Origin of the sequence: Massilia niastensis DSM 21313 (assembly GCF_000382345.1) — a bacterium.
Classification (GTDB): domain Bacteria; phylum Pseudomonadota; class Gammaproteobacteria; order Burkholderiales; family Burkholderiaceae_D; genus Telluria; species Telluria niastensis.
The window spans coordinates 1-43,461 of record NZ_KB908125.1; the positions used below are offsets into that span (position 1 = coordinate 1).

44 protein-coding genes and 1 pseudogene are annotated in these 43,461 nt (G+C 66.1%); 29 read left to right on the top strand and 16 right to left on the bottom strand.

Going from position 1 to position 43,461, the window contains the following annotated elements:
• Nucleotides 1-253: hypothetical protein (locus H162_RS35030; protein ID WP_040787993.1), on the top strand; the 253-nt coding region annotated here is incomplete at its 5' end.
• Nucleotides 254-331: 78 nt separating this feature from the next.
• On the opposite strand, the gene fmt is transcribed toward H162_RS35030, so the two are convergent.
• Together fmt and def are read right to left on the bottom strand one after the other, a co-directional pair.
• Complete coding sequence (fmt, locus tag H162_RS0122885; protein ID WP_020655823.1) at nucleotides 332-1,282, bottom strand: methionyl-tRNA formyltransferase; 951 nt, start codon at nucleotides 1,280-1,282, stop codon at nucleotides 332-334.
• 13 nt (nucleotides 1,283-1,295) lie between these two features.
• Entirely contained in the window at nucleotides 1,296-1,838 is a 543-nt protein-coding gene (gene def, locus H162_RS0122890) for a peptide deformylase (RefSeq protein WP_020655824.1), read from the bottom strand.
• A gap of 246 nt (nucleotides 1,839-2,084) precedes the next feature.
• Between def and H162_RS0122895 the strand changes: the two genes are divergently transcribed.
• The 5 genes from H162_RS0122895 to H162_RS0122915 all read left to right on the top strand — a co-directional run bounded on the left by H162_RS0122895 (nucleotide 2,085) and on the right by H162_RS0122915 (nucleotide 9,804).
• A complete protein-coding gene (locus tag H162_RS0122895; protein ID WP_026354968.1) occupies nucleotides 2,085-3,179 on the top strand; it encodes a LysM peptidoglycan-binding domain-containing protein in 1,095 nt (364 codons plus the stop codon).
• Nucleotides 3,180-3,186: 7 nt separating this feature from the next.
• Nucleotides 3,187-4,305, top strand: a complete 1,119-nt coding sequence (dprA, locus tag H162_RS0122900; protein ID WP_020655826.1) for a DNA-processing protein DprA — start codon at nucleotides 3,187-3,189, stop codon at nucleotides 4,303-4,305.
• A gap of 210 nt (nucleotides 4,306-4,515) precedes the next feature.
• Nucleotides 4,516-4,974, top strand: coding sequence for a Smg family protein (locus tag H162_RS0122905; RefSeq protein ID WP_020655827.1), 459 nt, complete (start codon nucleotides 4,516-4,518; stop codon nucleotides 4,972-4,974).
• A 273-nt stretch (nucleotides 4,975-5,247) separates the two neighbouring features.
• On the top strand, nucleotides 5,248-7,932 hold the full coding sequence (locus H162_RS0122910) for a DNA topoisomerase III (protein WP_020655828.1): 2,685 nt from the start codon (nucleotides 5,248-5,250) through the stop codon (nucleotides 7,930-7,932).
• A gap of 237 nt (nucleotides 7,933-8,169) precedes the next feature.
• Nucleotides 8,170-9,804, top strand: coding sequence for a methyl-accepting chemotaxis protein (locus tag H162_RS0122915; RefSeq protein ID WP_020655829.1), 1,635 nt, complete (start codon nucleotides 8,170-8,172; stop codon nucleotides 9,802-9,804).
• A 253-nt stretch (nucleotides 9,805-10,057) separates the two neighbouring features.
• On the opposite strand, the gene H162_RS0122920 is transcribed toward H162_RS0122915, so the two are convergent.
• Genes H162_RS0122920 through H162_RS0122930 form a run of 3 tightly spaced genes read right to left on the bottom strand, consistent with a single transcriptional unit; the run spans nucleotide 10,058 to nucleotide 14,778 of the window.
• Entirely contained in the window at nucleotides 10,058-10,264 is a 207-nt protein-coding gene (locus tag H162_RS0122920) for an addiction module protein (RefSeq protein WP_040787995.1), read from the bottom strand.
• A gap of 36 nt (nucleotides 10,265-10,300) precedes the next feature.
• Entirely contained in the window at nucleotides 10,301-13,882 is a 3,582-nt protein-coding gene (locus tag H162_RS0122925; RefSeq protein ID WP_020655831.1) for an ABC transporter permease/M1 family aminopeptidase, read from the bottom strand.
• A gap of 2 nt (nucleotides 13,883-13,884) precedes the next feature.
• On the bottom strand, nucleotides 13,885-14,778 hold the full coding sequence (locus H162_RS0122930; RefSeq protein WP_020655832.1) for an ABC transporter ATP-binding protein: 894 nt from the start codon (nucleotides 14,776-14,778) through the stop codon (nucleotides 13,885-13,887).
• A gap of 226 nt (nucleotides 14,779-15,004) precedes the next feature.
• On the opposite strand from H162_RS0122930, the gene H162_RS0122935 reads away from it, so the two are divergent.
• Both H162_RS0122935 and coq7 read left to right on the top strand, forming a co-directional pair.
• Complete coding sequence (locus H162_RS0122935) at nucleotides 15,005-15,457, top strand: hypothetical protein (RefSeq protein ID WP_020655833.1); 453 nt, start codon at nucleotides 15,005-15,007, stop codon at nucleotides 15,455-15,457.
• 48 nt (nucleotides 15,458-15,505) lie between these two features.
• Nucleotides 15,506-16,132 (top strand): 2-polyprenyl-3-methyl-6-methoxy-1,4-benzoquinone monooxygenase, encoded by a 627-nt coding sequence (gene coq7, locus H162_RS0122940; protein ID WP_026354970.1) that lies wholly within the window; start codon nucleotides 15,506-15,508, stop codon nucleotides 16,130-16,132.
• Between the two features lie 34 nt (nucleotides 16,133-16,166).
• Here coq7 and H162_RS0122945 read toward each other — a convergent pair whose 3' ends face one another.
• From H162_RS0122945 to H162_RS0122960, 4 genes are all read right to left on the bottom strand, one after another.
• A complete protein-coding gene (locus H162_RS0122945; RefSeq protein ID WP_020655835.1) occupies nucleotides 16,167-16,589 on the bottom strand; it encodes an OsmC family protein in 423 nt (140 codons plus the stop codon).
• Between the two features lie 106 nt (nucleotides 16,590-16,695).
• Nucleotides 16,696-17,877 carry an ABC transporter permease gene (locus tag H162_RS0122950; protein WP_020655836.1) on the bottom strand — a complete coding sequence of 394 codons (1,182 nt, stop codon included), beginning with the start codon at nucleotides 17,875-17,877 and terminating at the stop codon, nucleotides 16,696-16,698.
• Nucleotides 17,874-18,605, bottom strand: a complete 732-nt coding sequence (locus tag H162_RS0122955; protein ID WP_020655837.1) for an ABC transporter ATP-binding protein — start codon at nucleotides 18,603-18,605, stop codon at nucleotides 17,874-17,876. Before H162_RS0122955 ends, H162_RS0122950 begins: the two co-directional genes overlap by 4 nt.
• A gap of 12 nt (nucleotides 18,606-18,617) precedes the next feature.
• On the bottom strand, nucleotides 18,618-20,084 hold the full coding sequence (locus tag H162_RS0122960) for an alpha/beta hydrolase (RefSeq protein ID WP_020655838.1): 1,467 nt from the start codon (nucleotides 20,082-20,084) through the stop codon (nucleotides 18,618-18,620).
• Between the two features lie 294 nt (nucleotides 20,085-20,378).
• Between H162_RS0122960 and rplM the strand changes: the two genes are divergently transcribed.
• The 3 genes from rplM (at nucleotide 20,379) to H162_RS31675 (ending at nucleotide 21,944) form a co-directional block, all read left to right on the top strand.
• Nucleotides 20,379-20,807 carry a 50S ribosomal protein L13 gene (gene rplM, locus H162_RS0122965; RefSeq protein WP_026354971.1) on the top strand — a complete coding sequence of 143 codons (429 nt, stop codon included), beginning with the start codon at nucleotides 20,379-20,381 and terminating at the stop codon, nucleotides 20,805-20,807.
• Nucleotides 20,808-20,816: 9 nt separating this feature from the next.
• Complete coding sequence (rpsI, locus tag H162_RS0122970) at nucleotides 20,817-21,209, top strand: 30S ribosomal protein S9 (protein ID WP_005667904.1); 393 nt, start codon at nucleotides 20,817-20,819, stop codon at nucleotides 21,207-21,209.
• Nucleotides 21,210-21,371: 162 nt separating this feature from the next.
• Nucleotides 21,372-21,944 (top strand): hypothetical protein, encoded by a 573-nt coding sequence (locus H162_RS31675; RefSeq protein WP_156885763.1) that lies wholly within the window; start codon nucleotides 21,372-21,374, stop codon nucleotides 21,942-21,944.
• Nucleotides 21,945-21,948: 4 nt separating this feature from the next.
• Here the strand turns inward: H162_RS31675 and H162_RS0122980 are convergent, their stop codons facing one another.
• Nucleotides 21,949-22,326 (bottom strand): MerR family transcriptional regulator, encoded by a 378-nt coding sequence (locus tag H162_RS0122980; RefSeq protein WP_020655841.1) that lies wholly within the window; start codon nucleotides 22,324-22,326, stop codon nucleotides 21,949-21,951.
• A 171-nt stretch (nucleotides 22,327-22,497) separates the two neighbouring features.
• Between H162_RS0122980 and argC the strand changes: the two genes are divergently transcribed.
• From argC to erpA, 3 genes are all read left to right on the top strand, one after another.
• The gene (argC, locus tag H162_RS0122985) at nucleotides 22,498-23,535 is read left to right on the top strand and encodes an N-acetyl-gamma-glutamyl-phosphate reductase (protein WP_020655842.1); all 1,038 of its coding nucleotides are present in this window, start codon (nucleotides 22,498-22,500) and stop codon (nucleotides 23,533-23,535) included.
• Nucleotides 23,536-23,735: 200 nt separating this feature from the next.
• Nucleotides 23,736-24,137 (top strand): bactofilin family protein, encoded by a 402-nt coding sequence (locus H162_RS0122990; protein ID WP_020655843.1) that lies wholly within the window; start codon nucleotides 23,736-23,738, stop codon nucleotides 24,135-24,137.
• Between the two features lie 52 nt (nucleotides 24,138-24,189).
• Nucleotides 24,190-24,558, top strand: coding sequence for an iron-sulfur cluster insertion protein ErpA (gene erpA / locus H162_RS0122995; protein ID WP_020655844.1), 369 nt, complete (start codon nucleotides 24,190-24,192; stop codon nucleotides 24,556-24,558).
• Between the two features lie 69 nt (nucleotides 24,559-24,627).
• On the opposite strand, the gene H162_RS0123000 is transcribed toward erpA, so the two are convergent.
• The gene (locus tag H162_RS0123000; RefSeq protein ID WP_020655845.1) at nucleotides 24,628-25,728 is read right to left on the bottom strand and encodes an anhydro-N-acetylmuramic acid kinase; all 1,101 of its coding nucleotides are present in this window, start codon (nucleotides 25,726-25,728) and stop codon (nucleotides 24,628-24,630) included.
• Between the two features lie 170 nt (nucleotides 25,729-25,898).
• A complete protein-coding gene (locus tag H162_RS0123005; protein ID WP_020655846.1) occupies nucleotides 25,899-27,263 on the bottom strand; it encodes a M23 family metallopeptidase in 1,365 nt (454 codons plus the stop codon).
• Nucleotides 27,264-27,415: 152 nt separating this feature from the next.
• Between H162_RS0123005 and tyrS the strand changes: the two genes are divergently transcribed.
• From tyrS to ruvB, 10 genes are all read left to right on the top strand, one after another.
• On the top strand, nucleotides 27,416-28,681 hold the full coding sequence (tyrS, locus tag H162_RS0123010; protein WP_026354973.1) for a tyrosine--tRNA ligase: 1,266 nt from the start codon (nucleotides 27,416-27,418) through the stop codon (nucleotides 28,679-28,681).
• Entirely contained in the window at nucleotides 28,678-29,136 is a 459-nt protein-coding gene (gene dtd, locus H162_RS0123015; RefSeq protein WP_020655848.1) for a D-aminoacyl-tRNA deacylase, read from the top strand. The genes tyrS and dtd overlap by 4 nt, the downstream gene beginning before the upstream one ends.
• A 43-nt stretch (nucleotides 29,137-29,179) precedes the next feature.
• Nucleotides 29,180-29,845, top strand: coding sequence for a YbhB/YbcL family Raf kinase inhibitor-like protein (locus H162_RS0123020; protein WP_020655849.1), 666 nt, complete (start codon nucleotides 29,180-29,182; stop codon nucleotides 29,843-29,845).
• Nucleotides 29,846-29,903: 58 nt separating this feature from the next.
• On the top strand, nucleotides 29,904-30,578 hold the full coding sequence (locus H162_RS0123025) for a histidine phosphatase family protein (RefSeq protein WP_020655850.1): 675 nt from the start codon (nucleotides 29,904-29,906) through the stop codon (nucleotides 30,576-30,578).
• A 212-nt stretch (nucleotides 30,579-30,790) separates the two neighbouring features.
• Nucleotides 30,791-31,816 carry a tRNA dihydrouridine synthase DusB gene (dusB, locus tag H162_RS0123030; protein WP_084677102.1) on the top strand — a complete coding sequence of 342 codons (1,026 nt, stop codon included), beginning with the start codon at nucleotides 30,791-30,793 and terminating at the stop codon, nucleotides 31,814-31,816.
• Nucleotides 31,817-31,895: 79 nt separating this feature from the next.
• The gene (locus H162_RS0123035; RefSeq protein ID WP_005667930.1) at nucleotides 31,896-32,129 is read left to right on the top strand and encodes a helix-turn-helix domain-containing protein; all 234 of its coding nucleotides are present in this window, start codon (nucleotides 31,896-31,898) and stop codon (nucleotides 32,127-32,129) included.
• A gap of 87 nt (nucleotides 32,130-32,216) precedes the next feature.
• On the top strand, nucleotides 32,217-33,806 hold the full coding sequence (gene purH / locus H162_RS0123040; RefSeq protein WP_020655852.1) for a bifunctional phosphoribosylaminoimidazolecarboxamide formyltransferase/IMP cyclohydrolase: 1,590 nt from the start codon (nucleotides 32,217-32,219) through the stop codon (nucleotides 33,804-33,806).
• A gap of 173 nt (nucleotides 33,807-33,979) precedes the next feature.
• Nucleotides 33,980-34,516: a crossover junction endodeoxyribonuclease RuvC gene (gene ruvC / locus H162_RS0123045; protein WP_020655853.1), complete on the top strand. Its 537-nt coding sequence runs from the start codon at nucleotides 33,980-33,982 to the stop codon at nucleotides 34,514-34,516.
• A gap of 25 nt (nucleotides 34,517-34,541) precedes the next feature.
• Nucleotides 34,542-35,120, top strand: coding sequence for a Holliday junction branch migration protein RuvA (gene ruvA / locus H162_RS0123050; protein WP_020655854.1), 579 nt, complete (start codon nucleotides 34,542-34,544; stop codon nucleotides 35,118-35,120).
• A 19-nt stretch (nucleotides 35,121-35,139) separates the two neighbouring features.
• On the top strand, nucleotides 35,140-36,207 hold the full coding sequence (gene ruvB / locus H162_RS0123055; RefSeq protein ID WP_020655855.1) for a Holliday junction branch migration DNA helicase RuvB: 1,068 nt from the start codon (nucleotides 35,140-35,142) through the stop codon (nucleotides 36,205-36,207).
• 21 nt (nucleotides 36,208-36,228) lie between these two features.
• Here ruvB and H162_RS0123060 read toward each other — a convergent pair whose 3' ends face one another.
• Nucleotides 36,229-36,651, bottom strand: a complete 423-nt coding sequence (locus H162_RS0123060; RefSeq protein WP_020655856.1) for a hypothetical protein — start codon at nucleotides 36,649-36,651, stop codon at nucleotides 36,229-36,231.
• Between the two features lie 299 nt (nucleotides 36,652-36,950).
• On the opposite strand from H162_RS0123060, the gene H162_RS0123065 reads away from it, so the two are divergent.
• Genes H162_RS0123065 through H162_RS0123075 form a run of 3 tightly spaced genes read left to right on the top strand, consistent with a single transcriptional unit; the run spans nucleotide 36,951 to nucleotide 40,497 of the window.
• Nucleotides 36,951-38,762: a CIA30 family protein gene (locus H162_RS0123065; RefSeq protein WP_020655857.1), complete on the top strand. Its 1,812-nt coding sequence runs from the start codon at nucleotides 36,951-36,953 to the stop codon at nucleotides 38,760-38,762.
• 26 nt (nucleotides 38,763-38,788) lie between these two features.
• Nucleotides 38,789-39,895 (top strand): sensor histidine kinase, encoded by a 1,107-nt coding sequence (locus tag H162_RS0123070; protein ID WP_020655858.1) that lies wholly within the window; start codon nucleotides 38,789-38,791, stop codon nucleotides 39,893-39,895.
• Nucleotides 39,892-40,497, top strand: coding sequence for a response regulator transcription factor (locus H162_RS0123075; protein ID WP_020655859.1), 606 nt, complete (start codon nucleotides 39,892-39,894; stop codon nucleotides 40,495-40,497). The genes H162_RS0123070 and H162_RS0123075 overlap by 4 nt, the downstream gene beginning before the upstream one ends.
• Here the strand turns inward: H162_RS0123075 and H162_RS0123080 are convergent.
• The 3 genes from H162_RS0123080 to H162_RS0123090 all read right to left on the bottom strand — a co-directional run bounded on the left by H162_RS0123080 (nucleotide 40,464) and on the right by H162_RS0123090 (nucleotide 41,867).
• Nucleotides 40,464-40,952 (bottom strand): hypothetical protein, encoded by a 489-nt coding sequence (locus tag H162_RS0123080; RefSeq protein WP_020655860.1) that lies wholly within the window; start codon nucleotides 40,950-40,952, stop codon nucleotides 40,464-40,466. The two genes, H162_RS0123075 and H162_RS0123080, sit on opposite strands and share 34 nt — an antisense overlap.
• Before the next feature lie 83 nt (nucleotides 40,953-41,035).
• The gene (locus tag H162_RS0123085; protein ID WP_020655861.1) at nucleotides 41,036-41,377 is read right to left on the bottom strand and encodes a DMT family transporter; all 342 of its coding nucleotides are present in this window, start codon (nucleotides 41,375-41,377) and stop codon (nucleotides 41,036-41,038) included.
• A 43-nt stretch (nucleotides 41,378-41,420) separates the two neighbouring features.
• Complete coding sequence (locus H162_RS0123090) at nucleotides 41,421-41,867, bottom strand: DUF2147 domain-containing protein (protein ID WP_156885766.1); 447 nt, start codon at nucleotides 41,865-41,867, stop codon at nucleotides 41,421-41,423.
• Nucleotides 41,868-42,074: 207 nt separating this feature from the next.
• On the opposite strand from H162_RS0123090, the gene H162_RS0123095 reads away from it, so the two are divergent.
• Together H162_RS0123095 and H162_RS0123100 are read left to right on the top strand one after the other, a co-directional pair.
• Entirely contained in the window at nucleotides 42,075-42,437 is a 363-nt protein-coding gene (locus H162_RS0123095) for a hypothetical protein (RefSeq protein ID WP_229452211.1), read from the top strand.
• Between the two features lie 679 nt (nucleotides 42,438-43,116).
• Nucleotides 43,117-43,461, top strand: a pseudogene (locus H162_RS0123100) (hypothetical protein); the annotation flags it as partial.

The following is a 43,461-nucleotide window of genomic DNA, read 5'->3' on the forward strand; positions in this document are numbered from 1 at the left end:
CTTCCGCGGATTGGCCAAGGTAAAGGCACAGGCGCTGCTTGCCGCTGCATGCCAGAACATGAAGAAGATGGCGTGCCTGCTGGAACAGGCCTTGCGCCTATTTTTGCGCCGAAAATCAGGCTCACCGCGCCATCACAAGCTCTCGTATGGACTCCACACGGACTTGTTGCGGTACCAGCGAATTTTTTCGCCAGGTACGCTCCCAATGTCCTGGGCAAGCTGCCTCAAAATGCAACAAACCCTGCCTTCGTAAAAAAGACGGGGTTTGTCAGCGGTCTGAGGCAGCCAATGGCTGCCTTTTTATCATCGGGACGACCTGCCCGGCGGGGGATCAGCTGAACTGCAGTCCCGCCAGCGGGAAGCCCTTGAGGAATTCCTGCGCCGCCAGGCGCTTGCCGCCCGGCTTTTGCAGTTCCGTCAAGCGCAGGCAGCCCTCGCCGCAGGCGACCAGGATGCCGTGCTGGGCATCGGCCGCCAGCACCTGGCCCGGCGCGCCCTTGCCGGCGGCCGGCTCGGCGTGCCAGATCTTGACCGCCACGCCATTCGCCAGTCCCTGGGCCCCGGGGAAGGGATTGAAGGCGCGCACCTTGCGCGCCAGGTCTTCGGCCGGCAGGGTGAAATCGAGCCTGGCTTCTTCCTTGCTGATCTTGGCCGCGTAGGTCACGCCTTCCTCGGGCTGCGCCACCGCTTCCAGCCGGCCGGCGGCCAGTGCATGCAAGGCTTCGACGATCATGCGGCCGCCGAGCGCGGCCAGCTTGTCGTGCAGGCTGGCCGTGGTGTCGCTGTCCTCGATCGCGACGCGCTCGATCAGCATCATCGGCCCGGTGTCGAGTCCTTCCTCCATCTGCATGATGGTCACGCCGGTGTCCCGGTCGCCGGCCTCGATCGCGCGGTGGATCGGGGCGGCGCCGCGCCAGCGCGGCAGCAGGGAGCCATGGATGTTGATGCAGGGCTTGATGTCGAGGGTGCTGCGCGGCAGGATCAGGCCATAGGCGGCCACCACCATCACATCGTAGTCGAGCGCCGCCAGGCGCTCGTGGGCGGCGCGCGCTTCCTCGGCGCGTTGCGGGTCCTTGCTGTCCATGCGCAGGGAGAGCGGCTGCAGCACCTCGATGCCGTGCGCCAGGGCGTACTGCTTGACGCTGGACGCCTGCAGCTGCATCCCGCGTCCGGCCGGGCGGTCGGGCTGGGTCAGCACCAGGGGAATCTGGAAGCCGGCCTCGTGCAGGGCACGCAGGGCGACGGCGGCGAACTCGGGGGTGCCGGCGAAAACGACTTTCATGGGACCGGGCTCGTTAGCGGCGGCCGGAGGAGCGCTGTGCGGCTTCGCGCTCCAGGCCACGCTCTTCCTTGAGCAGCTTGGCCTTGATGCGGTTGCGCTTGAGCGGCGACAGGTATTCGACGAACACCTTGCCCATCAGGTGGTCCATCTCGTGCTGGATGCACACGGCCAGCAGGCCATCGGCCTCGAGCTCGAATTCCTTGCCGTCGGCGTCGTGGGCGCGCACCTTGACGCGCGACGGGCGCTCGACGCCGTCGTAAATGCCGGGCACCGACAGGCAGCCTTCGTCGTAGACCTGCTTTTCCTCGCTGGCCCAGGTGATTTCCGGGTTGATGAAGACGATGAGGCCGTCATGGCTGTCGGTCACGTCGATCACGATCACGCGCTCGTGCACATCGACCTGGGTCGCGGCCAGGCCCACGCCCGGCGCATCGTACATGGTGTCGGCCATGTCGGCGACCAGGCGGCGCAGGCGCTCGGTGCCGAATTCGGTCACTGGCTTGGCGACCTTGTGCAGGCGCGGATCGGGATAGCGGAGGATGTTCAGTAAGGCCATATTCAGGTAAGGGTGTCGGTTGTTCGGCGATGCTTGTACGGACAGAAACGCAACACATGGCCCGAGGAGCAAGACGCGGTTTGTCTTGCTAGTTCAGGGATTTATGTGCAGAATTTGATTCACTACGGCAACCCTTTTTGGCCAGGGAGCGGTTAAATCATGCTGTTCTCGTGCCACGGCTGGGCGGATCGGGCGGCGCAGCCAGCTGTCGGTCTCAACGCCGCACTTTACGGACGGACGTCTTCGATGAAAAATTTTAGCACAGTCGTGACCCGCGCAGCTGCCGCGGCCCTGGTCGCATGTGCCGCAGCCAGCGGGGCGCAGGCTGCCAACTGCAGCTTCCGCCCGGACGCTCCGGACCAGCACGTCGTGGTCAAGCGCGATACCCTGTGGGATATCTCGGCCACCTTCCTGCGCAACCCGTGGTGCTGGCCCCAGGTGTGGGGCATGAACCGCGATGAAATCCGCAATCCGCACTGGATCTACCCGGGCCAGGTGATCTATTTCGACCGCGCGCGCGGCCGCCTGTCCCTGAACCGCCCGGGAGCGGACGGCCAGGGCGAGCCGCCGCTGGCCAGGCTGTCGCCGCAGCTGCGCAGCGAATCGCTGGAACTCGGCGCGGTCCAGTCGATCCCGGCCGGCGCGATCGAACCCTACCTGACCCAGCCGCTCGTGATCGAGGCGGACGAACTGGCCGGCGCGCCGCGCATCATCGCGTCGCAGGAAGGCCGGGTCTACCTGGGCAATGGCGACCGTGTCTACGTGACCGGCGACCTGCGCGGCGCCGGCAGCTTCCAGGTGTTTCGTCCCGGGAATCCGCTGAAGGATCCGCAGACCGGCCGGGTGGTCGCGCACGAAGCCGCCTACCTGGGCACCGTCAGCCTGGTGGCCGAGGCCAGGCCGGGTGTCGACGCCCACACCTTCCGCGTCACCGACACGCTGCAGGAAATGGGCGTGGGCGACCTGCTGGTGCCGGCGCCGCCGAGCCCGGTGCGCAACTACGTGCCGCACGCGCCGCAACAGGCGGTCGATGCGCGCGTGATGTCGATCTATGCAGGCGTGAGCTATGCGGGACAGAGCCAGGTCGTCACTGTCAACCGGGGTTCGGTTGACGGACTCGATATCGGCGCCGTGCTGCAGCTTTATCATCTCGGAAGAACCGTGACCGACCCGGCCAGCAGGCGGGGTTTCCTGGGCATGGGCAAGACACTGATCAAGCTGCCGGACGAACAATACGGCAGCCTGTTCATCTTCCGTGTGTTCAAGAACGTCTCGTACGGCTTGATCATGCAAGTGACGGAGCCGGTGCAAGTCGGCGACGTGGCCAAGTCACCGGAGTAAAGCCGCCGTGCAGGACACGGACCCCCAAGCCCCTGCCGACCGCGCCGCCACCATCGCCGACTGGCTGCGCCTGGAACAGGCGGGCGGGGTGGGGTGCCGGACCGCCCACCAGCTCCTGGCGCGCTTCGGCTCGCCCGCCGCCATCTTCCGCGCCGGCCATGGCGCGCTCGCCGCGCAAGTCGGGCCGGCCCGGGCGCAGGCGCTGTGTTCGCCCGTTTCCCCCGCGCTGGCGCAGCGCATCGAGACCACCCTGGCCTGGCTGGCCCGGCCCGGCCACCACCTGCTCACCCTGCACGATCCCGCCTATCCGGCGCTGCTCGCCGCGATTCCCGATCCGCCGCTGCTGCTGTATGTAACCGGACGCCGCGAGCTGCTGGCGCGGCCCGCGGTCGCGGTGATCGGCAGCCGCAATGCGAGCCTGCAGGGCAGGGCGAACGCCGGCGCCTTCGCGCAGGCCTTGTCCGACGCCGGGCTGTGCGTCGTCTCGGGCCTGGCGCTGGGCATCGACGCCGCCGCCCACGAGGCGGCGCTGCGCGGGCCCGGGTCGACGCTCGCCGTGACCGGCACCGGCGCCGACCGCGTCTACCCGGCCCGCAACCGCGCGCTCGCGCAGCACATCGCCCGCGACGGCTGCATCGTCAGCGAATACGCGCTCGGCACGCCTCCCGTGGCCGCCAATTTCCCGCGCCGCAACCGCATCATCAGCGGCCTGGCCGCCGGCGTGCTGGTGGTCGAAGCCGCCGCGCAGTCGGGCTCCCTGATCACGGCCCAGCTGGCGGCCGAGCAGGGCCGCGAGGTGTTCGCGATTCCCGGCTCGATCCATTCGGCGCTGGCCAAGGGTTGCCACCGCCTGATCCGCGAGGGCGCGCAACTGGTCGAGACGGTCGACGAGGTGCTGGCCGCGCTGCATGCCTCGCCGCTGGCGGCGCCGGCGCCGGACCCGGCCGCGCCATCGGGCGACGCGGCCCTGCTGGCGGCGCTCGGGTACGGTCCGGTGGACCCCGACCGGTTGCTGCTCGAAGTGGGCTGCGATGCCAGCCTGCTGGGCAGCCGCCTGCTGGCGCTGGAGCTCGCGGGACAGGTCGAAACCTTGCCCGGAGGCCTGGTCCAACGGGTGTGTCGCTGAGTAGTTGCGGCCTCGCAATTTTGCTGTCGAGCTGCAAAAGACTTGTGCTTTACGGCAGCTGTTTATGAAATGAATTTTCTTGTTTTCATTGGGTGTTCAGTAAGCTGTACGATCGGATAAGGCCGTCAAACAACGTTTTGTTTAAGGCCCCGCGCAGCGTGCGCGCCAGACTTGTGCCGTAGCGAGCTTAGCTGCTACAGTAGCGTCACTATGTTCGATATCCTGGTCTACCTCTACGAGACGTACTATCGTCCCGACGCCTGCCCCGAGCCGGCAGCCCTGGCTCGCAAACTGTCCGCCGTCGGTTTCGACGACCTCGAGATTTCCGAGGCGCTGGACTGGCTGACCGGCCTGACCGAGATGGCGTCGGCCGAGCAGATCGATGCATCGACCGGCACCCGTTACTACGTCGACGAGGAGTACATCGAGCTGGGCAGCGCCGCGATCGGCTTCATCCAGTTCCTCGAAAGCGCAGGCGTGCTCGGCCCCGTGCAGCGCGAGATCGTCATCGAGCGCGCGCTGGCCTCCGACGAGTCGCCGGTCGCCCTCGGCAAGCTGAAGATCATCGTGCTGATGGTGTTGTGGAGCCAGGGCAAGGAGCCCGACGCGCTCATGTTCGACGACCTGTTCGGCGACGACGACGACCAGACGCCGCGCCTGTTGCATTAAGCGCAGGCTGTTTCTGCATCACACTAAAACGGGGCGCTCAGCCCCGTTTTTCATTGGCGCCGCCCCGTTTGCGGGCGCTCAATGACGTTGCGCGCACCGTCATCCGGCACAAGCCAGACTTGCGGGGAGCGCGAGAAGGCGCTTATCATTGGCCGCTCAATCCAGACCGTTACCATTCAGACACTACGGCAAACAGGCCGTCCCGCTCGCGAGCATGTATGATGCGCAAGCCGAGCCACACCCCACTATATAAATAGTACGACGAGAAACACTATGACCAAATCCCTCATCATCGCCGAGAAACCGTCGGTCGCGAACGATATCGCGAAGACGCTGGGCGGCTTCACCAAGCACGATGAGTACTTCGAATCCGACGAATATATTCTCTCGTCCGCCGTCGGCCACCTGCTCGAGATCGCGGTGCCCGAGGAGTACGACGTCAAGCGCGGCAAATGGAGCTTCGCGCACCTGCCGATGATCCCGCCGTATTTTGCGCTGAACCCGATCGCCAAGACCGAATCGCGCCTCAAGGTGTTGAACAAGCTGATCAAGCGCAAGGATGTGTCCACCCTGATCAACGCATGCGACGCGGGCCGCGAAGGAGAACTGATCTTCCGCCTGATCGCGCAGAACGCGAAGGCCAAGCAGCCGGTCAAGCGCCTGTGGCTGCAGTCGATGACGCCGACGGCGATCCGCGAAGGCTTCTCGCGCCTGCGCAGCGACGAGGAAATGCTGCCGCTGGCCGACGCCGCGCGCTGCCGTTCCGAAGCCGACTGGCTGATCGGCATCAACGGCACCCGCGCCATGACCGCCTTCAACTCGAAGGAGGGCGGCTTCTACCTGACCACCGTGGGCCGGGTGCAGACCCCGACCCTGTCGATCGTGGTCGAGCGCGAAGAGAAGATCAAGAAGTTCGTGCCGCGCGACTACTGGGAAGTGCGCGCCGAGTTCGTGTGCGCCGCCGGCGTCTACGAAGGGCGCTGGCTCGACCAGGGTTTCAAGAAGGACGAGAACGATCCCGAGAAGCGCGCCGAGCGCCTGTGGAGCAAGGCCGCCGCCGATTCGATCGTCGCCGCCTGCCGCGGCAAGCAGGGCAAGGTCAGCGAGGAGTCGAAGCCGACCACCTCGATGGCCCCGGCCCTGTTCGACCTGACCTCGCTGCAGCGCGAGGCCAACGGCCGCTTCGGCTTCTCGGCCAAGAACACGCTCGGCCTGGCGCAGGCGCTGTACGAAAAGCACAAGGTGCTGACCTACCCGCGTACCGATTCGCGCCATTTGCCGGAAGACTACATCGGCACCGTGAAGGGCACGATGGAGTCGCTGCTGCAGATCAATAACTACCACCAGTTCGCCAAGCAGGTGGTCGACAAGGGCTGGGTCAAGCCGAACAAGCGCATCTTCGACAACACCAAGATCTCGGACCACTTCGCGATCATCCCGACCGGCGTGATCCCGAAGAACCTGACCGAGCCGGAGCAGAAGCTGTACGACCTGGTCACGCGCCGCTTCCTGGCGGTGTTCTTCCCGGCCGCCGAGTTCCTGGTGACCACCCGCTTCACCGAAGTCTCGGGCCACCAGTTCAAGACCGAGGGCAAGGTGATGACCAACCCCGGCTGGCTGGCGGTCTACGGCAAGGACACCACCGGCGACGACAAGGACGGCGCCACGCTGGTGCCGGTCGCCAAGGGCGAGCAGGTGCTGGCCGACAAGCTCAGCGCCAACGGCCTGGTGACCAAGCCGCCGGCGCGCTATACCGAAGCGACCCTGCTGTCGGCGATGGAAGGCGCGGGCAAGCTGGTCGATTCCGACGAACTGCGCGATGCGATGGCCGGCAAGGGCCTGGGCACGCCGGCCACGCGCGCCGCCATCATCGAAGGCCTGCTGACCGAGAAATACCTGCTCCGCGAAGGGCGCGAACTGATGCCGACCGCGAAGGCGTCGCAGCTGATGACCCTGCTGCGCGGCCTGGGCGTGAACGAACTGACCGCGCCCGAGCTGACCGGCGAATGGGAATACAAGCTGGCCCAGATGGAGAAGGGCCGGATCTCGCGTGAAGAGTTCATGCGCGAGATCGCCCAGATGACCCAGATCATCGTCAAGCGCGCCAAGGAATACGACAACGACACGATCCCGGGCGAGTACGCGACCCTGCAGACGCCGTGCCCGAACTGCGCCGGCACGGTCAAGGAAAACTACCGCCGCTTCGCCTGCACCAAGTGCGACTTCTCGATGAGCAAGACGCCGGGCAGCCGCCAGTTCGAGATCGCGGAAGTCGAGGAACTGCTGAAGAACCGCACCATCGGTCCGCTGCAGGGCTTCCGCTCGAAGATGGGCCGTCCGTTCGCGGCGATCCTGCGCATCGTGCGCGACGAGGACATCCAGAACTTCAAGCTCGAGTTCGACTTCGGCCAGGCCGACGAGGAAGGCGAGGACGGCGAGGGCGTCGACTTCAGCCAGCAGACCCCGCTCGGCCCCTGCCCGAAATGCCAGGCCGGCGTCTACGAGATGGGCCTGGCCTATGTGTGCGAGCACAGCGTGGCCAAGCCGAAGACCTGCGACTTCCGCAGCGGCCGCATCATCCTGCAGCAGGAGATCCTGCCCGAGCAGATGGCCAAGCTGCTCAACGACGGCAAGACCGACCTGCTGCCGGGCTTCGTCTCGCAGCGCACGCGCCGCCCGTTCAAGGCCTTCCTGGTGCGCGCCAAGGACGGCAAGATCAGCTTCGAGTTCGAGGAGCGCAAGGCCAAGCCGGCCGCCAAGGGCAAGGCCGCCGCCGCGGGCGCCGACAATGCCGAAGGAGCGGATGGTGCGGAAGTCGCCGTCGCCGCGGTCAAGCCGGCCCGCAAGACGGCCGCCAAGGCCCCGGCCAAGGCGGCGGCGCCCAAGGCCGCGGCCAAGACCGCCGCCGCGCGCAAGGCGCCCGCCAAGCGCGCCAGCACGGCCGCCGCGAAGAAGTAATTCCGGACTGCTGCCGGCCACGAACCGCGAGCCTCATGGCTCGCGGTTTTTTTTCGTCCATCTTTTTGGAGAGCAGTGGTTCAATTAATGCATGACCGTAATATTTTTCTTCTCTGTTGATTGCATTCAAGTAATAATCATTACACACAACACTTGTCACAAGTTTCATTTCACCGGTACTGGCTCCCACAAGGCGCCAGCTTCATTTCATTCTCCTGAACCGTCCTGAAACCGCACATGAAATTATCCGATCTGAAAATCACCACCCGGATACACCTGGGCTTCGGTGTGCTGGCGGGCGTGACCGCGCTCGTCGTCGCCATTTCGTACGCCAACTTCGCGCGCCTCGAAACGGCCAACGCCAGCAACGTCCAGGCCTACGAGGTGCTGGACGAGGTCAACGGGGCGCTGAAGGCCCTGGTCGACATCGAAACGGGCGAGCGCGGCTTCGCCCTGACCGGCAAGGACGGTTCGCTGGCGTCCTACGAATCCGGCAAGCAGGCCTTCCAGAAGAGCCTGGACCGGGCGCTGGCGCTGACCGCCGCCGATCCGGACCAGCAGCAGCGCCTGAAGCAGCTCGGCCAGCTGCAGCGCGACTGGATGGCGCAGGCGATCGACCCCGTCATCGCGCTGCGCCGCGACGCCGTCGACGGCGACCTGGCGGCGGTGGTCGCCATGGTGCGGGCCGGGAAAGGCAAGGCGGGAATGGATGCGATGCGCGCCCTGGTCGCCGACATCACCCGGGAAGAGGACGCCTTGCTGGTGCAGCGCGGCGAGGAGGCCGCGGCGCTGCACGCCGGCATGGGCCGCATCCTGATCGGCGGCGGCGTGGCGGCGGTCGTGCTGGCCCTGTTCATGGCGGTGCACCTGGGGCGCAGCATCGGCGTGCCGCTGCGCCGCGCGGTCGATGTGGCAAGGCAGGTGGCGCAGGGCGACCTGAGCGCCGAGGTGCGGGTGCGCACGAAGGACGAGGCGGGCGCGCTGATGGCCGCCCTGCGGGACATGAACGGCTCGCTGGCGACCATCGTGTCCCAGGTGCGCGCCGGCACCGGGACCATCGAGATCGCGGCGCGCGAGATGGCGGCCGGTAACCAGGACCTGTCCGCGCGCACCGAGCAGCAGGCCGGCGCGCTGGAAGAGACGGCGTCCTCGATGGAAGAACTGACCTCGACCGTCAAGCACAATGCCGACAATGCGCGCCAGGCCAACCAGCTGGCCGCCAGCGCGGCCGACACCGCACGGCGCGGCGGCGAGGTGGTGTCGGAAGTCGTCAGCACCATGGGCTCGATCAACGAGTCGGCGCGCAAGATCGCCGACATCATCGGCGTGATCGACGGCATCGCCTTCCAGACCAATATCCTGGCGCTGAACGCGGCCGTCGAGGCGGCCCGGGCGGGCGAGCAGGGACGCGGCTTCGCGGTCGTGGCGGGCGAGGTGCGCAACCTGGCGCAGCGCTCGGCCAACGCCGCCCGGGAGATCAAGGCCCTGATCCAGGATTCGGTGGCGCGCGTCGAAACCGGATCGCGCCTGGTGGACCAGGCCGGGAACACGATGGGCGAGGTGGTGGCGAGCGTGCGCCGCGTGTCGGACATCATCGGCGAGATCTCCGCCGCCAGCGACGAGCAGCGCGCCGGCATCGAGCAGGTGAACCGGGCCATCGTCCAGATGGACCAGGTCACCCAGCAGAACGCGGCGCTGGTGGAGCAGGCCGCCGGCGCGGCCGAGGCGATGCGCGAGCAGGCCGGCGGCCTGGCGCAGCTGGTCGGCACCTTCCGCCTGGCGCAGGGCCGGGAGGCCGCCGCCACGGCGCGCAAGCCGGCCCTGCCGCGCAAGCCGGCCGGGGTAGGGCGCGAGCTGGCCCAGGTCGAATAGTGCTATTCAGGGTCAGGTCTGTCATTCGGACATCGCCGCACGACCTTTGCGAAATCTCAGAACGGCTTCGAATATTTCGAGACTTGTTTTCCTTGGCCTCGGTGAGCCGAGATCCCCTGGTTATTCGCTTCCTGATGAACCAGCGTTTTGAGATAGATCAAAGGTGCTTGACTGGTGTCCGAATGTCAGACCTGACCCTGAATAAAAAACCGCGGTCGGGCCGCGGTTTTTTCATGGATGGCGCAGGAAGGATTTAATCCTGCCACTCCTGCAGGGCGCCGATCGCCGCCTCGCCATTGCGGATCGCCTTGACCCGGCGCACCACTTCATTGCGCCACGCCTCGTCGGGGTCCTGGTTGGCGCCATCGATCTCCTGCAGCAGCATGTTCAGCAGCTCCTGTTTTTCCGACACGCTCAGCGTCTGGATCTGTTCGGCGATCTCGGCCACCCGGTTAGACATGATAGTCCTCATACGTTATATGGTTTGATCATAACGCTAGAATGTTTGGTTGTCGACTGGAACCATATTGTCTGTCGGTTTCCTGTCAATTAACTTGTTATCGGGATCGATCCCGGCCCGGCCGGGACGCATGCCGACCACCAGGGTCACCGTCTGCCGGGCCGCGTCGACCAGGCGCCGTTCGCGCGCCAGCGGATTGCCGTTGCGGTCGTCGACGCCGAACTCGATGTAGTCGCGCAGGGGCGCCGGTTTCTCGTCGCCCAGTTCGCCCGCGCGCACCTTGCCGGCGCTGGCGCGGATCGTGACCTCGTACTTGCCGTCCGGGCGCTGGCGCGCGCTGGCGCTCTCGGCGCGGTTCTCGTACAGGACGATGGACTCGAACAGGTCGTCGATCAGGTAGGCCTTGTCCGGCGGCGTCACCGCGCGCAGGCCCTCGATCAGGGCGCTGGCGGTCGGATAGGGCGCGCCGCGGCCGGCGTGCTGGGCCAGCAGCTGGCGCAGCACGCCATTCACCGTGTCCTCGCCCAGCATGTCCTGCAGCAGGTACAGCGCCAGGCTGCCCTTGCGGTAGTGGACGTAGTCCTGGTTCTCGTTGTGCCCCAGCGGCAGCTCCTTGCGGCGCTCGTGGGCGCGGCCCATCAGGTAGGCGTCCAGGTTGTAGCGCAGGAAGCGGCGCATCTTGTTCGGCCCGACCGCGCGCTTCATCACCATCAGGGCGGTGTATTCGGACAGGCTCTCGGTCAGCACGGTGGCGCCGCGGGTCCCGGCGCCGACCAGCTGGTGGCCCCACCACTGGTGCGCGGTCTCGTGGGCGCTGACGTAGAACGGGTAGTCGATGTCCTTCGGCGAGGTGGGGTCGACGCGGGCGATGAAGCCGGCGCTCTCGGAGAACGGGATGGTGCCGGGGAAGGCCTGCGCATACGCGGCGTAGCGCGGGAATTCGACGATGCGCAGCTCGCGGTAGGGATAGGGACCGAAGCGGCGCGCGCTGTAGTCGAGCGCCATCTGCGCGCCCTTGATCATGCGCTCGACGTTGAACTCGTGGCCCGGCTGGTGGAACACGTCGATCGTCACGTCCTGCCAGCGGTCGTGGCGCACCTCGTAGCGCGCCGACTGGAAGGCGTAGAAGTTCAGGATCGGGCGCTCCATCCGGTAGTGGAAGTAGCGGCGGCCCTGGTCCATCCATTCGCGCTCCAGGGTGCCGGGCGCCACCGCGATCTGGTCCGGGCTGGTGCTGACCACCGCGTCGAAGCCGATCCAGTCGGCGTCCACGCCGGCCAGGTTGTTTGCGCGCGCCGCCGGGTCGTCGCGCTCGGGCATGCGCTCGCGCGGCGGCAGGCCGTGGCGGCGGCGGTCGCGGTCGTCGTCCAGCTCGACCTGGGGCTGGTAGCCGATGCGCGGCAGGACCTCGTTGGTGAAGAAGCTGCCGTTGCCGACCACCGGCGTGTCGCTGGCCAGGCCGAGCAGGCCGCCCGGCGCGTAGTCGACCTTGAACTCGAGCGCCAGGCGCGCGCCCGGCGCCAGCGGCCTGGCCAGGCGGTAATGGTAGAAGCCGAGCTCGGCGTCGGCGCGCACCAGGGTCGCGGCCTGCGCGAAGCGCAGGTCCAGCCTGGCGCCGCGGCGCTGGTAGAGCACCAGGTCGGAGATCGGCTGGCCGCTGCGGTTCTCCAGCTGGTAGGCGCCTTTCACGCCGAGGGCGCGCTGCTCCGGATGGATCCGGACGTCGAGGCTGACATCGGCGATGCGCGGCTGCGGCAGCCGCGCGAAGCGGTAGTAGCGCTGTTCGTAGTGGGCGCGCGCGGATTCCCGCTGCCAGGCGGTCTGCCAGTCGCCGGCGGCCATCTCGTAGCACAGCAGGATGCCGGTTCCAACGAATACCGCGAGGCCGGCGCCGAAGCCGGCCAGCACCGGCAGCGACAGGTTGCGCCGCGCCAGCCGCAATCGCTCGCGCCAGCCGGCGTCGACCCCGCGCGGCCACAGCACGCGCGAGGCGACCAGCAGCATCAGCGCGGCGCCGGCCCAGTACAGCTGGAACATGTGCTCGCGCAGCAGGAAGTGGCCGTAGCCGTTCATCGCCGAGTAGCTTGCCTGCGGGGTGATACCGTACAGCAGCAGCGGATGATCCAGGCCGAAGCCGCCCAGGGTGGCGGTGACCAGGTAGTAGCCGATCAGGATGAAGTAGGCCAGGTACTTCTGGTTGACGATCACCTGCACCGCGATCGCCAGCACCGCCCACAGGGCGTATTCCGGCAGCCGCACCGTGAACAGCGACTGCAGGTACAGGCCCGGCTCGAGGCCGAAGTAGCCCTTGGACAGCTGGATCAGCATCCCGACCAGCATCGCGATCACGAGCAGGAAGGCTTGCAGGCCGACCAGGGCCAGGGTCTTGCCGGCCAGCGGCAGCCAGCTCGGGACCGGCAGCGCGTCGAGCATCTGGGACGTGCGCAGGTCGCGCTCGCGCCAGACCAGTTCGCCGGCGAAGAAGGTCGTCACCGTCAGCATGAACAGCGCATACACGTCGCGGATCAGGTCCAGCACCTTGTAGGTGACGGGGAGGGTGGCGGTGCCGTAGATGGCGCCGAGGTCGATCGCGCTGGCCACCAGCAGCAGCACGCCGCCCACCGCCAGCGCGGCGAAATAGACGTTCTTGACCGACTCGCGCAAGTTGTACCAGGCCGACTTGGCCAGCAGCAGGGCCAGGCTGCGGCCGGCGAAGTCGGGCGCCTCGCGCGTGTCGCCGTTGGCGGCCGCCGGTTCGGGCGCCGCCTCGTCCTGGCTGCGCTGGCGGCCGCGCACGTCGACATCGCCGATGAAGTGGAAGCGCCAGTAGCCGAGCAGCAGCACCACGACGCCGAACGCGGTCCAGATCAGGCGGTTCACCAGGTACACGCCTTCCAGGGTCACGGCGCGCGTGTTGCGCTCGGCGATCGGCCAGTATTCCGTCATGCGGATCAGCGAGGTGGTGCCGAAGGGGTCGATCAGCGCCGCCAGGGTCTTGTAGTCGAGGTCGCGCGCCAGCGAGGGAGCGATGATGTAGCCGATCATCATGACCACGCTGGCCACGTAGACCGGCAGCATGCGCCGGGTCAGGGCCGCCAGCACGAAGAAGATGGCGCCGAAGATGAAGGTGTTGGGCAGCAGCGTGAACAGGTAGGGCAGCAGCCAGGTCGAGAGCTGCGAGGGGCCGAGGCGGTCGGGTTCGATGCCGGGGATGAAGCTGCCCAGCCAGGCGCCCAGCACGATGCTGGCGAAGATCAGCGCCAGCGCCGCGAACGCGCCCAGGAAGCGCCCGAACACGTAGTCGTGCTTGCGGATCGGGGAGCTGAAGAAGAAGTGCTGCATCTCGTGCTCGAAGTCCTGCTGCACCGAGCGGCCCATCACGGCGGCCGTCACCACCACGCCGAAGCAGCCGAGGAAGGCGGCCGTGAGCGCGATCTGGCGCGGCGCGTTGATCAGGACCCGGCCGCCGAAGGACACCACGGCGTCGCGGAACACGCCGCCGGCGGCGGCCATCCACAGCATGGCGAGCGCCATGAACATGCCGAAGTAGACCCAGGTGGAGAGGCGCTTGAGGCGCTGCACCGCCTCGAAACGGGCAATGGAAAGCAGGGCGCCCACGGTCAGCAGTTCCCTGCGGCGGGATTGTGGCGGCCGTTGATGGTGGCGAAGTAGACGTCTTCCAGGCTGGCGCGGGCCGGCTCGAAGCCTTCGCCGGGATCGTTGTCGGCATACACGTGGATCAGGGTGCGGCCGCTCAGCAGGCGGGTCGAGATCACCGCATGGCGCTTCTGGAACAGCGGCAGTTCCTGCTTGGTCACCACGCGCTCCCAGATAAAGTCCTCGATCCCGTAGATCAGGTCCTGCGGCTCGCCGCACAGCAGCACCTGGCCCTTGTTGATGATCGCCATGTGGGCGCACAGGTCGGCCACGTCGGACACGATGTGGGTCGACAGCAGCACGGTGCGGTCTTCGCCGATGTCGGACAGCAGGTTATGGAAGCGCACCCGTTCCTGCGGGTCGAGGCCCGCGGTGGGCTCGTCGACGATGATCAGGCGCGGGTCGCCCAGCAGGGCCTGGGCGATGCCGAAGCGCTGGCGCATGCCGCCCGAGAAGCCGCCCAGGCGCTGGTTGCGCACCTCCCACAGGTTGGTCTGCTGGAGCAGGCCGTCCACCACCTCGCGCCGCCGGCCCTTGTGCGACAGGCCCTTGAGCTGGGCGAAATGGTCGAGCAGTTCGTAAGCGGTCACTTTCGGGTAGACGCCGAAATCCTGGGGCAGGTAGCCCAGCATGCGGCGCACCTCGTCCTTTTCGTCGAGGACGTCGATGTCATCCAGGAACACCGAGCCGGAATCGCATTCCTGCAGGGTCGCCAGGATACGCATCAGGGTCGATTTGCCCGCGCCGTTGGGGCCGAGCAGGCCGAACATTCCCGCCGGGATGTTCAGCGTGACACGGTCCAGCGCGACCACGCCATTGGCGTAGGTCTTGGACAAATTGCGGATACGTAATTCCATGGAGACTCCTGATACTGGTGCGGTGGTGTATGTACATAAGGCAACCACCATTTCGACACTTGCATTGTATTAAATTGTCACAGTCGAGGTGGCTATAGTGCGACACACGGGCGAAACAGGGCACCAGATTGCGTTTTCGCGTGATAGTGTGCACGATGAATTTCTTTGCATAAACTTTTTTTCCAGCCGGACGAGCATGTCCAGGCGAAATGTGGATAATTGGCATATGAACACCGCCATCCAAGACAGGCTCCTGATCCTGATGCGCGAAGGGCGCAGCCGCATCGAATCGACCGACTGGTTCCGGGTCGCGCTGGGGCTGGTGTACCTGGCCGGCCTGATGACCAAGGAAGCGATCGATTTCAAGAAGGTCGACCGCGACTACAACCGCTTCATCTACCACACCCTCGGCAAGGGCCACAGCATCGCCAGCGTGCTGCAGTACATGAGCGGCGAGAAGGTGATGCCGGTGGTGGAGTCGGCGCGCTTCATGGAGGCGTTCCGGCGCCATTGCCCCGAGGTCCCGCCCGACACGATTCCCTTCCTGCTGGAGCTGAACCTGGGGGTGGCGAAGAACATCTCGGGCATCGAGGCGGCCGGGCCGCTGGCCGACTGGATCGCCGCCCGGAAGGCGCGGATGGGAGAGGCGGGCGGCCAGGGGCAGGCGCAAGGCATATAATAACGGGACGACTTGTTTCTCGATCATCCTATGTCAGCGAACCGTTTCATGAGCCCCCTCGACCAACTGATTACCGGCTTCGACAAGGCCCTGCGCGTGGTGGGCGGCGTGTCCACCATGTCGCGCCCGAACCCGGGCCTGCATGCCACCGACTGCGAACTGAGCGACGAGGAGCGGCGCCACAGCGCCGGCCTGATGCGCGTGAACCATGTGGGCGAAGTGTGCGCGCAGGCGCTGTACGACTCGCAGGCGCGCTTCGCGCAAAGCCATGGCATGCGCGCCCAGTTCGAGCAGGCCGGCCGCGAGGAAGAAGACCACCTGGCCTGGACCGCGCAGCGCCTGTCCGAACTCGGCTCGCAGCCGAGCGTCCTGAATCCGCTGTGGTATGCCGGCGCCTACGTGCTGGGCAGCGTGGCGGCCAGGATGGGCGACCGCCACAGCCTCGGCTTCGTGGTCGAGACCGAACGCCAGGTCGAGGCGCACCTGGTCGGCCACCTGGATTCGCTGCCGCCGCAGGACGCCAAGTCGCGCGCGATCGTGGAGCAGATGCGGGTCGACGAAGTGGCGCACGGCGCCAAGGCCCAGGCGCTGGGCGCGGCCGACCTGCCGCTGCCGGTGCGCGTGGCGATGAAGGCCATGTCGAAGGTCATGACCACGGCCGCTTATCACATCTGATGGCGTGAGCGCCGGCGGATACCGGCGTTCGGGCTCAGACTTCGACGATCTCGACCGTGTGGGTGATCTCGGCGGTCTTGGCCAGCATGATCGACGCCGAGCAGTACTTGTCGTGCGACAGGCTGACGGCGCGTTCGACGGCGGCCGGCTTCAGGTTGCGGCCGGTGACGGTGAAGTGGAAGTTGATCTTCGTGAAAACCTTGGGATCGGTCTCGGCGCGTTCGGCCTGCAGGGTGACGTCGCAGCCGCGCACGTCCTCGCGGCCGCGCTTGAGGATCAGGACCACGTCGTAGGCGGTGCAGCCGCCGGTGCCGACCAGGACCATCTCCATCGGCCGCGGGGCCAGGTTGTGGCCGCCGCCTTCGGGCGCGCCATCCATGACCACCATGTGGCCGCTGCCGGTTTCGGCCCGAAAACTCATGCCCGACGGGCCATTCCAGCTGACTTTGACTTCCATGTAGATTCTCCAATGACGATGCGCGATGCGCGATGCGGGTGCTCAGCCTATTGTAAGTCAGGCGCGCCATCGGCGTGGAGGGCGGCCCCGCCGCCCTCCGTCCATCTCAGACCGCGAGCACGTAGCGCTCGCTCTTCATGCGCCAGCTGGCGAAGGCCGCCACGAGCAGCGCCGGGATGGCCGAGCTCAGGAAGGTCAGCACGAAGGGCAGGGAGCCCATGTCGCCCTTCGACAGTTCCTTGACCAGGGTCTGGTTCGACAGCATCGGCACCATGTACATCCACTGGGCGGTCTTCAGCTCCAGCATCGACACGGCGAAGCCCGGAAGCAGCGGGATGACCATCACGAGGCTGAGCATGGTCTGCGCTTCCTTGAACGACTTGGCGTTCATCGCCAGCGCGATGTACAGCGAGGCCGCGAACATCGACAGCGGCACGGTCGCCAGGCACACCAGCAGGATATCGCCCCAGCCCATGGTCCACGACAGGCCGATTTCCTCCAGCGGCAGCCATTTCAGGATGGCGTGCGCCAGCAGCAGGTCGAGGGTGACGCCGACGATGGCGATCACGCTGGCGGCCAGCCACTTGCCGCCCACCAGTTCCCATGCATGCGCGGGCTGCGCCATCAGCACTTCCAGCGAGCGGCGTTCGCGCTCGCCGGCGGTGCTGTCGACCGCCGCCGACATGCACAGCATGAAGGCCGGGAAGAACAGGATGCCGATCATGCCGCCGATCAGGCCCGCCGAGCGCGAGGCGGTGGTGCCGGTGTCGTAGCGCTGCACCTTGACCGGCGACAGCGCGGCCGGCGACACCCCGTGCGCCAGCAGGCGCGCGCTGGCCACGTTGGCGCCATAGGCTTCCAGCACTTCCTCGATTTCGCGCCGCTGCGGCCCGTTCTCGGCCGCGGAGTCGAACCAGAGTTCGAGGCGCGCCGGGCGCATCGCCTGGTAGTTGTCGACGAAGTCGTCGGACAGGCGCAGCACGGCCACCTGCTTCTTGGCGCGCAGCAGCTCGCCGATGGCCCCTTCTTCCATCGGTCCGGACTCGCGCACGGTGATGTTCTGCTCGCGCAGCTGGGTCATCAGGGTCGGCGCCCTGGGCGCGCCGATCACGGTCAGCTCGATGCCTTCGCGCTCGGTGCGGGTGCTCTTGTCGATCAGCTGGTGCATCACATAGCCGATGGTGAGCGGATAGACGAAGGTGAACAGGGCCAGCATCGCCAGGGTGCGCTTCTCGCGCAGCGTCTCGCGCAGCTCTTTCAGGAAGATGATCAGGAGCTTGGATTTCATGCGATTCCTTCTTCGGTGCCGACCAGGCTGACGAAGGCGTCTTCCAGGCTGGCGATGCCGGTCTGGCGGCACAGTTCCTCGGGCGAGCCCTGGGCCACGGTGTGGCCGCGGGCGATCACGATCACGTCCTCGCACAGGTGGGTCACTTCCTGCATCACGTGGGTCGCCATGATCACGCAGCAGCCGTCGGCGCGCAGCGCGGCCAGGGCGGTGCGCAGCGCGCGCGTGCTCATCACGTCCAGTCCTCGGCTCGGTTCGTCGAGCAGCAGGTGGCGCGGCCGGTGCAGCAGGGTGCGCGCCAGCGCCGCCTTGATGCGCTGGCCCTGCGAGAAGCCCTTGCTGCGGCGCTCGAGGATGTCTTCCATCCCGAGCAGGTCCGAGACCTCGTCGATGCGCTGGCGCAGCGCGGCGCCACCCATGCCGTTCAGTTCACCGAAGTAGGTCAGGTATTCGCGCGTCGACAGGCGCTCGTACAGGCCGAACTGGTCGGTCAGGAAGCCGATGTTGCGGCGCACTTCCATCGGATCCTTCTCGGGGTCGACGCCGCCGACCGAGATGCTGCCGTGGTCGCGCTTCAGCAGGCCGACCAGGGTGCGCAGCAGGGTGGTCTTGCCGGCCCCGTTGGGGCCCAGCAGCGCGGTGATCTGGCCGTCGCGCGCGGTGAAGGAAACGCCTCCCAGCGCCTGGACGGCGCCGAACTGCTTGCGTACATCGTGGACTTCGATCATGGGGTGTTCCGTTCAGGGTTGCGGCCCGGCGCTGCCGAGCTGGAAGGTCGGCGCCGGGATCTCGGCCAGGCATGCCGTATCGAGCCTGTTTTGCGGGCGGTCGAGGAATTCGCGCAGCAGGCGCGGCGCGCAGCCGAGCTGCGAGACGCCGTGGCCGGCATTCGCCACCACGACCTGCTGGGCGTGCTTCATGCTCTTCGCGGCGGTGGCGGCGCGGTGCGGCGGCGTGACCGGGTCGAGCGCGCCGGACAGCAGCAGGGCGGGCGCGGCGATCGTGCTCAGGGCCTGGGCGGGCGCGGGCGGCACCGCCATGCTCTTGCACAGGGCCGGGAACTTCTCGGCCAGCGGCTTGGTCAACTGGCCGGCGTCGGATTTCATCAGTTCCGGCGTAAACCGCGGCATGTCCTCGGCGCAGACCACGGCCAGGTGCAGCAGGATGGCGATGTTGGCATCGCCGCCGAAGTCGGCGGCCAGGTTGTGGCGCGCGATGAAGGGTTCCCAGCGGCCGCGGCTGGCGCTGTGGATCAGGAAGGGCAGGCGGCGCGCATCGGCCGGCGAGTACAGGATGTTGTGCACGGTGCCGAGGAAGCGCTCCGAGGTCAGCGTGAACTCGACCTGCTGGGCGGTGCGCGGATCCGGCAGCGACAGGCGCATGCCGCCGGCGCCGAGCTTGTCGACCAGGGCGTTGAACTCGGCGCGCAGCGCCGGGAAGGCCTTGTTGCAGCCCGCATCCTTCGCGCACTGGGCGAACAGGCTCTCGAGCGCGGCCTGGCCGTCGCGGGCGCCCGCCGGGATCACCTGGTCGGGCGCGGCCACGCCGTCCAGCACCAGGCTGCGCACGCTGCCCGGGAAGGCGCGCGCATAGGCCTGGCCGAGGCGGGTGCCGTAGGAGCCGCCGAACACGTTCACCTGGCCGTAGCCGAGCGCGCGCCGCACCTGTTCGAGGTCGCGCGCGGCGCTGGCCGTGGTGTAGGCCGAAAACCTGGCACTGGTGCCGGCGATGCAGGCGCGCAGTTCGGCTTCCAGCTGTTCGTCGCTCATGCGCGCATGTTCCGGCTTGCTCTGGCAGTCGAGCTTTCCGGACAGGCCGGTGCCGCGCTGGTCGATGAACACGATGTCGCGGGTGGCGCGCACGCGCTTGAAGGCGGACGGCAGCGCCGACAGCACCTCGCTGCCTGCCTGGCCGGGCCCGCCGGCCAGCACGAACAGAGGATCGCTGCGCGTGCCCTGGCGGAAGGCCGGCGCCACCGTGACGTGCAGCTTGAGGGTGCCGGCCCCGGGATCGGCGTAGTCGAGCGGCACCGGCACGCTGACGCAGCGCAGGGCTTCGACCGCGCCGGGAAGGTGGCAGCTGCGGGTGGCGGCGCCGCTGGCGCTGGCTGCGCCGGGCTGTGCGGCTTCAGGCCCGGCTGCCGCCGGCGCCGCCGCGCCAGCGGCGAGCAGCAGGGGCAGGGCGATCTGTAAAAACGTTTTGTACACAACATCTCCTCGAGGGTTGCCATGATGGTAAGTTGACCATCTTTCCGAGGTCAATCAATAGTTGCACTGGTGTATGGCAAATGATGACTGTGGGGTAAGTCGGCCGGCACTGCGTTGCGCCAGCGCGTACGCAGGCTGTAAAAGCGACAGCGTCCAAGGCGCACATTGACGCGCGAGGGCTGATGGGCTATGATCGTCGGCTTTCCGTTTGCTCAGGAAAAGACAATAAGGACGAGTCCGCTGAAACACGGGGCGGAACCACCATTTGAGCAATTTTTCTATTAGGAAGTCAACATGAAAACTTTTTCCGCTAAGGGCCATGAAGTCCAGCGCGACTGGTTTGTGATTGACGCGACGGACTTGGTCCTCGGACGTGTTGCCAGCGAAGTGGCACTCCGACTGCGCGGCAAACACAAGCCGGAATTCACTCCGCACGTCGATACCGGTGACTACATCGTCGTCGTCAACGCAGGCAAGCTGCGCGTGACCGGCACCAAGGCCACCGCGAAGACCTACTACCGTCACTCGGGCTACCCGGGCGGTATCTACGAAACCAACTTCCTGAAAATGCAGCAGCGTTTCCCGGGCCGCGCGCTCGAGAAGGCTGTCAAGGGCATGCTGCCCAAGGGCCCGCTCGGCTACGCCATGATCAAGAAGCTGAAAGTGTACGCGGAAGGCACCCACCCGCACGCTGCCCAGCAACCTAAAGCACTGACTCTCTAAGGAACTGACATGATCGGTAACTACAACTACGGCACCGGCCGTCGCAAGAGTGCAGTCGCTCGCGTGTTCATCAAGGCTGGCACCGGCCAGATCATCGTGAACGGCAAGCCAGCCTCGGAATACTTCTCGCGCGAAACCGGCCTGATGGTCATTCGCCAGCCGCTGGAACTGACCGGCAATGTCGAGCGTTTCGACATCAAGGTCAATGTGCACGGCGGTGGTGAGTCGGGCCAGGCAGGCGCCGTCCGTCACGGCATCACCCGCGCCCTGATCGACTACGACGCAGGCCTCAAGGGCGACCTGGCACGTGCCGGTTTCGTCACCCGTGACGCCCGTGAAGTCGAGCGTAAGAAAGTTGGTCTGCGCAAAGCACGTCGCGCAAAGCAATTCTCGAAGCGTTAATCGTTTCTACAGCGCCTTGGGCGCTGTTCCAAAAGCCGCCCGCTGCAAAGCCGGCGGCTTTTTTATTGCCTGCAGCGCTACAAGGCGCTTGACTCTGCCACTAGCGGCAGGCTTCAGCATGGTGTTCCGCGCAAGAATCGCGCATCGACGACAGGACACCCCATGCCACGCAAGCACCTCTTCACTCTCCCCATGACCGCCGCGCTGCTCGCGCTGGCCCTTGCCGCGCCGGCCCAGGCCCAGAACAATCCGCTGGGCGCCACCGCCGCCTGCGGTCCGGACCAGGGCGCCACCGACGGGCACTCGCCGCAGACCGTCGTCAAGGCGCTGTACGAGATCGTGTCCGGCCCGGCCGGCGCGAAAAAGGACTGGGAGCGCATGTACCGGCTGTTCGCCCCGGGCGCGCTGGTCACGGCCACCACCCACGGCGCGGGCGGCTTCCTGGCCGCGCCGCAGACGCCGCGCCAGTTCGCGGACCTCAACGACCGGCTGCTCGGCCACCGCGGCTTCTTCGAGTCCGAAGTGGCGCAGCAGGTGCATGGATTCGGGCATATCGCCCACGTCTACAGCAGCTATGAAACGCGCGACCGGCCGGACGGCCCGGTGCGGGTGCGCGGCGTCAACAGCCTGCAGCTGCTGCACGACGGCGCCCGCTGGTGCGTGCTGTCGATTACCTGGGACGCGGAAACCGCGGCGCATCCGATCCCGGCCGCGCTGGACCGGGCGAAGCCGTGATGCTTCAGGGGCCGCCGCGCTCGCGCTGCTCCTCGAGAAAGGCCAGGCGCGCGGCGGCGCTGGTCCGGATCTGCTGCAAGGCCGCGATCCGCTGGTCCAGCTCGCCGAGCTTGCCATGGTAGAGGGAGATGACTTCCGGGCAGATGCTGCGCAGGTTGGGCGGCTGCGGATCCAGCATCGACACGACCGGGCGGATCTCCTCGAGCGTGAAGCCGTTGCGCAGCAGGATGCGGATCCGTTCGACGAACTCGGCCGCGGACGGGTCGAACAGCCGGTAGCCGTTCTCCTTCCTGATTGAGCTGAGCAGTCCCGCTCCCTCGTAATGGCGCAGCGAGCGCACGCTTGCGCCCGTTTGCCTGGACAGTTCGCCGATCGAGAGCATCCTTATCCTTGCCGGTCAAAAAGCAGTTTGATGTTCATTCGGCAATTATAGCGAGGGCTGGCGGCGCCATCCATGCCTGATCGAGCGGTTTGGCGCCCGCTCTGCGCAAGACTGTTAAAATTGCAGCCTCGTCCTGGAAAGGGCCCTACCACCATTATCGAAGGAAAGAACATGATCAAAGTTGGCATCGTTGGCGGAACCGGATACACGGGCGTGGAATTGCTGCGGCTGTTGGCCGTTCACCCGGATGTGCAACTGACCGCGATCACCTCGCGCAAGGAAGACGGCCTGCCGGTCGCCGACATGTTCCCCTCGCTGCGCGGCCGCGTCGAGCTGGCGTTCTCGAGCCCGGACAAGGCCGACCTGAGCAAGTGCGACGTGGTGTTCTTCGCCACCCCGCATGGCGTGGCGATGGCCCAGGCGCCGGCGCTGCTGGCGGCCGGCGTCAAGGTGATCGACCTGGCGGCCGACTTCCGCCTGAAGGACCGCGCCATCTTCGAGAAATGGTACAAGATCGAACACACCGCGCCCGAGCTGCTGGAAGAGGCCGTCTACGGCCTGCCGGAGCTGAACCGCGAAGCGATCAGGAAGGCGCGCCTGGTCGCCAACCCGGGTTGCTACCCGACCACCATGCAGCTGGGCTTCTACCCGCTGCTCAAGGCCGGCATCATCGATGCGGGCAGCCTGATCGCCGATGCGAAGTCGGGCGTCTCGGGCGCCGGCCGCAAGGCCGAGATCGGCACGCTGTTCTCGGAATCGAGCGACAACTTCAAGGCCTATGGCGTGCATGGCCACCGCCACACGCCGGAAACCTCGGCCCAGCTGGCGCGCTTCACCGACCAGAAGGTCGGCCTGATCTTCACCCCGCACCTGGTGCCGATGATCCGCGGCATGCATTCGACCCTGTACGCGCGCCTGACGAAGGAGATCGACAATGCCGCCCTGCAGGCGCTGTTCGAGGAGGAATACAAGGACAGCGAGTTCGTCGACGTGATGCCGTTCGGCTCGCACCCGGAAACCCGCTCGACCCGCGGCTCGAACATGCTGCGCCTGGCGCTGCATCGTCCGGACAACGGCGACACCGTGGTCATCCTGGTGGTGCAGGACAACCTGGTCAAGGGCGCTTCCGGCCAGGCGGTGCAGTGCATGAACCTGATGTTCGGCCTGGAGGAATCGACCGGCCTGCAGCAGATCGCATTGCTGCCGTAACGTCGCCGCAGGGGACGCGTGGGCGGCAAATCCGTCCGCGCGTTCAAGGTATGTTGCAGGCTGCAATGCCTGTCCCGCCATTAGTTGCGTAAGCGCAATCCCAAGACTCCGACCTAGATCAAGGCATCCCCTGTTGAGCACTGTAAATTGACCAATGCACGGTCCAGTGCGCTGCGTCGTTTCTTTCACAGGGGTACAGCATGTTCGGTCGACAAGCAAAAAGCGAAATTGACAGCCTGGTCGGCATTTCGGCCCGGATCGAGGGCGACCTGTGCTTCACGGGCGGCCTGCGCATCGATGGCGAGGTGCACGGCAACGTGGTCGCTCTGGAGGGCGTCGACAGCGTCCTGATCGTGTCCGAACATGCGCGCATCGAAGGCGAGGTGCGCTGCGCCAGCCTGGTGGTCAACGGCTATATCGCCGGCTCGGTTTATTCGTCGGAACTGCTTGAATTACAGCCGAAAGGCCGCATACATGGAGATGTACACTACCGGCTTCTCGAAATGCATGGCGGCGCCCTGGTAACTGGGAAATTGACCCACGAACCCGCCGGCGAGCCGGTGTTTCATCTAGCCGACGCTGCCGAAGGCTCGGCAGCATGACTTGCGCCAACAGACTATAATGGCGCGAGTTGAATTCAATCAGGAGTTATCCATGACCGCAGTCGCCGAAGTGCAAGAGCTTGACACGATACCCACGCCGATCAACTTCACCGACAGCGCCGCACAGAAAGTTGCTCAGCTGATCGAGGAAGAAGGCAATCCCGACCTGAAGCTGCGCGTCTTCGTGCAGGGTGGCGGTTGCTCCGGCTTCCAGTACGGCTTCACGTTTGACGAAATCGTCAACGAAGACGACACCACGATGGAAAAGAACGGCGTCCAGCTGCTGATCGACTCGATGAGCTACCAGTACCTGGTCGGCGCCGAGATCGACTACAAGGATGACCTCGAAGGCGCCCAGTTCGTCATCAAGAATCCGAACGCCACCTCGACCTGCGGTTGCGGTTCGTCGTTCACGGCGTAAAGTCCCCAGGCCGCCCGGCGCTTGCCGGGTGATGTCCACGGCCCGGCTCCTCCGCCGGGCCGTTCTCGTTTACGCCGGGTACAGGGCGCCCAGGATGCGCGCGCCGCGCGCCCCGGTGACGGCCGGCAGGTTGCCCGGCGCCCGGGTGGCGAAACGCCAGCCCAGCCAGGCGAAGGCCAGCGCCTCCACCCGGTTCGGCGCCACGCCCAGCGCCGCCGTCGATTCCACCTTGACGCCGCCGCCCAGCGCCGCGCCGATCTCGCGCAGCAGGGTGGCGTTGTAGGCGCCGCCTCCACATACATACACCGCGTCCGGCCTTGCGCCTTCGTCCTGGATCGCGCGCTCGATCGTGAGCGCCGTCAGGCGCGTCAGGGTCGCCTGCACGTCGGCCGGGGCGAGCTCCTGGAAGCGTGTCAGCTTGGCATCGAGCCATTGTTCGTGGAATAGGTCACGGCCGGTGCTCTTGGGCGCGGGCTGCTGGAAATACGGTTCGTCGAGCAGGACCTCGAGCAGCGGCTGGCTGACCGCGCCGCTGGCGGCCCAGGCGCCATCCTCGTCGTAGGCGCGGCCCTGGTGGCGCGCGATCCACAGGTCCATCAGCACGTTGCCCGGACCGGTATCGAAGCCGGTGACGCGGCCGTCGCCATGCAGCACGCTGATGTTGCCGATCCCGCCGATATTCACGACCACGCGCGCCAGTCCCGGCTTGCCGAACGCGGCCTCATGGAAGGCCGGCACCAGCGGCGCGCCCTGGCCGCCGGCGGCAATGTCGCGGCTGCGGAAGTCGGCGATCACGTCGATGCCGGTCAGTTCGGCCAGCAGGGAAGGATTGTTGGTCTGGCGCGTGAAGCCCAGTTCGGGGCGGTGGCGGATGGTCTGGCCGTGCACGGCGATCGCGGCCACGGGGCCGGCGGCCGCGGGGAGCAGGGCCTTGACGCACTCGGCATAGGCCAGCGCCAGGCCGTTGGCGGCCAGCGCTTCGCGCTCGAGTTCATTCGGGCTGGCCGCCTGCAGGGCCATCAGTTCGCTGCGCAGCCCGGCGGGGAAGGGGGTGAAGGCGGCGGCGATCGTGCGGATGGCGCCGCCTGCGAAGTCGGCCAGCACACCGTCGACGCCGTCGAGGCTGGTGCCGGACATCAGGCCGATGTAGAGGGATGGGGTCTCGCTCATGTTCTTTGTGCTCTATTTATATAGTGGTGTGACGCGTGGATGGCCACTGCGCGGGCAGCTTCGGTCGCCGATGCCGCAGGCGCCAGCATACCGGTTCGGCTTCCCCAAAACAAAACGCCCTCCGCGCACATGCATGCAGCGGAGGGCGTTCAGGTCCGTCGGTTCGACGATTAGCGTGCTGCCATCGCCGAGCCGCCCGGGGCCAGCAGCGAGAAGCGGTGGTTCATGTCGGCAGCGGCCATGCGGAAGCGGGTCAGTTCTGCCGGGCTCAGCGGTTGCTGGGCCAGCGACTTGAACTTGTTCGGGTCCTTGGCTTCGCCGCCGACGCGGAACTCGTAGTGCAGGTGGGCGCCGGTCGACCAGCCGGTCGAGCCGACATAGCCGATCACCTGGCCCTGGCTGACCTTGGCGCCCTTGCGCATGCCCGGAGCGATGCGGCTCATGTGGGCGTAGGCGGTGCTGTAGTTCGCCCAGTGCTTGAGGACGATCATGTTGCCGTAGCCATTGCCATTGCCCGAGAAGTCGACCGTGCCGTCGCCTGCGGCGCGGATCGGGGTGCCGGTCGCGGCCGCGTAGTCGACGCCCTTGTGCGCCTTCCACTTGCCCGAGATCGGGTGCACGCGCATCGAGAAGCCCGACGAGATGCGGGAGAACTCGAGCGGCGACTTCAGGAATGCCTTCTTCAGCGCCTTGCCGTCCAGGGTGTAGTAACCGCCCTGCTTGGTGGCCGGGTCTTCGTACCAGACCGACTGGTAGCTCACGCCGCGGTTGACGAACTCGCCGGCCAGGATGCGGCCGGTCTTGACCAGTTCGCCATCGAGCCAGAAGGTTTCGTACACCACGCTGAAGCGGTCGCCGCGCTTGAGGTCGGAACGGAAGTCGATGTTGGTCGAGAACATCTCGATGATGTCGCCGACGACCGAATCCGGAATGCTGCCGCCATCGACGTTGGAGTCGGTGGCCGAGTACAGCGAGGAGGTGATTTCGCGAGAACGCATCTCCACGCGGCGCTCGAGCTTGGCCGGTGCCTCGTTGGCGACGAACTGCTCGCCCTTGCGCGCCACGGTGATGGTCTTCGCATCGCCGTCCTTGCCTTCGGTGACGGTGGCGCGCAGCGACAGCAGCAGGCCATTCTCGTCGGTCTCGGCCTGGATGCGCTTGCCGGTCTTGAGGGACAGCAGGCGGCGGGCGAGTTTGTCGGTGCGGACGAACTTCTGGGCGTCGGCGTCGTCGACGCCAAGGCGGGTGAACAGGGAGCCGAGCGAGTCGCCGCGGCGAATGCGCTCTTCGTGGATGAACTGCTGCTCGTCTTGCTGGAGGGCTGCGATCTGGTCTGCCAGGTTCGGCAGTTCCAGGGCCTGGGCGACTTGCTTGACAGGAACGTCGGCCGGGTCCGTTGCGATCGGAGCCACGCCAACGGCGCCAAACGCGCACAGGCTGAGGAAGACGGCGCCGGCGCTGACGATACGCGCCTTGCGGGTCTTCGGCAGCAGCTGGAGCAGGCGGTTGCCAGTGATTTTATGTATAGGGTTCATGCAATCAGTTAAAATTTGCGGCTGAACTTCCAGGGATCTTGTTTCTTATCGTTTTGCAAAGTTTGCTTGCAGTAACGGAAACCGGATCGAGCATTATATCAAAGTATCTGGTCCTACAACCGTTTTAGATAATTTCCTACATAAGAGCTGTTATGACTTCCAATGCATCCTCCGGTAACGGCGCCCCGGTGAATCCGTCCGCCCCTTTGCCGTTGACCGACAAGGTGCTCGAGTCGCTCGCCATTGCAAAGCGTGGCGTCGACGAACTGCTGATCGAAAGCGAATTTGCACAAAAGCTGGCGCGCTCGGAGCAGAGCGGCAAGCCGCTGCGCATCAAGCTCGGCCTGGATCCGACCGCGCCCGACCTGCACCTCGGCCACACCGTGGTGCTGAACAAACTGCGCCAGTTGCAAGACCTCGGCCACCAGGTGATCTTCCTGATCGGCGACTTCACTTCGATGATCGGTGATCCGTCGGGCCGTAATGCGACCCGTCCGCCGCTGACGCGCGAGCAGATTGAAACCAATGCGATGACCTATTTCCGCCAGGCATCGCTGGTGCTGGATGCATCGCGCACCGAAATCCGCTACAACTCCGAATGGTGCGATCCGCTGGGGGCACGCGGCATGATCCAGCTTGCTTCCCGTTACACTGTGGCACGCATGATGGAGCGCGATGACTTCACCAAGCGTTACAAGAGTGGGACACCGATTGCGGTGCATGAGTTCCTTTACCCTTTGATGCAGGGCTACGACTCGGTCGCTTTGCAATCAGACCTTGAACTTGGGGGCACCGACCAGAAGTTCAACCTCTTGGTTGGCCGAGAGTTACAAAAAGACTATGGGCAAGAGCCACAGTGCATCTTGACGATGCCGCTGCTGGAAGGCCTGGACGGCATCGAGAAGATGTCGAAGTCGAAGAACAACTACATCGGCATCACCGAGGCGCCGAACACGATGTTCGGCAAGCTGATGAGCATCTCGGACGAGATGATGTGGAAGTACTACGACCTGCTGTCCTTCCGTTCGCTCGACGAGCTGGCAAAGCTGAAGGCCGAGGTGCGGGGCGGCGCCAACCCGCGCGATGCGAAAGTGGCGCTGGGCAAGGAAATCGTGGCGCGCTTCCACTCGGCCCAGGCGGCCGACGATGCGCTGGCCGACTTCGTCAACCGCTCCAGGGGCGGCATCCCGGACGACGTGCCGGAAGTGTCGCTGTCGGGCGCGCCGCTGGGCCTGCCGCAACTGCTCAGGCAGGCAGGCCTGTGCGCCTCGTCCTCGGAAGCGATGCGCATGGTCGACCAGGGCGGCGTGCGCATCGACGGCGAGGTGATCAGCGACAAGGCGCTGCAGCTCGGCGCCGGCAGCTTCGTGTTGCAGGTTGGCAAACGCAAGTTCGCCCGCGTGACCCTGTCCGCATGATCGGCCTGCTGCAACGGGTGGCCGAGGCCGCGGTGCGGGTCGACGGCAGGACCGTCGGCGCGATCGGCCCCGGCCTGATGGTGCTGGTGTGCGCCGAACGGGGCGACACCGAGCGCGAGGCCGAGGCGCTGCTGACCAAGCTGCTGGGCTACCGCGTGTTTTCCAACGAGGCCGGCAAGATGAACCGCAGCGTGGCCGACACCGAAGGCGGCCTGCTGCTGGTGCCCCAGTTCACCCTGGCGGCCGACACGAAATCGGGCACCCGTCCCTCGTTTTCGCCGGCCGCCGCGCCGGAAGACGGCCGGCGCCTGTTCGATCATGTCGTGCGACAGGCGCGCGCGCGTCATGGCATCGTCGAAACCGGCCAGTTCGGCGCCGACATGAAGGTGTCCCTCATCAACGACGGTCCGGTCACCTTCTGGCTGCGGATTGATCCAGTCGGGACATCGCGCTGAAACCCGTGGCGCCGGTCAACAGGTTCAGGGACTGGGAGGACGTATGAGAATCTGGAGCGATTCATTTGCCGACGGCGGGGAGATTCCGCCGGAGTGCGCGTTCGCGGTCATCGACCCGGACAATCACATCAAGCTGTCGAGCAACCGCAATCCGCATATCGCCTGGGACGACGTGCCGGACGGCGCCAAGTCGCTGGTGCTGATCGCGCACGACCCCGACGTGCCTTCCGAAGGAAGCAATGTCAACCGGGAAGGGCGGACCGTGCCGGCCTCGCTGCCGCGCGTCGACTTTTTCCATTGGGCGCTGGCCGACATACCGGTCTGCCTGAAGTCGCTGGCCGAGGGCATGTTCTCGGACATGGTCACGCCGCACGGCAAGCCGGGGCCGCTGGTGCCGTTCACGATCAAGAACGGCACCGAGCACCAGCTGCGCCATGGCGTGAACGACTATTCCGGGTGGTTCGCCAGCGATCCCGACATGGCGGGCGAGTTCTACGGCTACGACGGGCCGTGCCCGCCCTGGAACGACGAGCGGGTGCACGCCTATATCTTCACGCTGTATGCGCTCGACATCCCGCGCCTGCCGCTGGAAGGCCGGTTCACCGGCTCCGAGGCGCGGCTGGCGATCCAGGGCCATATCCTGGACGAGGCGCGGCTGTTCGGCGTGTATTCGCTGAACCCCGAGGTCGCCGCCGCACAGCTCAAGTAAGCTTTTTCAACATTCAACACTAACAACATCGCCCCGAGGTTCGGGCGTACGGAACCTCATGTTGCCGACAATATCCAGCGCGCCCGCGGGCGCCACCACGATACTCCTGATCCGCCACGGCGAAACCGCCTGGAACGCCGAACGGCGCCTGCAGGGGCATCTCGACATCGCCCTCAATGCCGAGGGCGAGCGCCAGGCGGCCGCGCTCGGCGAAGCGCTGGCCGGCGAACGGATCGACCTGGTCGTGTCGAGCGACCTGATGCGCGCGCGCCAGACGGCCGCGGCGATCCAGGGGCGAAGCGGGCAGGGCATGGCGCTGGATCCTGCACTGCGCGAGCGCTGCTACGGCGGCTTCGAGGGCTTGCTGTACAGCGAGATCGCGGCGCGCTTTCCGCGCGAGTTTGCTGAATGGCAAGCGCGCAATGTATATGCGGAACTGCCTCCCGGAACCAACCAGGGCGAGACGTTCCGCCAGTTTTATGAACGGGTGATGGGGGCGGTCATGGGGCATGCGCGCTTGCATCCAGGCAAGACGCTGGCGCTGGTGGCGCATGGCGGGGTCCTCGAATGCGCCTACCGCGCCGCGCTTGGCCTGCCGCTGGAAACGCCGCGCGACTTCAAGGTGCATAACGCGAGCATCAACCGCTTCGTGGTCGAGAAGGAAGGGCTGCGGCTGCTGAGCTGGGGCGAGGTGGACCACCTTCGGCTGGCGGCGCTGGATGATTTGCCATGACGGCTTCGGTAGGCAAGGGCCCAGGTGCGTCGCGGATTGTTAGCGTTACCTACCAGAAACGACCCAAACCATCCCTCCAGGCCCCTGCGAACTCCCTTTTTTTCACCCTGCCAATATCACACGCGCAACAACTCAACAAAATTGTGCCGATAATTTGAGCAGCGCTTGGGGTAAAATGCCAGGTTCCCGAGAAACTTCCGTGACTTTCTGCTGTGCAAATTGGTCCTCATTTACTGCGTAACAACGTCTTCGTCGCCCCCATGGCCGGGGTCACGGATCGCCCGTTCCGTCAGCTGTGCAAGCAGCTTGGCGCCGGCTATGCGGTGTCCGAGATGGCCGCGTCCAACCCGCGCCTGTGGGCCAGCGAGAAAACCTCGCGCCGCACCGACCACGCCGGCGAGATGGAGCCGAAGGCGGTCCAGATCGCGGGCGCCGATCCCAAGGACCTGGCCGATTGCGCGAAGTTCAACGTCGAGCGTGGCGCCCAGATCATCGACATCAACATGGGCTGCCCGGTCAAGAAGGTCTGCAACAGCTGGTGCGGTTCGGCCCTGCTGCAGCACGAAGACCTGGTCGAGCGCATCCTGCACGCGGTCGTGGAAGCGGTCGACGTGCCGGTGACCCTGAAGTTCCGCACCGGCTGGGATCGCGAGAATAAAAACGCGCTGCGCATCGCGCGCCTGGCCGAGCAGGCCGGCATCGCCATGCTGACCCTGCACGGCCGCACCCGCGCCGACGGCTACAAGGGCGACGCCGAATACGACACCATCCGCGCCGTCAAGGCCGCGGCCGGCATCCCGGTGGTCGCCAACGGCGACATCACCACCCCCGAAAAGGCGAAGTTCGTGCTCGACTATACGGGCGCGGACGCGATCATGGTCGGCCGCGCAGCCCAGGGCCGTCCCTGGATCTGCCGCGAGATCGACCACTACCTGCGCACCGGCATCCACCTTCCGGCCCCGGAAGTGGACGAGGTGCGCGAACTGATGAACGAACACCTGCCGGCCCATTACGCCTTCTATGGCGAATACGTCGGCGTGCGCACCGCGCGCAAGCACATCGGCTGGTATGTACAGGACTTGCCGGGCGGAGAAGCGTTCCGCCAGAGCATGAACCTGCTCGAATCGACGGCCGAGCAGCTGGCGGCGGTCGACGAATTTTTCAAATCGCAGCACAGGTACGGGGAGCGGTTACAATACCGCCCCGCGCGTCCTGCCCATGAAGCGATCGCGGCTTAGTTTTACAAAAATAAAAAGTATTCGGAGACAGCTGCGCGCAAGCGGAGCAATCATTAACCAGGATGAAGCAGCAGAAGACATGAGCAAAGAAAGTATCCAGGAAGTCGTCCAGAAGAGCCTCGAGGACTATTTCAACGATCTGGGCGAGCAGAAGCCGACCAACATCTACGACATGATGGTGCTGACCGTCGAAAAACCGGTCCTCGAAGTCGTGATGTCGCGCGCCGACGGCAACCAGTCGCACGCGGCCCAGATGCTGGGTATCAACCGGAATACTTTGCGAAAGAAACTGCAGGAGCACGGGCTGCTCTAAGAGCGCGGGTAGGTGGCCGCGCGTCCTGGCGTGGCCAAACCGGGTCCGCGCGCCCGGACGCAAGAATTTTCAACAACAGGCCACACCATGATCAAACAAGCTCTGATTTCCGTCTCCGATAAAACCGGCGTGCTCGACTTCGCACGCGCGCTCAGCGCGCTCGGCGTCAACCTGCTGTCCACCGGAGGCACCGCCAAGCTGCTGCAGGAGAACGGCCTGCCGGTGACCGAAGTCGCCGACTACACCGGTTTCCCGGAAATGCTCGACGGCCGGGTCAAGACCCTGCACCCGAAGGTACACGGCGGCATCCTGGCGCGCCGCGACCTGCCGGAACACGTCGCCAAGCTCGACGAACACGGCATTCCGCAGATCGACATGGTCGTGGTCAACCTGTACCCGTTCCAGCAGACCGTCGCCAAGCAGGAATGCTCGCTGGAAGATGCGATCGAGAACATCGACATCGGCGGCCCGACCATGCTGCGCTCGGCGGCCAAGAACCACCGCGACGTGGTCGTGATCGTCGATCCGGCCGACTACGGCGTGGTGCTGGCTGAAATGAAGGGCGCCGGCGGCGAGGGCAGCAGCCCGGTCAGCTACGAGACCAAGTTCCGCCTGGCCAAGAAAGTGTTCGCCCACACCGCCCAATACGACGGCGCGATCACCAACTACCTGACCAGCCTGGGCGAAGACCGCGCGCACGCGACCCGTTCCAGCTATCCGCAGACCCTGAACATGAGCTTCGAGAAAGTCCAGGACATGCGCTACGGCGAGAACCCGCACCAGGGCGCCGCCTTCTACCGCGACCTGTCCGCCGTCGACGGCGCACTGGCCAGCTACCGCCAGCTGCAGGGCAAGGAACTGTCGTACAACAACATCGCCGACGCCGACGCGGCCTGGGAATGCGTCAAGTCGCTGGGCGGCCTGGGCCAGCCGGCCGGCTGCGTGATCGTCAAGCACGCCAACCCGTGCGGCGTGGCGATCGGCGTGGATGCGCTCGACGCCTACTCGCGCGCCCTGCAGACCGACCCGACCTCGGCCTTTGGCGGCATCATCGCCTTCAACGTCGAGGTCGACGGCAAGGCGGCCGAAGCGCTGAGCAAACTGTTCGTCGAAGTCCTGATCGCGCCTGTGTTCACCGCGGAAGCGCGCCAGATCATGGCGGCCAAGCAGAACGTGCGCCTGCTCGAGATCCCGCTGGGCGCCGACCAGAACCCGTACGACGTGAAGCGCGTCGGCGGCGGCGTGCTGGTGCAGTCGCCGGACGCGAAGAACGTCGGCCTGGACGAACTGCGCGTGGTCACCAAAAAGCAGCCGACCCAGCAGCAGCTGCAGGACATGATGTTCGCCTGGCGCGTGGCCAAGTTCGTCAAGTCGAACGCCATCGTGTTCTGCGGTAACGGCATGACCCTGGGCGTCGGCGCCGGCCAGATGAGCCGTATCGACTCGGCCCGCATCGCCTCGATCAAGGCCCAGAACGCCGGCCTGTCGCTGGCCGGTTCGGCCGTGGCCTCGGATGCCTTCTTCCCGTTCCGCGATGGCCTGGACGTGGTGGTCGACGCCGGCGCGACCTGCGTGATCCACCCGGGCGGCTCGATGCGCGACCAGGAAGTGATCGACGCCGCCGACGAGCGCGGCGTGGTGATGCTGTACACCGGCACCCGTCACTTCCGTCATTGATGATTGTAGGGTGGGCGGGTTTCCCGCCCACGCGTTCAACCGGCGGCGTATGTTCACGAAACGGATGTTTTACCATTCGTTGAACGCGTGAGCGGCAGCGCCGCCTACCCCACACCTGTGTTTTTCCACAGTATTTTTCCCACGAACACTCCCAGCCGGTATAACATTCGATAATGATTATTCTCGGCATCGACCCGGGCCTGCGCACGACGGGGTTCGGCGTCATTGAAAAACACGGCGCGAAGCTGCGCTACATCGCTTCCGGCACCATCAAGACGGGGCTGGAGGGGGCGCTGCCGCCGCGCCTGAAGGTGATCCTGGACGGCGTCAGCGAAGTCGTCGCCACCTACGGCCCCACCTGCGCGGCCATCGAAAAAGTCTTCGTCAACGTCAATCCGCAATCGACCCTGCTGCTGGGACAGGCGCGCGGGGCGGCGATCACGGCCCTGGTCGGGGCCGATCTCGACGTGGCCGAGTACACCGCGGTGCAGGTCAAGCAGGCCGTGGTCGGCACCGGCAAGGCCGCCAAGGCCCAGGTGCAGGACATGGTGGCGCGCCTGCTCAAGCTGCCGGGCCTGCCCGGCAGCGACGCCGCCGACGCCCTCGGCGTGGCGATCTGCCATGCCCACAGCCATGACGCGCTGGCGCTGATCGGCGCCGCCGCGCCGGGCGTGCAGGGACTGCGCATGAAACGCAGCCGTCTGGTCTAGGACGAATAATAAATAGGAAACTCAGATGATCGGTCGAATCTCCGGAATCCTGCTCGACAAGACGCCGCCGCAAGTGCTGGTGGATTGCAATGGCGTCGGCTATGAAGTCGACGTGCCGATGAGCACCTTCTACAACCTGCCGCATACCGGCGAAAAGGTGGTGCTGTTCACCCACCTGACGGTGCGTGAGGATGCCCACCTGCTGTTCGGCTTCGGCTCCGCCAGCGAACGCGCGCTGTTCCGCCAGCTGATCAAGATCACCGGCATCGGCGCGCGCATCGCGCTGGCGATCCTGTCGGGCATGTCGGTGGCCGAACTGTCGCAGGCCGTCACCCTGCAGGAAACCGGTCGCCTGGTGAAGGTGCCCGGCATCGGCAAGAAGACCGCCGAGCGCCTGCTGCTCGAACTGAAGGGCAAGGTGGGGGCCGACCTCGGCACGGTGGCCGGGGTGGTCCGCGACGACGCCCAGACCGACGTGCTCAATGCCCTGGTGGCTTTGGGGTATTCTGACAAGGAAGCGCTGGCCGCGACCAAGAACATGCCGGCCGGCGCCAGCGTTTCCGATGGCATCAAGTTTGCGCTGAAGGCGCTGTCAAAAGGGTAATCGCACCCGGGGTTGAGCAATGAGTATCCAGACCGATAATTTCACCGAACAGCGCATCATCGACGCCGCGCCCGCCTCGCCGAACGAGGAGGCGATCGAGCGCGCCCTGCGTCCGAAGCACCTGGAGGAATATGTCGGTCAGGAAAAGATCCGCGACCAGCTGGAAATCTTCATCCACGCGGCGCGCAAGCGGCGCGAAGCGCTCGACCACACCCTGCTGTTCGGCCCGCCGGGCCTGGGCAAGACCACGCTCGCGCACATCATCGCGCGCGAGATGGGCGTGAACCTGCGCCAGACGTCGGGTCCGGTGCTGGAACGCCCGGGCGACCTGGCGGCGCTGCTCACCAACCTCGAGGCGAACGACGTCCTGTTCATCGACGAGATCCATCGCCTGTCGCCGGTGGTCGAGGAGATCCTGTATCCGGCGCTCGAGGACTACCAGATCGACATCATGATCGGCGAAGGCCCGGCCGCGCGCTCGGTCAAGCTCGACCTGCAGCCCTTCACCCTGGTGGGCGCGACCACCCGCGCCGGCATGCTGACCAATCCGCTGCGCGACCGTTTCGGCATCGTCGCGCGCCTGGAGTTCTACAACGTCGAAGAGCTGACCAAGATCGTGGCGCGCAGCGCCGCGCTGCTCGAAGCCCCGATCAACGAAGAGGGCGCGCGCGAAGTGGCCAAGCGCGCACGCGGCACGCCGCGTATCGCCAACCGCCTGCTGCGCCGCGTGCGCGACTATGCGGAAGTGAAGGGCAATGGCGACATCACCAAGGACATGGCCGACCGCGCACTGAAGATGCTCGACGTCGACACCGTCGGCTTCGACGTGATGGACCGCAAGCTGCTGGAAGCGGTGCTGTTTAAATTTTCCGGCGGCCCAGTGGGCATCGGCAACTTGGCGGCGGCGATCGGCGAGGCCGCCGACACCATCGAGGACGTGCTCGAACCCTACCTGATCCAGCAGGGCTACCTGCAGCGCACCCCGCGCGGCCGCATCGCCACGCCGCTCGCCTACCAGCACTTCGGGGTCGCCGCGCCGCGCATCAGCCCGACGGGCGACCTGTGGGATAACCTGCCGCTGGCCTAAGAGCGTTAGGCGCTCTAAGTCTTATCCAGGCGGCAAGGGATTCAGCTGCGGCTCGGGCATTTCGTCGCCACGCGGCGGACGGTAGCCTGGCGCGCGCAGGACCGGATAGATGAAGCTCAGGTAGAGCAGCGCCGTAAAGCACAGCAGCATGCTGCACATCGAGAGCAGGGTGGGCGAACCGCTGCGCCAGAACATCGCCACGCTGGCGGCGAAGGGCACCGCCAGCAGCACGGCCGCCAGCGAACGCAGCCGCGGCGAGCGGCGCATGCGGTGGCCGGCCATGCCGACCAGGAAGAAGCCGGACGAGGCAAGCAGCAGGCCGCAGAGGACGGCGGCCGCCTTGAAGACATTGGGCATGCTGGCGCCGGTCGGGAACAGCATGACCGGCGGGGCAACCAGGACGACGACGCCGGCCATCAGGCACAACAGACGCAGGAAAATCATTGACAACTCCTTGCTGGGGAGGAAAAGCGTGACGGCGTGCACGGTCGAGCCAAGCGAGCGTGAAGCCGGTTCGGGATCAGCGGACGATAACATAAGGTCAATATCGAGATGTCCTGAAAATGTCGTTTGTGCACTACGACTTTGCTTGAATTTGTTGACTTTTTATTAAATTCATAGAAGTCGGCAGCGCGCGCCTTGCGCTCTCCTGACAATTGTCATGCCTGCCTGATGGCAAGCGCTTCTGTCGCCGCGCCCGGCGTTTCCGCATACTGGTTCCACTCAACCGATGCGAGGAACCCATGCCTGCCACCGTCCTGAAATCCGTCCTGGCCGCCGCCGCCCTGGCCCTGAGCGGCGCCGCCGCGGCCGCCCCCACCCTGATCAAGGATGTCCGCCTGTTCGACGGCGCCAGCGCCCACGAGCGCCGCACGGTGCTGTTCGACGGCGGCCTCATCGTCGACGCCGACTACCGCGGCCAGCCGCCCCGGGGCGCGCGCGTGGTCGAGGGCGCCGGGCGCACCCTGCTGCCGGGACTGATCGATGCGCACACCCATGCCTTCCGCGACCACGACCTGCCGCTGCTGTTCGGCGTGACCACCCAGGTCGACATGTTCAGCGCCGTGCCGCTGATGCAGGAGATGAAGGGCGCCATGCAGGCCGGCCGCAATGCGCACCGCGCCGACCTGTTCTCGGCCGGGATCCTGGTCACCGCGCCGGGCGGCCACGGCACCCAGTTCGGCGTGACGATCCCGACCCTGTCCCGGCCCGAGGATGCGCAGGCCTTCGTCGATGCGCGCATCGCCGAAGGCTCGGACTTCATCAAGCTGGTGATGGAGGCGGGCGGACACGGCATGCCGGCCATGCACACCCTCGACCTGGCGACCGCGAAGGCGGTGATCGCCGCCGCCCACCGGCGCGGCAAGCTGGCGGTGGCGCACGTGAGCACCGAAGCGGACGCGCGCGCCATGCTGGAGGCGGGCGCGGACGGCCTGGTGCACCTGTTCCCCGGCGCGGCGCCTGGCAGGGAGCGGGCCGACAGCCTGGCGCGCCTGGCGAAGGACAGGGGCGCCTTCGTGATCCCGACCTTCACCGTCCTCGAAAGCATGGCCGGCACGCGCGGCGACGACCTGCTGGCCGAGCCGGGCCTCGCCGCCTTGCTCGACCGCGAAGGGCAGGCGCACTTCAAGGCGCGCTTCGGCGCCCAGCCGACACCGGTCCTGCTGGAGGCGCCGAAAGCCGTCACCGCCGCCTTGCGCCGCGCCGGCGTGCGGCTGCTGGCCGGCAGCGACGCCGGCAATTCCGGCACCCAGTACGGCATCAGCATGCACCGCGAACTGGCGGCCCTGGTCGAAGCGGGCCTGACGCCGGGCGAAGCGCTGGCCGCCGCCACCAGCGTGCCGGCCGCCGCCTTCCGCCTCGGCCGCCGCGGCTGCGTCGAGAAGGGCTGCAAGGCCGACCTGCTGCTGGTGGACGGCAATCCGCTGGCCGACATCACGGCCACGCGCCGCATCGTGGAGGTCTGGAAGGATGGCGAGAGCGCGAACGGCCTGCGCGAGGCGCGCCGCAAGAAGGTGGCGCAGCAGGCCGCCGGCGGCGTGCCCCAGGCGCTGCCGCCGGATGGCCGCGTCAGCCTGTTCAGCGAGGCGAAGCTGGGCAGCCCGTTCGGGGCCGGCTGGATGCCCTCGACCGATGCGATCGCGGGCGGCCATTCCACCACCAGCCTGGCCGCGCAGCCGGCGCTGGCCGACGGCCAGGTGCCGCTGGCGATCTCGGGCCGCATCATGTCCGGACTGTCCTACGCCTGGGCCGGCGCGGCCTTCATGACGGGGGCGCAGCCGATGCAGCCGGCCGACCTGAGCGCGGCGAAGCTGGTGCGCTTCAAGGTGCGCGGCGACGGCCGCGCCTACCGCGTCATGATGATGTCGCAGGGCGTCGCGATTCCGGGCAGTGCGCCATTCCAGGCAGGCCCGGAATGGACCGAGGTCACGGTGCCCTTCAGCGCCTTCGCCGGCATCGATCCGGCCGCGGTGACCATGATAGGATTCTATGCCGGTCCGCAGGCCGGCGACTACCGCTTCGAGATCGCCGACGTCCGGCTGCTCGAGCGCTGAATAATAAGAACCGCAGGGGACACCCGATGGACAAGATCAGGCGCGCGCTGGCATGGCCCTGGATTCCGCCCGAACTGGGCAAGCTGCCCTACCTGTGGGTGGTGAGCCTGGCCTACCTGCTGTGGAAGTACGCGTACGTCACGCCATCGCCGCTGGAAATCGCCATGCTGGCGCTGACGGTGCTGGTGTTCCTGCCGCTGTACTTCGCCAGCTTCTGGGCGCGCGGCTGGCAGGCCGGCGCCTGCATCGTCGCCAGCTGCCTGATCGGAACGCTGTGGGCGCCGCACAATGTGGGCGCGGCCACCTTCTTCATCTTCGCCTGCGCGATGTGCGCCCAGTTCGCCACGCCGAAGCGCGCCGTGCTGGCGGCGCTGGCGGTGGTCGGCGCCGGCCTGCTGGTGTCGCTGCTGATTCCCGACATGCGCACGATTTTCCTGCTGCCCCTGGTGACGGCCGGCCTGCCGGTCGGCATCTCTTGCGTCATGGACCGCCGCGTACGGCGCTCGAACGCGGCGGTCCTGCGCAAGCAGGAAGAAGTCGAACACATGGCGCGCATCGCCGAGCGCGAACGCATCTCGCGCGACATGCACGACCTGCTGGGCCACTCGCTGTCCCTGATCGCCCTCAAGGCCGAGCTGGCGCGCAAGCTGGCCGGGCGCGACGCCGAAGCCTGCGCGCGCGAGATCGCCGACATCGAGACCAGCGCGCGCGAGGCGCTGGCCGAGGTGCGCGCCGCCGTCACCGGCTACCGCCAGAGCGGGCTGGCGCAGGCGCTGGCCAGCGCGCGTTCCAGCCTGGCCGCGGCCGACGTCGCGCTGCAGGAGCGGGTCGAGCGCTTCCCGCTGGCGCCGAACGCCGAACACGTGGTGGCGCTGGCGCTGCGCGAAGCCGTGACCAACATCGTGCGCCATGCGGGCGCGCGCCGCTGCACCCTGTCGCTGGCGCTCGAGGGAGGCCACGCGGTGCTGCGGGTGGCCGACGACGGCCAGTTGCGCCATCCCGCCGGCCTCACCCAGGGCAACGGCCTGGCCGGCATGCGCGAGCGGGCCGCGGCGGTGGGCGGACGGCTGGCCCTGAACGTGCAGTCGGGCCTGGAACTCGAACTGCGCGTGCCCACCGGAGTCGCCCCATGATCCGCATCCTGATCGCCGAAGACCAGGCCCTGGTGCTGGGCGCCTTGAGCGCGCTGCTCAGGCTCGAACCCGATTTCGAGGTGGTGGCCGGCGCCGCCAACGGCCGCGACGCGCTGGAACTGTGCGCACGCCTGGCGCCCGACATCGTGCTGACCGATATCGAGATGCCGCACATGACCGGCCTGGAGCTGGCGCTGCAGCTGAAGGAGCGCCGCCTGGGCGCCAGGCTGATCGTGGTGACGACCTTCGGGCGCAGCGGCTACCTGCGCCGCGCCCTCGAAGCCGGCGTGCGCGGCTACCTGCTCAAGGATGCGCCGGTCGACGCGCTGGCCGAGTCGATCCGCTGCGTGCATGCGGGAGGGCGCGCGATCGCGCCCGAGCTGGCGCTGGAAAGCTGGAGCGGCGGCGCCGATCCGCTCACGGAGCGCGAGCGCCAGGTGCTGCGGCTGGCGGGAGAAGGACGCAGCAGCGCCGACATCGCGCGCCAGGTGCACCTGTCGGAAGGGACGGTGCGTAACTATCTGTCGGAAGCGATCAGCAAGCTGGGTGCGGGCAACCGCGTCGAGGCCTACCGGACGGCGCGCGACGCCGGCTGGCTGTAGCGGCGCTGGCCGCGGGTGCGCTTGGGCGGCCCCTTGCGCGGCGCCGGCGCATGCATCAGCGGGTAGATGAAGCTCAGGTAGAGCAGGATCGTCAGGACCAGCAGGAAGGAGCAGATGCAGACCATCATGATGTTCCCGCCGTGCCAGATGACGACCGCGCTGGCGCCGAACGGGGCCATCAGCATGGTGGCCGTGAACGAGCGCAGCACCGGCGAGCGGCGCATGCGGTGGCCGGCCATGGCGACCAGGAAGAAGCCGCCGGAAGCCAGCGCCAGCCCGACCAGCGCAACATAGGGCTCGGCCTGGTCGGGAATGCCGTGCGCCGTCGAGGCCAGCAGGGCGGCGGGGAGCAGGATGCCGAATACGCCGGCGGCCAGGCTCAGCAGACGCAGCATGCGCAGCGCCCGTCCACGGAAGACGGGGCGTCCGGTATGCGTGAGGAGGTCGGGATCCATGCGTGCTGGCGTGAGGGTTTGGCTGATATGGACGATAGCATACCGCGTACCCGGCTGGTGGACGAGCACGCGCGGCCGAACGCTCAGTGTCCGACGCTCTTCGAGAACAGGTTGATGACGGCCACCCCGGCGACGATCAGCGCCAGGCCGGCGATCGCGGCGAAGTCCAGGGCCTGCTTGTAGACGGCCCAGCTGACCAGCGAGATCAGGATGATGCCCACGCCCGACCAGATCGCGTAGGCGATCCCGGTGGGCAGCACGCGCAGGCTGAAGCTCAGCAGGTAGAAGGACAGCGCGTAGCAGCCGACGGTGACGAGGCTGGGCAGGGGACGGGTGAAGCTGTCGGAGGCTTTCAGCGCGGTGGTGCCGATGACTTCGGACACGATGGCGAGGGCAAGGTAGAGGTAGGCCTGGTTCAGTGACATCGGAAGAGGGCAGGCGAGCGCGCGGCCGCCTGCCGGAAAAACCTTACGGTTCGCGCACCCAGGTCTGGGAGCGGCCGAACATCGGGGCGCCGATATAGCCGCGCACTTCGAGCTTGCTGCCGCCATCCTTCAGCGCGGCCTTGCTCTTGTAGGTCTTGCCCTTGGCCGGATCGAGGATCTCGCCGCCGGTATATTCACTGCCGTCTTTCTTGAGACCGGACAGGATGGTCATGCCGATGAGGGGCTGGTCCTTGCGCTGGCCTTCGCAGGCCGTGCACTTCGGATTCTGGTCCTGGTCCGCCGCACGGAACAGTTTTTCGATCTTGCCACTGAGAACGCCCTGATCCTCGGTCACGCGCACGAGGGCTTTCGGTTTGCCGGTCTCGTCGTCGATCGTCTTCCACAGGCCGGTGGGCGAGGCGGTTTGCGCCCACGCGCCCGGCGTCGCGAGCACGGCGGCTAGCAGGCTCATTCGCATCAGGTGTCGCATCATTGGGTCTCCATGTGGTTATTGGTAAGTGAAGTGTAGCAACAGTTTCCATGACCGGGGCTGCCGAAATCCGAGGATTTCTTCCAAAAAAGAGCGCCATTGGTGCGGCGCCGCACGGTCCGGTTGTGGCACACAGCAGTATCGTAGGCTCATGACTTGCTGAACGTGTAAGCGGACGATAACCCTTTGAAGGAGTATATGATGAAAATGACAACTATTTCGGCCGTCATGCTGGCCGTGGCAGTGATGGCGACCGGTTGCAAGAAGGCGGATGATCCATCGATGGGTCCGGCGCAGGAAGCCGGCAAGGCGGTCGACAACGCCGGCGCCGAAGTACGCCAGGAAACCCGTGAAGCCGCAGCGGCCACCGAGCAGGCGGCCGAGCGCGCCGGCCAGAACGTCGAGCAGGCAGCCGAACGTACCGGCGAGAAGATGCGTGAAGCCGGCGCCGAAGTACGCCAGGAATCGCGCGAGGCCGCAGCCGAAGTGCGCGAGGGTGCGGACAAGGCCACCGATGCAACCGGCCGCGCACTGGAGCGCGCCGGCGAAAAGATGCAGGACGGGAAGTAAGAAGTTTTTCAGTAACCGCGGAGGGGCGGCACACGGCCCCCTCACATGATTCGCTCAAGTATATGGCTGGGTCCTGCTTCGCACAGGGCCCAGCTTTTTATTTGCCTGTCCGTATTGGTTAGTGAGCCATGATGAACACGGCATATCAGTTGCTTGGCTAGCCTCCAACTCCCCCATTGCAGGAATTCGTTTCTTCCCAGCATAGAAACGATCTTCCAATATTTAAATGTGTCTCTTTAACGCACCAGTTATCCCGGCAATTTCCGACTGTTGAGAGTCCGTTGATGGGCTAATGCCGCGGTGGAACTGCTGAGTTCACACTTTTTTCCTACGGTATTTTCTCGCCTGATTCATTTGTTCCCCAACTCAAGGATTCCCGCCTCTTATTTTTCTAAAATTCACGAATTCCCGGCTGTTCTTTTTAATGAATTCACAAATCGCGGCCATTCTCTCTTCATGCGGTCACAATTTATCAGCTACTTTAAGGCGATTTTTTTGTCTCATTGTTACTAAAAATAGTGATCGTCATGTATCTATAAGCCATCTGAAGACATCTTCTGTCAAAGATCGATTGTTACAATTGGTTACTTACTTACGCGCCTGCATGCTTTAACCTCGGAAATGTGACTGAGGAAATGTCCTCGGATATATTTATTTCGATTATAAAAAAGGGTTAAACATGCGTCAGAACACTTTCACCACCGCACTGCGTTCCGCTCTCGTCCTCTCCGCTGTCATCGCCGTGCCGGCCTCGGCCGTCACCCTCAGCGTCGGTACGGGCAAGACCTATGCCACTCCATGCCAGGCCATTGCTAAAGCGAACGCGGGCGACGTGATCGAAATCGCTGCCGGCACCTATACCGGCGACGCATGCACCATCTACGACAGCAACATCACCATCCGCGGCGTCGGCGGCCGTCCGAAGATCAACGCCAACAACAAGAGCTCGCAGAGCAAGGGCACCTGGGTCATCGCCGGCAGCAACGTCACCGTCGACAACGTCGAGATGTACGGCGCCAAGTCG

Bases quoted from the DNA above. Each gene is read 5' to 3' on its own strand.
- fmt (WP_020655823.1), bottom strand. From the start codon at position 1,282: ATGAAAGTCGTTTTCGCCGGCACCCCCGAGTTCGCCGCCGTCGCCCTG.
- H162_RS0123005 (WP_020655846.1), bottom strand. From the start codon at position 27,263: ATGAACCCTATACATAAAATCACTGGCAACCGCCTGCTCCAGCTGCTG.
- H162_RS0123095 (WP_229452211.1), top strand. From the start codon at position 42,075: ATGACAACTATTTCGGCCGTCATGCTGGCCGTGGCAGTGATGGCGACC.
- H162_RS0123080 (WP_020655860.1), bottom strand. From the start codon at position 40,952: ATGGATCCCGACCTCCTCACGCATACCGGACGCCCCGTCTTCCGTGGA.
- H162_RS0123070 (WP_020655858.1), top strand. From the start codon at position 38,789: ATGGACAAGATCAGGCGCGCGCTGGCATGGCCCTGGATTCCGCCCGAA.
- H162_RS31675 (WP_156885763.1), top strand. From the start codon at position 21,372: ATGCCACGCAAGCACCTCTTCACTCTCCCCATGACCGCCGCGCTGCTC.
- H162_RS0122905 (WP_020655827.1), top strand. From the start codon at position 4,516: ATGTTCGATATCCTGGTCTACCTCTACGAGACGTACTATCGTCCCGAC.
- def (WP_020655824.1), bottom strand. From the start codon at position 1,838: ATGGCCTTACTGAACATCCTCCGCTATCCCGATCCGCGCCTGCACAAG.
- H162_RS0123060 (WP_020655856.1), bottom strand. From the start codon at position 36,651: ATGATTTTCCTGCGTCTGTTGTGCCTGATGGCCGGCGTCGTCGTCCTG.
- H162_RS0123035 (WP_005667930.1), top strand. From the start codon at position 31,896: ATGAGCAAAGAAAGTATCCAGGAAGTCGTCCAGAAGAGCCTCGAGGAC.
- H162_RS0122920 (WP_040787995.1), bottom strand. From the start codon at position 10,264: ATGTCTAACCGGGTGGCCGAGATCGCCGAACAGATCCAGACGCTGAGC.
- H162_RS0122930 (WP_020655832.1), bottom strand. From the start codon at position 14,778: ATGGAATTACGTATCCGCAATTTGTCCAAGACCTACGCCAATGGCGTG.
- H162_RS0122980 (WP_020655841.1), bottom strand. From the start codon at position 22,326: ATGCTCTCGATCGGCGAACTGTCCAGGCAAACGGGCGCAAGCGTGCGC.
- H162_RS0122990 (WP_020655843.1), top strand. From the start codon at position 23,736: ATGTTCGGTCGACAAGCAAAAAGCGAAATTGACAGCCTGGTCGGCATT.
- H162_RS0122910 (WP_020655828.1), top strand. From the start codon at position 5,248: ATGACCAAATCCCTCATCATCGCCGAGAAACCGTCGGTCGCGAACGAT.
- H162_RS0122950 (WP_020655836.1), bottom strand. From the start codon at position 17,877: ATGAAATCCAAGCTCCTGATCATCTTCCTGAAAGAGCTGCGCGAGACG.
- H162_RS0122955 (WP_020655837.1), bottom strand. From the start codon at position 18,605: ATGATCGAAGTCCACGATGTACGCAAGCAGTTCGGCGCCGTCCAGGCG.
- H162_RS0123020 (WP_020655849.1), top strand. From the start codon at position 29,180: ATGAGAATCTGGAGCGATTCATTTGCCGACGGCGGGGAGATTCCGCCG.
- H162_RS0123090 (WP_156885766.1), bottom strand. From the start codon at position 41,867: ATGCGACACCTGATGCGAATGAGCCTGCTAGCCGCCGTGCTCGCGACG.
- ruvC (WP_020655853.1), top strand. From the start codon at position 33,980: ATGATTATTCTCGGCATCGACCCGGGCCTGCGCACGACGGGGTTCGGC.
- rpsI (WP_005667904.1), top strand. From the start codon at position 20,817: ATGATCGGTAACTACAACTACGGCACCGGCCGTCGCAAGAGTGCAGTC.
- purH (WP_020655852.1), top strand. From the start codon at position 32,217: ATGATCAAACAAGCTCTGATTTCCGTCTCCGATAAAACCGGCGTGCTC.
- argC (WP_020655842.1), top strand. From the start codon at position 22,498: ATGATCAAAGTTGGCATCGTTGGCGGAACCGGATACACGGGCGTGGAA.
- tyrS (WP_026354973.1), top strand. From the start codon at position 27,416: ATGACTTCCAATGCATCCTCCGGTAACGGCGCCCCGGTGAATCCGTCC.
- erpA (WP_020655844.1), top strand. From the start codon at position 24,190: ATGACCGCAGTCGCCGAAGTGCAAGAGCTTGACACGATACCCACGCCG.
- H162_RS0122895 (WP_026354968.1), top strand. From the start codon at position 2,085: ATGAAAAATTTTAGCACAGTCGTGACCCGCGCAGCTGCCGCGGCCCTG.
- H162_RS0122945 (WP_020655835.1), bottom strand. From the start codon at position 16,589: ATGGAAGTCAAAGTCAGCTGGAATGGCCCGTCGGGCATGAGTTTTCGG.
- H162_RS0123000 (WP_020655845.1), bottom strand. From the start codon at position 25,728: ATGAGCGAGACCCCATCCCTCTACATCGGCCTGATGTCCGGCACCAGC.
- coq7 (WP_026354970.1), top strand. From the start codon at position 15,506: ATGAGCCCCCTCGACCAACTGATTACCGGCTTCGACAAGGCCCTGCGC.
- H162_RS0123075 (WP_020655859.1), top strand. From the start codon at position 39,892: ATGATCCGCATCCTGATCGCCGAAGACCAGGCCCTGGTGCTGGGCGCC.
- ruvB (WP_020655855.1), top strand. From the start codon at position 35,140: ATGAGTATCCAGACCGATAATTTCACCGAACAGCGCATCATCGACGCC.
- H162_RS0122935 (WP_020655833.1), top strand. From the start codon at position 15,005: ATGAACACCGCCATCCAAGACAGGCTCCTGATCCTGATGCGCGAAGGG.
- rplM (WP_026354971.1), top strand. From the start codon at position 20,379: ATGAAAACTTTTTCCGCTAAGGGCCATGAAGTCCAGCGCGACTGGTTT.
- dtd (WP_020655848.1), top strand. From the start codon at position 28,678: ATGATCGGCCTGCTGCAACGGGTGGCCGAGGCCGCGGTGCGGGTCGAC.
- H162_RS0123065 (WP_020655857.1), top strand. From the start codon at position 36,951: ATGCCTGCCACCGTCCTGAAATCCGTCCTGGCCGCCGCCGCCCTGGCC.
- ruvA (WP_020655854.1), top strand. From the start codon at position 34,542: ATGATCGGTCGAATCTCCGGAATCCTGCTCGACAAGACGCCGCCGCAA.
- H162_RS0122915 (WP_020655829.1), top strand. From the start codon at position 8,170: ATGAAATTATCCGATCTGAAAATCACCACCCGGATACACCTGGGCTTC.
- H162_RS0123025 (WP_020655850.1), top strand. From the start codon at position 29,904: ATGTTGCCGACAATATCCAGCGCGCCCGCGGGCGCCACCACGATACTC.
- H162_RS0123085 (WP_020655861.1), bottom strand. From the start codon at position 41,377: ATGTCACTGAACCAGGCCTACCTCTACCTTGCCCTCGCCATCGTGTCC.